The sequence below is a fragment of the Actinophytocola glycyrrhizae genome, assembly GCF_042653545.1.
GTDB classification, from domain to species: domain Bacteria; phylum Actinomycetota; class Actinomycetes; order Mycobacteriales; family Pseudonocardiaceae; genus Actinophytocola; species Actinophytocola glycyrrhizae.
The window spans coordinates 224,087-274,246 of sequence record NZ_JBHSIS010000024.1 but is presented as its reverse complement, the minus strand read 5'-3'; the positions used below and the strand labels follow the sequence as shown (position 1 = coordinate 274,246).

The 50,160-nt window shown below is 70.0% G+C and carries 58 protein-coding genes (1 of these 58 running past the window's edge); 33 read left to right on the top strand and 25 right to left on the bottom strand.

Annotated elements, in window-relative coordinates; all coding sequences use genetic code 11:
- Nucleotides 1–295 precede the first annotated feature (295 nt).
- Genes dnaK through ACFPCV_RS36075 form a run of 4 tightly spaced genes read left to right on the top strand, consistent with a single transcriptional unit; the run spans nucleotide 296 to nucleotide 4,484 of the window.
- Nucleotides 296–2,161, top strand: a complete 1,866-nt coding sequence (dnaK, locus tag ACFPCV_RS36090) for a molecular chaperone DnaK (RefSeq protein ID WP_378061714.1) — start codon at nucleotides 296–298, stop codon at nucleotides 2,159–2,161.
- Entirely contained in the window at nucleotides 2,158–2,859 is a 702-nt protein-coding gene (grpE, locus tag ACFPCV_RS36085) for a nucleotide exchange factor GrpE (RefSeq protein WP_378061712.1), read from the top strand. The genes dnaK and grpE overlap by 4 nt, the downstream gene beginning before the upstream one ends.
- Nucleotides 2,860–2,880: 21 nt before the next feature.
- Entirely contained in the window at nucleotides 2,881–4,056 is a 1,176-nt protein-coding gene (gene dnaJ / locus ACFPCV_RS36080) for a molecular chaperone DnaJ (protein ID WP_378061711.1), read from the top strand.
- Entirely contained in the window at nucleotides 4,056–4,484 is a 429-nt protein-coding gene (locus tag ACFPCV_RS36075; protein ID WP_378061709.1) for a heat shock protein transcriptional repressor HspR, read from the top strand. Before dnaJ ends, ACFPCV_RS36075 begins: the two co-directional genes overlap by 1 nt.
- A 25-nt stretch (nucleotides 4,485–4,509) precedes the next feature.
- Here the strand turns inward: ACFPCV_RS36075 and ACFPCV_RS36070 are convergent, their stop codons facing one another.
- The gene (locus ACFPCV_RS36070; RefSeq protein WP_378061707.1) at nucleotides 4,510–4,761 is read right to left on the bottom strand and encodes a hypothetical protein; all 252 of its coding nucleotides are present in this window, start codon (nucleotides 4,759–4,761) and stop codon (nucleotides 4,510–4,512) included.
- 140 nt (nucleotides 4,762–4,901) lie between these two features.
- On the opposite strand from ACFPCV_RS36070, the gene ACFPCV_RS36065 reads away from it, so the two are divergent.
- Genes ACFPCV_RS36065 through ACFPCV_RS36050 form a run of 4 tightly spaced genes read left to right on the top strand, consistent with a single transcriptional unit; the run spans nucleotide 4,902 to nucleotide 6,657 of the window.
- The gene (locus ACFPCV_RS36065; RefSeq protein ID WP_378061705.1) at nucleotides 4,902–5,753 is read left to right on the top strand and encodes a helix-turn-helix domain-containing protein; all 852 of its coding nucleotides are present in this window, start codon (nucleotides 4,902–4,904) and stop codon (nucleotides 5,751–5,753) included.
- Nucleotides 5,754–5,767: 14 nt separating this feature from the next.
- Nucleotides 5,768–5,965, top strand: coding sequence for a DUF397 domain-containing protein (locus tag ACFPCV_RS36060; protein ID WP_378061703.1), 198 nt, complete (start codon nucleotides 5,768–5,770; stop codon nucleotides 5,963–5,965).
- 27 nt (nucleotides 5,966–5,992) lie between these two features.
- Complete coding sequence (locus tag ACFPCV_RS36055) at nucleotides 5,993–6,262, top strand: type II toxin-antitoxin system VapB family antitoxin (RefSeq protein WP_378061701.1); 270 nt, start codon at nucleotides 5,993–5,995, stop codon at nucleotides 6,260–6,262.
- On the top strand, nucleotides 6,259–6,657 hold the full coding sequence (locus ACFPCV_RS36050; RefSeq protein ID WP_378061699.1) for a type II toxin-antitoxin system VapC family toxin: 399 nt from the start codon (nucleotides 6,259–6,261) through the stop codon (nucleotides 6,655–6,657). The genes ACFPCV_RS36055 and ACFPCV_RS36050 overlap by 4 nt, the downstream gene beginning before the upstream one ends.
- On the opposite strand, the gene ACFPCV_RS36045 is transcribed toward ACFPCV_RS36050, so the two are convergent.
- On the bottom strand, nucleotides 6,644–7,747 hold the full coding sequence (locus tag ACFPCV_RS36045) for a globin domain-containing protein (RefSeq protein WP_378061738.1): 1,104 nt from the start codon (nucleotides 7,745–7,747) through the stop codon (nucleotides 6,644–6,646). The genes ACFPCV_RS36050 and ACFPCV_RS36045 overlap by 14 nt on opposite strands.
- A 412-nt stretch (nucleotides 7,748–8,159) precedes the next feature.
- Between ACFPCV_RS36045 and ACFPCV_RS36040 the strand changes: the two genes are divergently transcribed.
- Together ACFPCV_RS36040 and clpB are read left to right on the top strand one after the other, a co-directional pair.
- The gene (locus ACFPCV_RS36040) at nucleotides 8,160–8,801 is read left to right on the top strand and encodes a pyridoxamine 5'-phosphate oxidase family protein (protein ID WP_378061698.1); all 642 of its coding nucleotides are present in this window, start codon (nucleotides 8,160–8,162) and stop codon (nucleotides 8,799–8,801) included.
- A 291-nt stretch (nucleotides 8,802–9,092) separates the two neighbouring features.
- Nucleotides 9,093–11,684, top strand: a complete 2,592-nt coding sequence (clpB, locus tag ACFPCV_RS36035; RefSeq protein WP_378061696.1) for an ATP-dependent chaperone ClpB — start codon at nucleotides 9,093–9,095, stop codon at nucleotides 11,682–11,684.
- Nucleotides 11,685–11,731: 47 nt separating this feature from the next.
- Here the strand turns inward: clpB and ACFPCV_RS36030 are convergent, their stop codons facing one another.
- From ACFPCV_RS36030 to ACFPCV_RS36015, 4 genes are read right to left on the bottom strand one after another with little or no spacing between them, the layout of a single operon-like run.
- Nucleotides 11,732–12,859, bottom strand: a complete 1,128-nt coding sequence (locus ACFPCV_RS36030) for an alpha/beta hydrolase family protein (protein WP_378061693.1) — start codon at nucleotides 12,857–12,859, stop codon at nucleotides 11,732–11,734.
- A 9-nt stretch (nucleotides 12,860–12,868) separates the two neighbouring features.
- Nucleotides 12,869–13,858, bottom strand: coding sequence for a transporter (locus tag ACFPCV_RS36025; protein WP_378061691.1), 990 nt, complete (start codon nucleotides 13,856–13,858; stop codon nucleotides 12,869–12,871).
- On the bottom strand, nucleotides 13,855–14,736 hold the full coding sequence (locus tag ACFPCV_RS36020; RefSeq protein WP_378061689.1) for an ABC transporter ATP-binding protein: 882 nt from the start codon (nucleotides 14,734–14,736) through the stop codon (nucleotides 13,855–13,857). The genes ACFPCV_RS36025 and ACFPCV_RS36020 overlap by 4 nt, the downstream gene beginning before the upstream one ends.
- Nucleotides 14,733–15,125: a GntR family transcriptional regulator gene (locus ACFPCV_RS36015; protein WP_378061687.1), complete on the bottom strand. Its 393-nt coding sequence runs from the start codon at nucleotides 15,123–15,125 to the stop codon at nucleotides 14,733–14,735. The genes ACFPCV_RS36020 and ACFPCV_RS36015 overlap by 4 nt, the downstream gene beginning before the upstream one ends.
- A gap of 120 nt (nucleotides 15,126–15,245) precedes the next feature.
- Between ACFPCV_RS36015 and ACFPCV_RS36010 the strand changes: the two genes are divergently transcribed.
- Genes ACFPCV_RS36010 through ACFPCV_RS36000 form a run of 3 tightly spaced genes read left to right on the top strand, consistent with a single transcriptional unit; the run spans nucleotide 15,246 to nucleotide 17,456 of the window.
- Nucleotides 15,246–15,944: a type III secretion system chaperone family protein gene (locus ACFPCV_RS36010; RefSeq protein WP_378061685.1), complete on the top strand. Its 699-nt coding sequence runs from the start codon at nucleotides 15,246–15,248 to the stop codon at nucleotides 15,942–15,944.
- A 10-nt stretch (nucleotides 15,945–15,954) separates the two neighbouring features.
- Entirely contained in the window at nucleotides 15,955–16,731 is a 777-nt protein-coding gene (locus ACFPCV_RS36005) for an SDR family NAD(P)-dependent oxidoreductase (RefSeq protein ID WP_378061683.1), read from the top strand.
- A 53-nt stretch (nucleotides 16,732–16,784) separates the two neighbouring features.
- The gene (locus tag ACFPCV_RS36000; RefSeq protein ID WP_378061681.1) at nucleotides 16,785–17,456 is read left to right on the top strand and encodes a type III secretion system chaperone family protein; all 672 of its coding nucleotides are present in this window, start codon (nucleotides 16,785–16,787) and stop codon (nucleotides 17,454–17,456) included.
- A 1-nt stretch (nucleotide 17,457) separates the two neighbouring features.
- On the opposite strand, the gene ACFPCV_RS35995 is transcribed toward ACFPCV_RS36000, so the two are convergent.
- From ACFPCV_RS35995 to ACFPCV_RS35985, 3 genes are read right to left on the bottom strand one after another with little or no spacing between them, the layout of a single operon-like run.
- Complete coding sequence (locus ACFPCV_RS35995; protein ID WP_378061679.1) at nucleotides 17,458–17,775, bottom strand: DUF3558 family protein; 318 nt, start codon at nucleotides 17,773–17,775, stop codon at nucleotides 17,458–17,460.
- A gap of 14 nt (nucleotides 17,776–17,789) precedes the next feature.
- The gene (locus ACFPCV_RS35990) at nucleotides 17,790–18,455 is read right to left on the bottom strand and encodes a DUF3558 domain-containing protein (protein WP_378061677.1); all 666 of its coding nucleotides are present in this window, start codon (nucleotides 18,453–18,455) and stop codon (nucleotides 17,790–17,792) included.
- On the bottom strand, nucleotides 18,433–18,804 hold the full coding sequence (locus ACFPCV_RS35985) for a hypothetical protein (RefSeq protein WP_378061675.1): 372 nt from the start codon (nucleotides 18,802–18,804) through the stop codon (nucleotides 18,433–18,435). Before ACFPCV_RS35985 ends, ACFPCV_RS35990 begins: the two co-directional genes overlap by 23 nt.
- Nucleotides 18,805–18,917: 113 nt before the next feature.
- Between ACFPCV_RS35985 and ACFPCV_RS35980 the strand changes: the two genes are divergently transcribed.
- From ACFPCV_RS35980 to ACFPCV_RS35960, 5 genes are all read left to right on the top strand, one after another.
- Nucleotides 18,918–19,727 carry an LURP-one-related family protein gene (locus ACFPCV_RS35980; RefSeq protein WP_378061673.1) on the top strand — a complete coding sequence of 270 codons (810 nt, stop codon included), beginning with the start codon at nucleotides 18,918–18,920 and terminating at the stop codon, nucleotides 19,725–19,727.
- Between the two features lie 91 nt (nucleotides 19,728–19,818).
- A complete protein-coding gene (pyrE, locus tag ACFPCV_RS35975; RefSeq protein WP_378061671.1) occupies nucleotides 19,819–20,373 on the top strand; it encodes an orotate phosphoribosyltransferase in 555 nt (184 codons plus the stop codon).
- A 42-nt stretch (nucleotides 20,374–20,415) separates the two neighbouring features.
- Nucleotides 20,416–21,093, top strand: coding sequence for a LemA family protein (locus ACFPCV_RS35970; RefSeq protein ID WP_378061669.1), 678 nt, complete (start codon nucleotides 20,416–20,418; stop codon nucleotides 21,091–21,093).
- Between the two features lie 20 nt (nucleotides 21,094–21,113).
- The gene (locus tag ACFPCV_RS35965) at nucleotides 21,114–21,503 is read left to right on the top strand and encodes a DUF2784 domain-containing protein (RefSeq protein ID WP_378061667.1); all 390 of its coding nucleotides are present in this window, start codon (nucleotides 21,114–21,116) and stop codon (nucleotides 21,501–21,503) included.
- Nucleotides 21,449–22,099 carry a TrmH family RNA methyltransferase gene (locus ACFPCV_RS35960; protein ID WP_378061665.1) on the top strand — a complete coding sequence of 217 codons (651 nt, stop codon included), beginning with the start codon at nucleotides 21,449–21,451 and terminating at the stop codon, nucleotides 22,097–22,099. The genes ACFPCV_RS35965 and ACFPCV_RS35960 overlap by 55 nt, the downstream gene beginning before the upstream one ends.
- Before the next feature lie 7 nt (nucleotides 22,100–22,106).
- Here the strand turns inward: ACFPCV_RS35960 and ACFPCV_RS35955 are convergent, their stop codons facing one another.
- Nucleotides 22,107–22,829 carry an AfsR/SARP family transcriptional regulator gene (locus tag ACFPCV_RS35955; protein WP_378061663.1) on the bottom strand — a complete coding sequence of 241 codons (723 nt, stop codon included), beginning with the start codon at nucleotides 22,827–22,829 and terminating at the stop codon, nucleotides 22,107–22,109.
- A gap of 66 nt (nucleotides 22,830–22,895) precedes the next feature.
- Between ACFPCV_RS35955 and ACFPCV_RS35950 the strand changes: the two genes are divergently transcribed.
- Complete coding sequence (locus tag ACFPCV_RS35950) at nucleotides 22,896–23,123, top strand: DUF397 domain-containing protein (RefSeq protein WP_378061661.1); 228 nt, start codon at nucleotides 22,896–22,898, stop codon at nucleotides 23,121–23,123.
- 40 nt (nucleotides 23,124–23,163) lie between these two features.
- Here ACFPCV_RS35950 and ACFPCV_RS35945 read toward each other — a convergent pair whose 3' ends face one another.
- Both ACFPCV_RS35945 and ACFPCV_RS35940 read right to left on the bottom strand, forming a co-directional pair.
- A complete protein-coding gene (locus ACFPCV_RS35945; RefSeq protein ID WP_378061660.1) occupies nucleotides 23,164–24,045 on the bottom strand; it encodes a helix-turn-helix domain-containing protein in 882 nt (293 codons plus the stop codon).
- 111 nt (nucleotides 24,046–24,156) lie between these two features.
- Entirely contained in the window at nucleotides 24,157–26,313 is a 2,157-nt protein-coding gene (locus ACFPCV_RS35940; protein ID WP_378061658.1) for a molybdopterin-dependent oxidoreductase, read from the bottom strand.
- A 167-nt stretch (nucleotides 26,314–26,480) separates the two neighbouring features.
- On the opposite strand from ACFPCV_RS35940, the gene ACFPCV_RS35935 reads away from it, so the two are divergent.
- From ACFPCV_RS35935 to ACFPCV_RS35925, 3 genes are all read left to right on the top strand, one after another.
- Entirely contained in the window at nucleotides 26,481–27,533 is a 1,053-nt protein-coding gene (locus ACFPCV_RS35935; RefSeq protein WP_378061657.1) for a glycoside hydrolase family 76 protein, read from the top strand.
- Between the two features lie 10 nt (nucleotides 27,534–27,543).
- Nucleotides 27,544–28,287 carry an SDR family oxidoreductase gene (locus ACFPCV_RS35930; protein WP_378061655.1) on the top strand — a complete coding sequence of 248 codons (744 nt, stop codon included), beginning with the start codon at nucleotides 27,544–27,546 and terminating at the stop codon, nucleotides 28,285–28,287.
- A 106-nt stretch (nucleotides 28,288–28,393) separates the two neighbouring features.
- Nucleotides 28,394–28,801, top strand: coding sequence for a VOC family protein (locus ACFPCV_RS35925; protein WP_378061653.1), 408 nt, complete (start codon nucleotides 28,394–28,396; stop codon nucleotides 28,799–28,801).
- 755 nt (nucleotides 28,802–29,556) lie between these two features.
- On the opposite strand, the gene ACFPCV_RS35920 is transcribed toward ACFPCV_RS35925, so the two are convergent.
- On the bottom strand, nucleotides 29,557–30,171 hold the full coding sequence (locus ACFPCV_RS35920) for a DedA family protein (RefSeq protein ID WP_378061736.1): 615 nt from the start codon (nucleotides 30,169–30,171) through the stop codon (nucleotides 29,557–29,559).
- 117 nt (nucleotides 30,172–30,288) lie between these two features.
- The gene (locus ACFPCV_RS35915; protein WP_378061652.1) at nucleotides 30,289–31,254 is read right to left on the bottom strand and encodes an alpha/beta hydrolase; all 966 of its coding nucleotides are present in this window, start codon (nucleotides 31,252–31,254) and stop codon (nucleotides 30,289–30,291) included.
- A gap of 178 nt (nucleotides 31,255–31,432) precedes the next feature.
- Between ACFPCV_RS35915 and ACFPCV_RS35910 the strand changes: the two genes are divergently transcribed.
- Nucleotides 31,433–32,842, top strand: coding sequence for an FAD-binding oxidoreductase (locus ACFPCV_RS35910; protein WP_378061650.1), 1,410 nt, complete (start codon nucleotides 31,433–31,435; stop codon nucleotides 32,840–32,842).
- Nucleotides 32,843–33,143: 301 nt separating this feature from the next.
- Here ACFPCV_RS35910 and ACFPCV_RS35905 read toward each other — a convergent pair whose 3' ends face one another.
- The 4 genes from ACFPCV_RS35905 to ACFPCV_RS35890 form a co-directional block, all read right to left on the bottom strand.
- A complete protein-coding gene (locus ACFPCV_RS35905) occupies nucleotides 33,144–33,818 on the bottom strand; it encodes a DedA family protein (protein ID WP_378061648.1) in 675 nt (224 codons plus the stop codon).
- A gap of 63 nt (nucleotides 33,819–33,881) precedes the next feature.
- The gene (locus ACFPCV_RS35900) at nucleotides 33,882–34,145 is read right to left on the bottom strand and encodes a hypothetical protein (protein WP_378061646.1); all 264 of its coding nucleotides are present in this window, start codon (nucleotides 34,143–34,145) and stop codon (nucleotides 33,882–33,884) included.
- A 58-nt stretch (nucleotides 34,146–34,203) separates the two neighbouring features.
- A complete protein-coding gene (gene nagA, locus ACFPCV_RS35895; RefSeq protein WP_378061644.1) occupies nucleotides 34,204–35,358 on the bottom strand; it encodes an N-acetylglucosamine-6-phosphate deacetylase in 1,155 nt (384 codons plus the stop codon).
- Between the two features lie 465 nt (nucleotides 35,359–35,823).
- Nucleotides 35,824–36,408 carry a SigE family RNA polymerase sigma factor gene (locus tag ACFPCV_RS35890; RefSeq protein WP_378061642.1) on the bottom strand — a complete coding sequence of 195 codons (585 nt, stop codon included), beginning with the start codon at nucleotides 36,406–36,408 and terminating at the stop codon, nucleotides 35,824–35,826.
- Nucleotides 36,409–36,442: 34 nt separating this feature from the next.
- On the opposite strand from ACFPCV_RS35890, the gene ACFPCV_RS35885 reads away from it, so the two are divergent.
- Nucleotides 36,443–36,733 (top strand): YciI family protein, encoded by a 291-nt coding sequence (locus ACFPCV_RS35885; protein ID WP_378061640.1) that lies wholly within the window; start codon nucleotides 36,443–36,445, stop codon nucleotides 36,731–36,733.
- Here ACFPCV_RS35885 and ACFPCV_RS35880 read toward each other — a convergent pair.
- Nucleotides 36,710–37,174, bottom strand: coding sequence for a pyridoxamine 5'-phosphate oxidase family protein (locus ACFPCV_RS35880; RefSeq protein WP_378061638.1), 465 nt, complete (start codon nucleotides 37,172–37,174; stop codon nucleotides 36,710–36,712). The genes ACFPCV_RS35885 and ACFPCV_RS35880 overlap by 24 nt on opposite strands.
- 8 nt (nucleotides 37,175–37,182) lie before the next feature.
- Nucleotides 37,183–38,079, bottom strand: a complete 897-nt coding sequence (locus tag ACFPCV_RS35875; RefSeq protein ID WP_378061636.1) for a short-chain dehydrogenase/reductase — start codon at nucleotides 38,077–38,079, stop codon at nucleotides 37,183–37,185.
- Between the two features lie 112 nt (nucleotides 38,080–38,191).
- Here ACFPCV_RS35875 and ACFPCV_RS35870 point away from each other — a divergent pair, with 112 nt between their 5' ends.
- The 4 genes from ACFPCV_RS35870 (at nucleotide 38,192) to ACFPCV_RS35855 (ending at nucleotide 42,257) form a co-directional block, all read left to right on the top strand.
- A complete protein-coding gene (locus tag ACFPCV_RS35870) occupies nucleotides 38,192–39,811 on the top strand; it encodes an alkaline phosphatase D family protein (protein ID WP_378061634.1) in 1,620 nt (539 codons plus the stop codon).
- Between the two features lie 75 nt (nucleotides 39,812–39,886).
- Complete coding sequence (locus tag ACFPCV_RS35865; protein ID WP_378061632.1) at nucleotides 39,887–40,714, top strand: LLM class F420-dependent oxidoreductase; 828 nt, start codon at nucleotides 39,887–39,889, stop codon at nucleotides 40,712–40,714.
- A gap of 84 nt (nucleotides 40,715–40,798) precedes the next feature.
- Nucleotides 40,799–41,833: a class II fructose-bisphosphate aldolase gene (fbaA, locus tag ACFPCV_RS35860; protein WP_378061630.1), complete on the top strand. Its 1,035-nt coding sequence runs from the start codon at nucleotides 40,799–40,801 to the stop codon at nucleotides 41,831–41,833.
- 4 nt (nucleotides 41,834–41,837) lie between these two features.
- A complete protein-coding gene (locus tag ACFPCV_RS35855; protein WP_378061628.1) occupies nucleotides 41,838–42,257 on the top strand; it encodes a DUF3151 domain-containing protein in 420 nt (139 codons plus the stop codon).
- 48 nt (nucleotides 42,258–42,305) lie between these two features.
- Here ACFPCV_RS35855 and ACFPCV_RS35850 read toward each other — a convergent pair whose 3' ends face one another.
- The 4 genes from ACFPCV_RS35850 to ACFPCV_RS35835 all read right to left on the bottom strand — a co-directional run bounded on the left by ACFPCV_RS35850 (nucleotide 42,306) and on the right by ACFPCV_RS35835 (nucleotide 44,818).
- On the bottom strand, nucleotides 42,306–42,935 hold the full coding sequence (locus ACFPCV_RS35850; RefSeq protein ID WP_378061626.1) for an HNH endonuclease family protein: 630 nt from the start codon (nucleotides 42,933–42,935) through the stop codon (nucleotides 42,306–42,308).
- 112 nt (nucleotides 42,936–43,047) lie between these two features.
- Entirely contained in the window at nucleotides 43,048–43,647 is a 600-nt protein-coding gene (locus ACFPCV_RS35845; protein ID WP_378061734.1) for an HNH endonuclease family protein, read from the bottom strand.
- A gap of 147 nt (nucleotides 43,648–43,794) precedes the next feature.
- The gene (locus ACFPCV_RS35840) at nucleotides 43,795–43,959 is read right to left on the bottom strand and encodes a hypothetical protein (RefSeq protein WP_378061624.1); all 165 of its coding nucleotides are present in this window, start codon (nucleotides 43,957–43,959) and stop codon (nucleotides 43,795–43,797) included.
- A gap of 205 nt (nucleotides 43,960–44,164) precedes the next feature.
- On the bottom strand, nucleotides 44,165–44,818 hold the full coding sequence (locus ACFPCV_RS35835; protein ID WP_378061622.1) for a hypothetical protein: 654 nt from the start codon (nucleotides 44,816–44,818) through the stop codon (nucleotides 44,165–44,167).
- 91 nt (nucleotides 44,819–44,909) lie between these two features.
- Here ACFPCV_RS35835 and ACFPCV_RS35830 point away from each other — a divergent pair, with 91 nt between their 5' ends.
- Nucleotides 44,910–46,199: an adenylosuccinate synthase gene (locus ACFPCV_RS35830; RefSeq protein ID WP_378061620.1), complete on the top strand. Its 1,290-nt coding sequence runs from the start codon at nucleotides 44,910–44,912 to the stop codon at nucleotides 46,197–46,199.
- A gap of 196 nt (nucleotides 46,200–46,395) precedes the next feature.
- Here ACFPCV_RS35830 and ACFPCV_RS35825 read toward each other — a convergent pair whose 3' ends face one another.
- Nucleotides 46,396–47,481 (bottom strand): glycerophosphodiester phosphodiesterase, encoded by a 1,086-nt coding sequence (locus ACFPCV_RS35825; protein WP_378061732.1) that lies wholly within the window; start codon nucleotides 47,479–47,481, stop codon nucleotides 46,396–46,398.
- A 151-nt stretch (nucleotides 47,482–47,632) separates the two neighbouring features.
- On the opposite strand from ACFPCV_RS35825, the gene ACFPCV_RS35820 reads away from it, so the two are divergent.
- The 4 genes from ACFPCV_RS35820 to ACFPCV_RS35805 form a co-directional block, all read left to right on the top strand.
- Nucleotides 47,633–47,875, top strand: coding sequence for a hypothetical protein (locus tag ACFPCV_RS35820; RefSeq protein ID WP_378061740.1), 243 nt, complete (start codon nucleotides 47,633–47,635; stop codon nucleotides 47,873–47,875).
- 217 nt (nucleotides 47,876–48,092) lie between these two features.
- Entirely contained in the window at nucleotides 48,093–49,349 is a 1,257-nt protein-coding gene (purD, locus tag ACFPCV_RS35815; protein WP_378061618.1) for a phosphoribosylamine--glycine ligase, read from the top strand.
- Between the two features lie 123 nt (nucleotides 49,350–49,472).
- Nucleotides 49,473–49,871 carry a hypothetical protein gene (locus ACFPCV_RS35810; RefSeq protein WP_378061616.1) on the top strand — a complete coding sequence of 133 codons (399 nt, stop codon included), beginning with the start codon at nucleotides 49,473–49,475 and terminating at the stop codon, nucleotides 49,869–49,871.
- A protein-coding gene (locus ACFPCV_RS35805; RefSeq protein WP_378061614.1) for a DUF3558 domain-containing protein crosses the window boundary here: on the top strand, nucleotides 49,864–50,160 show its 5' end (the start). It continues 330 nt past the right edge of the window; 297 of the gene's 627 nt are visible here — the first part of the coding sequence; the start codon lies at nucleotides 49,864–49,866; its stop codon lies beyond the right edge, outside the window. Before ACFPCV_RS35810 ends, ACFPCV_RS35805 begins: the two co-directional genes overlap by 8 nt.

The following is a 50,160-nucleotide window of genomic DNA, read 5'->3' as shown; positions in this document are numbered from 1 at the left end:
GACCTCGCTCCGCTCAGCCAGGGCGCTGCCCCACGCCCTGATCACCCCCGATTTTCGAGCCAGGGCGCTGAGCGCCCTGAACGCGCCTTTCAGGACATCGGCCCAGATCTTCACGGAATCTATCGCCCAGGCGATGGCCATCCAGGGAACACCGGCGGGCCCCCGCTCGTTGAGGGATCAGAAAGGTTGAGCGCGAGGGGCTCAAGTCTGATTTGACGGGTGATCCACCCCGAGGGCAAACTTGAGCGGAAGGCACTCAACCCACCACGCAAGCAGAAAGCAGGAGGGGAACCAAATGGCGCGAGCGGTCGGTATCGACCTGGGGACGACCAACTCCGTCGTCGCTGTCCTCGAGGGCGGTGAACCGACGGTGATCGCCAACTCCGAGGGTTCGCGGACGACCCCGTCCATCGTCGCCTTCGCCAAGAACGGTGAGGTGCTCACCGGGCAGCCGGCGAAGAACCAGGCCGTCACGAACGTCGACCGCACGGTCCGTTCGGTCAAGCGGCACATGGGCACGGACTGGTCCACGGAGATCGACGGCAAGTCCTACAGCGCGCAGGAGATCAGCGCGCGGGTGCTCATGAAGCTGAAGCGGGACGCGGAGTCCTACCTCGGCGAGCCGATCACCGACGCGGTGATCACCGTCCCGGCGTACTTCGAGGACGCCCAGCGGCAGGCCACCAAGGAGGCCGGGCAGATCGCCGGCCTGAACGTGCTGCGGATCGTGAACGAGCCGACCGCGGCGGCGCTGGCCTACGGCCTGGACAAGGGCGAGAAGGAGCAGACCATCCTCGTGTTCGACCTCGGTGGTGGCACGTTCGACGTGTCGCTGCTGGAGATCGGCGAGGGCGTGGTCGAGGTCCGTGCGACCTCCGGGGACAACCACCTCGGTGGTGACGACTGGGACCAGCGGATCGTCGACTGGCTGGTCGACAAGTTCAAGCAGTCCGCAGGCATCGACCTCACCAAGGACAAGATGGCGCTGCAGCGCATCCGTGAGGCCGCGGAGAAGGCGAAGATCGAGCTGTCCAGCTCGAACAGCGCCAACATCAACCTGCCGTACATCACGGTGGACGCGGAGAAGAACCCGCTGTTCCTCGACGAGACGCTGTCCCGGGCCGAGTTCCAGCGGATCACCAGCGACCTGCTGGACCGCACCCGCGCGCCGTTCAACAACGTGATCAAGGACGCCGGCATCAAGGTCGGCGACATCGACCACGTGGTGATGGTGGGTGGCTCCACCCGGATGCCCGCCGTGTCCGACCTGGTCAAGGAGCTGACGGGCGGCCAGGAGCCGAACAAGGGCGTGAACCCGGACGAGGTCGTCGCCATGGGCGCGACCCTGCAGGCCGGTGTCCTGCGCGGTGACGTCAAGGACGTGCTGCTGCTGGACGTCACCCCGCTGTCGCTGGGCATCGAGACCAAGGGCGGCGTGTTCACCAAGCTCATCGAGCGGAACACGACCATCCCGACCAAGCGGTCGGAGATCTTCTCCACCGCGGACGACGGCCAGACCACGGTCGGCATCCAGGTCTTCCAGGGTGAGCGCGAGATCGCGGTGCACAACAAGAAGCTGGGCACCTTCGACCTCACGGGCATCCCGCCGGCACCGCGCGGTGTGCCGCAGATCGAGGTCACCTTCGACATCGACGCGAACGGCATCGTGCACGTCAACGCGAAGGACCTCGGCACCGGCAAGGAGCAGTCGATGACGATCACCGGCGGCTCGGCGCTGCCGAAGGACGACATCGACCGGATGGTCAAGGACGCCGAGGCGCACGCCGAGGAGGACAAGCGCCGCCGCGAGGAGGCCGAGACCCGCAACCAGGCCGAGACGCTCGTCTACCAGACGGAGAAGTTCGTCAAGGACAACGACGAGAAGATCCCGGCCGAGGTCAAGGAGAAGGTCAACACCGCGGTCAAGGAGGCCGAGGAGTCGCTCAAGGGCACCGACATCGCGGCCATCAAGGCGGCGATGGAGAAGCTCGCGACCGAGTCGCAGGCCATGGGCTCCGCGATCTACGCGCAGACCGGCGCCACGCAGGACGCGGGCGCGGGTGCTGGTGCGGCCGGCGGTGAGCAGGCCGGTGGCCAGCAGGCACAGGGCGCCGAGGACGTCGTGGACGCGGAGATCGTCGACGAGGACGGCAAGAAGTGACGTCCGAGCACCGAGCCGCCGACGACCACGGAGAGGAGCCACGGGTAGTGGTGCGCGACCGGCGTCGCATCGATCCTGAGACCGGCGAGGTCCGGCCGCCCGCTCCCGAACAGGAGGCTGGTGTGCCGGACCCCGAGACCGGTGTCGCACCGGAGGACGCCGTCGAGGCGGAGCCGGTGCCCAGCCAGGAAGCCGAGCTGAAGGCGCAACTCGACGAGCGGACCGCCGACCTGCAGCGACTGCAGGCCGAGTACGCCAACTACCGCAAGCGGATCGACCGCGACCGGGAGTCGGTGGTCAACACCGCGAAGGCGGCGGTGGCGGGCGAGCTGCTGTCGGTGCTCGACGACGTCGAGCGCGCCGCACAGCACGGCGACCTGACCGGTGCGTTCAAGGCGGTGGCGGACAAGCTGGTCGCCACGCTGGAGCGCACGGGGCTGGAGCCCTTCGGGCACGAGGGTGAGCCGTTCGACCCGTCGGTGCACGAGGCCGTCCAGCACGACACGTCCCCCGAGGTCGCGGGTCCGACGGTGACCGCGGTGCTGCGCCGCGGCTACCGGTTCGGTGACCGGATCGTGCGGGCCGCGCTGGTCGCGGTCACCGACCACGAGCCGGCCGCCGCGCCCGCCCCTGCGGCCGAGGAGCCGGTGCCGGGCGACTGGTTCGACCCGAACGACAAGACGAACGAGCAGATCTGACCTGGGAGGAGGGGACGTCCGGTGAGTGCGCGGGATTGGATCGACAAGGACTTCTACCGCGAGTTGGGCGTCTCGTCCGACGCCACCGACGCCGAGATCAAGAAGGCGTACCGCAAGCTCGCCCGTGAGCTGCACCCCGACGCCAACCCGGGCAACACCCAGGCGGAGGCGCGGTTCAAGGCGGTGTCGGAGGCCTACGGGGTCCTCGGCGACGCCGAGAAGCGCAAGCAGTACGACGAGGCCCGCCGGCTCTTCGGATCCGGCGGGTTCCAGCCAGGTGGCTTCGGCGGTTTCGGCGGCGGCGGGTCGACGTTCGACTTCAGCGACGTCTTCGGCGGCCAGCAGCAGGCGGGCGCGGGTGGCGGGATCAGCGACCTGCTCGGCAACCTGTTCGGTCGCCGGGGCGGTGGCACCGCGGCTGGCGGCCGGCCGCGGCGCGGCGCCGACGTGGAGACCGAGGTGCGGATCGACTTCGTGGAGGCGGTGAAGGGCGCGACCGTGCCGTTGCGCCTTTCGAGCCCGTCCACGTGCGAGACGTGCCACGGCTCCGGCGCCAAGCCGGGCACGACACCGCACACGTGTCCCACGTGTGCCGGTGCCGGCCTGGTGAGCCGCTCGCAGGGCGCGTTCGCGTTCAGCGAGCCGTGCCGCGACTGCCGCGGCACGGGCCGGATCGTCGACGACCCGTGCGCGGAGTGCGGTGGCGACGGGGTGAGCACCAAGTCGCGGACGCTGACCGTGCGGATCCCGCCAGGGGTCGCCGACGAACAGCGGATCCGGCTGGCCGGTCAGGGCGAGCCGGGCAACGCGGGCGGGCACGCGGGTGACCTGTACGTCCGCGTGCACGTCACGGCCCACCCGCTGTTCGGGCGGTCGGGCAACGATCTGACCCTCAAGGTGCCGGTGACCTTCACCGAGCTCGCGCTCGGCACGACACTGGAAGTGCCGACCCTCGAGGGCAAGGTCGCCCTGCGGGTGGCGCCCGGCACGGCCAGCGGCCGGGTCCTGCGTGTGCGCGGCAAGGGCATCACCCGACGTGACGGTCAGGCGGGCGACCTGCTGGTGACCCTGCAGGTCGCGGTGCCGTCGAACATGGACGACAAGGCCAGGGCGGCGCTGGAGGAGTACGCCGAGGCGACCTCCGGCATCGACCCCCGGCCGGAGCTGACCGCGATGCTGGCTGAACGGAGTCGGTGATGACGGGGATCCCGTTTCCGCCCGGAGCTGACGAGGACACACCGGTCTTCGTGATCTCGGTGGCCGCTGAACTGTCCGGGCTGCACGCGCAGACGCTGCGCGGGTACGACCGGATGGGGCTGGTGTCCCCCGGACGCACGTCCGGGGGCGGACGCAGGTACTCCATGCGGGACATCGCGCTGCTTCGCGAGGTGCAGCGGCTGTCCCAGGAGCAGGGGGTCAACCTGGCCGGGATCAAACGGATCATCGAGCTGGAGCACGAGGTCGACGCGCTCCGCTCCAGGGTCGTCGAGCTGAGCGAGGAGCTGGCGGCCGTGCACGCGGCCGCGGAGCAGGCGGCGGCGGCCATCCACCGGTCCTACCGCAACGAGCTGGTGCCGGTGTCCCGGCAGACGGCGCTGGTGGTGTGGAAACCACGCAAGAGGTAGCAGGGAACCGGACGACGGCCGCGGGTCACCGCATCGGCAGCGTCGTCCGGTTCCCTTTCGCGTGCAGATGCCCGATGAGCGTGTCGCGCGCGTCCTGGAGAGCCTCGGTGAGCCGGCGGCAGGTGTCCGGGTGGTCGACGACCAGGCGCAGGGTGGCGCCGCCCGTCCGGTACTCGCCGAGGGCGATCTCGACGACGTCGTCCGCCGGATGCATGTCGACGCTCATCGGGCAGTCGCGGTCCACGTGGGTGTACTGGTCGCTGCGCAGGTCGTGCATCTCGTCCTCCTGATCAGTGGTTTTGGCGTTTTCACTGTGTACTGATCAGTGGGTCGAGGCAAGCGCTGGAATGATGAAAACTTTCACTTCACCTGTTTGGGTGACGGTTGGATCGCTTTCAACACCAGTAAGCTCATCTCGTGACTGACTACGTGCCCAGCATGCGCATGAGGCGAGTCGCGCGGACGCTGCTCCACTGGCGCGAGAGCCGGGACATCAACGCCGCCGAGATCGCGAAGAAGGCCGGTTGGTCCGGCGCCAAACAGAGTCGGCTGGAGAACGCGACCCAGCCCATCCAACCGTCGCAGGTCGTCACGCTCGCCCTCCTCTACGACGTCCCGGAAGCCGAACGCGACGCGGTGTTCAACTCGTGCCTGACCGCGCAGCAGGAGGGCTGGTGGGACGCGGTGAGCAGAGACGCGCTGGTCGCGGACGTGCTGGACTACGTCGAGTTCGAGTCCGAAGCCACCACCGTCCGCACCTTCAAGATCGACCTGGTGCCCGGCCTGTTGCAGACCTCGGGCTACGCCGCGGCGATCGTCGAGGCGGCCCAGTCGCGGCCGTCCGCCGAGGTGGTGCGGGAACGAGTCGAGGCACGCACCAGGCGGCAGGAGCGGCTCGACGGCGAGAACCCGATCCACGTCGAGGGGGTGCTCACCGAGGGCGCTCTCCGAAACCGGGTGGGTGGCCCGGAGGTGATGCGGCAGCAGTTGGAGCGGCTGGTTCAACTCTCCAAGCTGCCCAACGTTGATCTGCGGGTGATCGCCGCCACCGGTGCCTACCCGGCGATGGGCACGCCGTTCAGCATCCTGTCGTTCGCCGGTGACTACCCGGACGTCGGCTACATCGAGTTGATCGACAAGGGGGTGTACATCGAGGAACCCGAGGACCTCGAGCCTTATCAGGTCCGTTTCGCGGGACTGCAAAAGGTAGCCTTGAGTCAGAGCAAATCACGCAGTCTCCTCGCGGACATCGCGGAGGGCCTGCGCTGACCGAGGAGATCACGGTGTCCCCGCCCGACCTGACCAACGCCGTGTGGCGCAAGAGCAGTCGCAGCAACGGAGACGGCAACGAGTGTGTCGAGGTCGCCTTCGTGTCCGGGGTGACTGCCCTGCGCGACTCGAAGAACCCTGACGGGGGCGCTCTCGTGCTGCCGCCGACCGGCTGGCACGCGTTCCGCTCGACGACCAAGGTGAGTCGCTGATTACACCATTGGTGGTAGCTTTACACCATGGCCATGAACATCAAGGATCCGGAGGCTGAGCGGCTCGCCGCCGAGGTCGCCGCGCTGACCGGCGAGAGCAAGACCGCCGCCGTCCGTGCCGCTCTCCGCGAACGCCGTGAGCGGCTGAACGTTGCGAGTGGGCCACGCCTGCGAACTCTCAGGCGCTTCCTCGAGGACGAGATCTGGCCGCGCGTACCACCCGAGATCCAGGACGGGCCGCCGATGACGAAGGCCGAACGCGAGGAACTGCTCGGCTACGGCCCGGAGGGCGTGTGATCCTGGACAGCTCGGCCATCGTCACGGTCTTTCTGCGGGAGAAGGGCAGCGAACGCGTGCTGGATGCGCTCGAGGCCGCGGACGCTTGCCGGGTCGGTGCGCCCACTCTCGTGGAGACGGCGATGGTGTTGACCGGCAGGCTGGGTGACGACGGCCGAACGATGCTTCTGTCATTCCTCCAGGAAGTGAATGTCGATGTGCTGCCGTTCGGCGACGCGCACTGGCGGACCGCGCAGAGCGCGTTCGTGCGCTACGGCAAGGGGCGCCATCCGGCCGCACTGAACTTCGGCGACTGCCTCACGTACGCGACGGCCTACGTCGCGGGCGAACCGCTGCTCTGTGTGGGCGAGGACTTCGCGCGGACTGATCTGGAGCTGGTGCTCAGTCCATCGTGAACGGGTCGTAGATGATGTGGTCCAGGGAGGTGCCTGCCACCAGCATCCTGGACACCGTCGACCGGACCATGCCCGGTGAGCCGGACACGAGCACGTCGTGGTCCTGCCAGGCGCCGTAGCGGGTCACCACGTCGGCCAGGGTGCCCTTCTCCACCGCGGCCATCGTGGAGTCCGACTCCAGCACCGGCACCACCTTCAGCCACGGGTTGTGCGCGGCGGTGGCCTGCAGGTTCTCCAGGTCGTACAGGTCGGCCCGGACGCGGCCGCCGTAGAAGACCTGCACCCTCGGGTTCTCGCCCCACTGGGAGAGGTGGTCGATGATCGCGCGCATCGGGGCGATCCCGGTGCCGCCCGCGATCATGAGCACGTCGTTGCCGGACTCGCGGTTCACCGCCAGCCTGCCCATCGGGGGACCGATGCGCCACACGTCGCCGATCTCACCATGGGTGACGATCGCGCGGGAGACCCAGCCGGTCTCGACCGCCCGGATGTGGAACTCGAGCAGGCCGTCCTCGCGTGGGGCGGTGGCCGGGGTGAAGTAGCGCCACATCCTCGGCCGCTGCGGCACCTCGACGCTCACGTACTGCCCCGGCTGGTACGGGACCGCGTAGTCGGGCTGCACCCGCACCACAGCGAGGTCCCTCGTCAGGCGGTGGCGCTCGACGACCGTCCCGTTCCACCAGGCCGGGCCCTCGTCCGCGGTCGCGGCCTCCAGCATCGCCCTGGCCATGATCGTGTACGCCTCGGCCCACGCGCGTTCGACCTCGTCGGTCCACGCGGCCTTCGCGTACTGCTTGACCGCGGACAGCAGCGCCATGCCGACGGCCTCGTAGTGGTTGGCGATCACGCCGAACTTGCGGTGGTCGCGGCCGAGCTGTCTCAGGAACGGCAGCAGCTCGTCCGGGCGGTCGACCATCTGGACGAAGTGGACCAGGGCGCGCAGCAACCTGGACCGCTGCACCTGCATGTTCACCGGGAACATCTCCCTGGTGGCCGGTGCGATGGCGAACAGGGTCGCGTAGAAGTGCGCAGCCACCCGGTCGGCCTGCGGCTCGACGACCGCGAAGCTGTCGCGGACCAGGCGCACCATGGTGGCGAGTGGTTCCTCGCCATGCGGCTGGTTGTCCTGGCTCGGTAAGGGGCTCACAACGGCGTTGGCTGTCATGGTCGGGACACAGTCCACCTCTCGGCGTCCGGGGCTCGACGCCGCGTTACCCGGGTCGTCGTCCGTCCCCGACATCGAGACACTAGACGGAAACTCCACCGTTGTCCGCCCTCCTGACACTTTCGTGTGAGGCGCCACTACACAGAGTTGTCGTGTTGGGACGTTCGAGCGACATTCGAGGGGGTCGCCCTCGCATACACCTCCCCGTTATGAAAACGTGTCCGCCGTGCGTCCTGATCAGGTCACTCCGACGGGTGTCGCGGACGCGTCTCTTCTCGATCTGGAGATCGCGGAACCCGCAGTCACGCCACCACCACCGTCCGTAGACCCCCCGACCGTGAAATTTCGCCCGATCGGACCAGCCGCGTTGCCTGGTTGTGCCGGTGAGCATCTACTCCAAAAGGCCTACGGCACCGCCGACCGGGCGGAGCGCTTCTACCGCGACCAGGTGCTCGACCACCTCAACCCCGAGATGGTCGAGTTCGTCGGGCGCATGGAGATGGCGTTCGTCGGCACGGCCGACGCCGCCGGTGAGTGCGACGCCAGCTTCCGCGCCGGTCCGCCGGGGTTCCTCCACGTCCTCGACTCGCGCCGCGTCGCCTACCCGGAGTACCGGGGCAACGGCGTGCTCGCGAGCCTCGGCAACATCAGTGAGAACCCGCACGTCGCGCTGCTGATGATCGACTTCGTGCGCGACCTGATCGGCCTGCACGTCAACGGCCGCGCGGCTATCGTCGACGACGTCGTGCTGCGTCGCGACCATCCCGCCCTCCCGGTCGCCGACGAGCGCGGCCGCGCTCCGGAACGCTGGGTCGTCGTGCACGTGGAGGAGGCCTATGTCCACTGCCGCAAGCACATTCCGCGGTTGCGGCCGGTCTCCCGCGACCGGGACTGGGGCAGCGACGACACGCGGCGCAAGGGTGGCGACTACTTCGGCGTCCGCGCGCGCCAGAACGCACCGGTCGCCGGGCGTCGCTGAGAGTTGATCACCCGTCTCCCGGGTTGCCGGTGCGTTCACCCGGGTGGCGGTAGCGCCGTGAGCTGCTTTCTCTCGACTTCGCGGCCGGGGCACACCTTGCACGCCTGCCTGTGGATAGGCACCTGGGGATTGTGGACAAGTGGCACCTCGGTGTGGACAACCCCGTTAGGACATGTGGGTGAGGCGCAACCGGGCGGTCGCGACCACCCACGAAGTCGTACTTGAGCGGAACACACTCAACTTTGCTGACGTTGTGCATAGTGAGTCAGAACGTTGCACGTGAGGGGACCCATGGACGCCTTCAACCCGACCACCAAGACCCAGCAGGCCATCTCGGCGGCCGCGCAGGCCGCGACCGTCGCGGGCCACCCGGACGTGAAGCCCGTGCACCTGCTCGGCGCACTGCTCGCGCAGGGCGACGGGCTGACCGCACCACTGCTGTCGGCGGTGGGGGCCGACCCGAACGTGGTGCGCAAGGAGCTGGACCAGTACGCCAACTCGCTACCGTCCGCGACCGGCTCGACCGTGTCCGCGCCGCAGCTGGACGCCGAGGCACTGCGGTCGGTGACGCACGCGCAGAAGCTCGCGACCGAGATGGGCGACGAGTTCGTCTCCACCGAGCACCTGCTCGTCGGCCTCGCCGCGCAGGGCGGTGCCGTGGCGAACCTGCTGAACCGCCACGGCGCGACGCCCGACGCGCTGCGGGAGGCGTTCGCCAAGGTCCGCGGCTCCGCCCGGGTCACCAACCCGGACCCGGAGTCGACCTACAAGGCACTCGAGAAGTACGGCCTCGACCTGACCGAGCGGGCCCGCAAGGGCGAGCTGGACCCGGTCATCGGCCGGGACTCCGAGATCCGCCGGGTCGTGCAGGTGCTGTCGCGGCGGACCAAGAACAACCCGGTGCTGATCGGTGAGCCAGGCGTCGGCAAGACCGCGATCGTCGAGGGCCTCGCGCAGCGGATCGTGGCCGGGGACGTGCCGCAGTCGCTGCTCGGCAAGCGGGTCGTCGCTCTCGACCTGGGGTCGATGGTCGCGGGCGCCAAGTTCCGCGGCGAGTTCGAGGAACGGCTGAAGGCCGTGCTCAAGGAGATCACCGAGTCGGCGGGCCAGGTCATCACGTTCATCGACGAGCTGCACACGATCGTCGGCGCCGGCGCGACCGGCGAGGGCGCGATGGACGCGGGCAACATGATCAAGCCGATGCTCGCCCGTGGTGAGCTGCGGATGGTCGGCGCGACCACGCTCGACGAGTACCGCCAGCACATCGAGAAGGACGCCGCGCTGGAGCGCCGCTTCCAGCAGGTGCTGGTCGGCGAGCCGTCCGTGGAGGACACCGTCGGCATCCTGCGTGGCCTCAAGGAACGTTACGAGGTGCACCACGGCGTGCGGATCACCGACGGCGCGCTGGTCGCGGCCGCCACTCTCTCCGACCGGTACATCACCGCGCGCTTCCTGCCGGACAAGGCCATCGACCTGGTCGACGAGGCCGCGTCCCGGCTGCGCATGGAGATCGACTCCCGCCCGGTGGAGATCGACGAGGTCGAGCGGGCCGTGCGGCGCCTCGAGATCGAGGAGATGGCGCTCCAGAAGGAGGACGACGCCGCCTCCAAGGAGCGATTGGCGGCGCTCCGCATGGAGCTGGCCGAGAAGCGGGAGACGCTGACCGCGCTCACCGCCCGCTGGCAGAACGAGAAGGGCGCGATCGAGAAGGTCCGCGACCTCAAGGAGCAGCTCGAACAGTTGCGCGGCGAGTCGGAGCGGGCCGAGCGCGACGGCGACCTCGGCCGCGCGTCCGAGCTGCGGTACGGCCGGATCCCCCAGCTGGAGAAGGACCTCGCCGCCGCGACGCGCACCGCGGAGCGCGCCGAGGAACAGGTCATGCTGAAGGAGGAGGTCGGCCCGGACGACGTCGCGGACGTCGTGTCGGCGTGGACCGGCATCCCGGCCGGGCGGCTGCTGGAGGGTGAGACCGCGAAGCTGCTGCGCATGGAGGAGGCCATCGGCAGGCGGGTCGTCGGGCAGGCCGAGGCCGTACGGGTGGTGTCCGACGCGGTGCGGCGCGCCCGCGCCGGGGTCGCCGACCCCGACCGGCCCACCGGCTCGTTCCTGTTCCTCGGGCCCACCGGGGTCGGCAAGACCGAGCTGGCGAAGGCGCTCGCCGAGTTCCTGTTCGACGACGAGCGCGCCATGATCCGCATCGACATGTCCGAGTACTCGGAGAAGCACTCGGTCGCCCGGCTGGTCGGCGCCCCGCCCGGGTACGTCGGCTACGACCAGGGCGGCCAGCTCACCGAGGCGGTGCGGCGGCGCCCGTACAGCGTGGTGCTGCTGGACGAGGTCGAGAAGGCGCACCCGGACGTGTTCGACGTGCTGCTGCAGGTCCTCGACGACGGCCGCCTGACCGACGGGCAGGGCCGCACGGTCGACTTCCGCAACACGATCCTGGTGCTCACGTCGAACCTCGGCTCGCAGGCCATCACGGACGTGACCCTGGACGACCAGCAGCGCAAGGACGCCGTGCTCTCGGTGGTGCAGCGGCACTTCAAGCCGGAGTTCCTGAACCGGCTCGACGACGTGGTCGTGTTCGGATCGCTGGCGACCGAGGAACTGACGTCCATCGTGGACATCCAGATCGACGCGCTCGGCCGCCGTCTCGCCGCCCGCCGTCTGACGCTCGACGTCAGCCCGGCCGCGCGGGAATGGCTGGCGCTCAACGGGTTCGACCCGGTCTACGGGGCACGCCCGCTGCGGCGGCTGGTGGCCTCGGCGATCGGCGACCAGCTGGCGAAGTCGTTGCTGGCCGGTGAGATCCGGGACGGCGACACGGTCCGCGTCGACGTCACGCCGGACAGCGCGGCCCTGATCGTCGGCGGCGCCCTGTAGGAGAGCCGAAAGCGGCGCCTCCCCCAGGAAGGCGCCGCTTTCGCGGGTCATCCGTTCGTCGGGAAGGTGACTTCCGGGTACCGCGGTGACGGCCCGTCGAGCAGTGGTCGCGGGTCGCCGCGCAGGTGCCGGTCGAGGAAGGCACGGACGTAGGTGCGGGTGATCGTCTGCGCGCGGCCGGCCGCGATGCCTGCGCCGTAGTCGAGGCCCAGCCGGTCCATCAGCAGCCCGACGTCGGTGAACGACACGTGCTCGGCGCCGTCGACCAGGAGCCAGCGCTTCCAGCCGGTCATGCCCGCCCAGCTGCGTTCCCACGTGGCGGCCGGGGCGCCGCTGCCCGGCGTGTACTGCCCGGCCCGGCCGAGGAACAGGAACGGCTTCGACAGCCCGCCCTCCGGGATCACGTCGTCGGTGCTGCCGTCGATGTCGAACCCCGCCGTGAGCCGTGGGTCGGCGAGCAGCGCGGGGATGCTGCTCGCGCCGCCGACGGAGTGCCCGCCCATCACGATGCGCGACCGGTCGACCAGCCGGGCGCCGCGCCACGCGGGACGTGGTCCGGTCAGCCGGTCGAGCACGAACGACACGTCGGCGGCCCGGCCGCGGCCCAGCTCGATCCAGACCGTCTCGTCCTTCGCCATCTCGCAGGTGAGACACGTGGTGACCCGCCCGTCGGGGAAGGTCTGCGCGACGTTCTCGTAGGTGTGGTCGACGACCGCGACGACGTGGCCGTGGCTCGCGAGGTCCTCGGCCAGCGACGTGAGCGTGGCGCGCGGCTTGCTGTGGCCAGGCGACAGCACGACCAGCGGCAGGCCGCCCGGTCGCCCGGCGGGCCGCGCGTCGCGGACGGCGCTGGTCCGCACGGTGCTCAGCAGGTCGGGCGGCAACAGGTCCGTGAGCCCGCCGTCCTCCAGCAGGAGCCGGGACTCGGTCGGGGTCATGTACCGCGCCGTGGGTCCGTTGGACCGGGCCGCCGGGTAGTACAGCGACACCATCAGCTCCCGGTAGGGCACCGACGGCACCCACGGGTCGGGCCTGGACGTGTCCTTCAGGTACAGCGTGGTCGTGCCGACCGGCTGTCCACCGGTCGGGGCGGGCAGCCGCAGCGCCGGGTCCGCGGCGGCGGGAGTCGCGGACAGGGCGAGCGTGAGTGCGGTGAGCGTGACGATGACGCGCATGGGTCCCCCTCAGGACAGGTGGCGGATTCGCCGGAAGCAGAACCAGGTCAGCAGCCCCGAGAGCGCGAGGAACAGCCCCAGCTCGATCCACTGCAGCGCCCAGAACCGGCTGCCGGGCTGGTAGGTGACGCGTTGCGAGTAGCCGAGTCCGGAAAGCTGCGCGACGCATTCGGTGACGGACATGCGGTCGGGCGGGCCGTCGTTCCCGCCGAACGGCGGCAGGCAGTGCTGTACCGCGTCGGGCAGCGGGAACACCGCGGTGCCGGACGCGTCCACGGTCTCGTTCGCGAGCACCCACGCGCCCGCGGGCTGGGCCACGGTGATCGACTCGATGACCCCCGACTCGTTCCCCCTGATCTGCCCGATGTTCGAGTCCGTGATCGTCACCGTGTCCTCGACCGGAGGGATGACGTACGGGCGTACCAGGAACGGGACCGCGACCAGCACGGCGGCGAACACGGTGAGCGTGACGGCCATCGCCGCCACGGTCCTGCGCAACAGGATGCCCACCGCCACCCCGAGCACGAACGCGAACGCGGCGTATCCGACCGGCACGATCCCGCGTGCGGCGAACACGACCGGTTCCATCCGGGTCAGGGCGAAGCTCTTGGGGTCGGCGCTCACGTGCGCGTCGATCGGGGCGGCCCACCAGGTGACCGCGGTGCTCAGCAGCGCGGCCGCGACCACGGTGGCCGCCACGCCCACCCCCAGTTTGGTCGCGAGCCAGCGCTTGCGGGTGATGCTCTGGTTCCACACCAGGTTGTGCGTGCCGGTCTCCAGCTCCCGGGTCACCATCGGCACGCCCCAGAACACGCCGATGATCGCGGGCAGCAGGTACAGCACGAGGATCGTGCCGCCGAACATCAGGTCCTGGTCGGCGAACTCCCCGCGGCCCACCAGGTCGGGCCCGGTGATCGCGAGGACCACCGCGATCGCCGCGAGCCCGGTGTACACCGAGATCGCCGGGACGCGGAACTGGCGCCAGGTCAACCAGGTCATCGCAGCACCTCCAGCGCCGGGCGGGCGGTGACCGGGTTGCTCATGTACTCGAGGACCAGGTCCTCGAGCCCGAGCTGCCCGACCGTCCACGACGGGTCGAGGACCGGCCGGTCGGTGCGGACGACGACCGTGGTCTGCCGGTCGGTGTGGCGCGCGGAGATGACGTGCTGGTCCGACGGCAGCGTGTCGAGGTCGCGCCGTGGGCCGGACAGCCGGTGGTGTGTCGCGAGCAGTTCGTCGACCTCGCCCGCGATCCGCAGCTGGGCGTCGACGAGCACGATCATGTGGTCGCAGATCCGCTCCAGGTCGGCGACCAGGTGCGAGGACAGCACGACCGACACACCGTGCTCGGCGACCGCCTCCATCAGGTCGGACAGGAACTCGCGGCGGGCGAGCGGGTCGAGTGCCGCGACCGGCTCGTCGAGCAGCAGCAGCTCGGGGCGCTTCGCGATGCCGAGCGTGAGCGCGAGCTGCGCCCGCTGGCCGCCGGAGAGCCTTCCCGCCTGCTGTTTCGGGTCCAGCCCGATCCGCTCGACCCGCCGCTGTGCCAGCTTCTCGTCCCAGCCCGGGTTGAGCCGGGCACCGAGCCGCAGGTGGTCCTCGACGGTCAGGCCCGCGTAGACCGGGGTGCTCTGCGCGACGTAGCCGACCTTCGCGAGCTGCTCCGGGCCGCTGCCCGGCACGCCGCCGCACACCTCGATGGTGCCTGCCGTCGCCTCGAGCATGCCCGAGGCGAGGTTCAGCAGCGTCGACTTGCCCGCGCCGTTCGGGCCGACGAGACCGGTCACGTGACCTGCCTCGACGTCGAGCGTGCAGCCCGCCAACGCCCAGCGCCGCTTGTACTTCTTGCCCAGTCCCCAGGCCGTCAGGACGGTCACGCTATGTCCTCTCTCGCGGCGCTGCGAAACGTGGACATGAACAGCGCCTCGATGCTCTCGTCGCCGAGACCGGCCTTGCGGGCCTTGTCGAGCCAGCGCCGCAGTTCGTGGCGCAGCGGGCCGTGGGCGGCGAGCGTGTTGTCGGCGAGCGTCGCCGTCACGAACGTGCCGACCCCGGGCCGGGCGGCGACGAGCCCGTCGTGCTCCAGCTCGCGGTAGGCCTTGAGCACCGTGTTCGGGTTGATCGCGAGGGCCGCGACCACGTCCTTGACCTTCGGCAGCTGGTCGCCCTCGCGGAGCAGGCCAAGCCGGAGCGCGTGCCGCACCTGCTGGACCACCTGTTGGTAGGGCGACAGGCCGGACCTGCCGTCCAGGTGAAACTCGATCACGACTACCTCCATTTATCTAGCTAACTAGCACTATAGAGAAACGGGCGGGTAGCGCGCCAGGACGGGTGACATGGGGCCTGTGATCTTTGCTCCGGCGCTGTGACGGCTACTCTTTGCCGGGTGGGCATACCGGCATGGGTGTGGTTCGTCGTGGCGGTGGTCGCCGGGCTGGCCGGCGCCGCGCTGTTGCTGCGTGACCGCGCCCGCCTCACCTCGCGGAACCGGGAGCGCCGTCGTTGGGCCGCGCTGCGTGGGTGGCAGTTCGCGGAAACCGACCACCTGCTGCCGACCCAGTGGAGCGGCGGTGCCGTCGCGTTCCACGGCGGCGGCGTCGCACGCGACGTGGTCGCCGGGTCGACGTTCACCGCGGACGGCCGCCGCAAGGTGTACGTGTTCGACCTGGAGGCGGGCGGGCGGGTCGTCGCGGTGATCGCGGCCGTGCAGTGCAGGCGGGTGCTGCCCGCCGTGGTCGAGCTGTGGCTGCCGAGCGCACCGTTCCAGCGCGACACGATGCCCGAGCTGCTCGGGCCGGTCGGCCAGCGCTACGCGTTCGTCTCCGACATCAGCGCCGCCCGCGGCCTGATCACCCCCGACCTCGTGGACGCCACGGAGGAGATCGGCGCCGACATCCCGGTGGCGTGGATCGAGGAGGGCTGGGTGCTGGCGAGCGTCGCGCCGCACGCGTCACCGTCGCGGCTGGAGCGGCTGCTGCGCGGCGTCGGCGAGATCGCGGACGTGATCGACCCCTTCGACGCCGAGGTCGACCCGGTCGGCGAGCACGAGCAGCCGACCGGACGGCACGGGGAGCGGCCCGACTAACGTTGGGCGCATGCCAACAGCGCTCGTCACTGGGGCCACTGCCGGGATCGGCGCCGCCTTCGCCAGGAAGCTCGCCGCCGAGGGCTACGACCTGGTGATCGTCGCCCGCACCAGGGAGCGGCTCGATGAGGTCGCGGACTCCCTCGCCGCGAGCCACGGCGTCACGGTCACCCCGATGGCGGCGGACCTGTCGGTGGCCGGGGACCGCAAGCGCGTCGAGGAACGCCTGTCGGCCGGCGACCCGATCGACCTGCTGGTCAACAACGCGGGCTTCGGCACCCGGGGTGCGTTCGCGTCGACGGACATGGACCACCTGCAGTCCCAGCTCGACGTGAACGTCACCAGCGTGCTGCGCCTGACCCGCGCCGCGCTGCCGGGCATGCTCGACCGCGGCCACGGTGCGGTGGTGAACGTGTCGAGCGTGGCGGGTTTCTTCCCGGCCACGGGTGCGACCTACGCCGCGTCGAAGGCGTGGGTGACCACGTTCTCGGAGGGCATGGCGGCGAACCTGGCCGGTACGGGGGTGCGGGTGCTGGCCCTGTGCCCGGGCTTCACGAAAACGGAGTTCCACGCCAGGGCGGGCGACGACATGACGGCACTGCCGGAGGCTCTGTGGCTGAACGCGGACCGCGTGGTGGCCGACTGCCTGCGCGACCTGCGCCGCGGCCGCCCGCGCTCGGTGCCGGGCGGGGTGTACAAGGCGCTGCTGGCGGTGCCCCGGTTGTTGCCGCGCGCGGCACTGCGCCGCCTGGAGTCCCGCGTGGCCGAGGGCAGGGACCGCACCTGACTTTCCCCGAAACGGGCCCGCGGCGTCGCGGCCGTCACGTACTTTGACGTGCTGTGAACACAACGCTGCTGGTCATCGTCGTTGTCGTGGTCGTCGCGGCGGTGATGTTCTTCCAGTACCAGGCACACAAGAAGAAGGTAGAAGCCTTCACCGCACTGGCCGGAGAACGCGGCTGGCGCTACACGGAACGCGACCGCGGCCTTGCGAGGCGCTTCACCGGCACCCCGTTCGGCGAAGGCCACGGCAGGGACGCCCGCCACGTACTGACGGGGACGCACCGGGGCCGCCCCGTGCTGGCCTTCGAGTACTCGTACAAGGAAACACGTGGCAGCGGAGACGACCGCAGGACCCGGACCTACCACTACACGATCGTCTCGACAGGACTCCCGGCACCGAAGCCGACACTGCAGCTGAACCGGGAAGGCCTTGGCCGCAAGCTGCTGGGCTTCGTCGGCGTGCGCGACCTGCAGCTGGAAAGCGACGAGTTCAACAGGACATTCCACATCCGCACGGAGAACGACAGGTTCGCCTACGACGTACTCCACCCCAGGATGATGGAATGGATGCTGGCGGACGAACGCGCGCTGACCACCCCGTTCCGCTTCGAACAAGCCGACCTGCTCACCTGGCAGGAAGGCAAGATCGATGTGTCCGATGTGGACGCCCTGCTGAACTACCTGTGCGACGTACTGGACCACGTCCCGACCTTCGTATGGAAGCCGTGACCTAACCGGCCGCCATCGTCTCGACCGCTTCCCCAGCCACGTCAACGGCGACCACGCAAGGATCCTTCTTGCCCACATTGGACCGCGAGAGCCGAACGCGTGCTTCGAACGCAACCTCGTCACTCGCCCCGACGACGACCGTGCAGATCCCGTTCGGCCGATCATCCACCGCGGCACGAGCAACCGCGGGAAGACCTTCGACAGGCGGCAGTTCCTCGAAGTAGCCGAGCCGTCCGTCGGCGTGCGCCTCGTACTCCGCGCTGAGACCACGCGGATCCTTGTCGAGGAAGCGGATCTGCGCCTCGCTGAAGGTGCCCATGAACCAGCCGCGCCCTATCCGGCCTTGATGGTCTTGACGGCTTCCCCGGCCACGTCAGCGGCCGCCGCGCACGGGTCCATCTTCCCGATGTTCCCCTGGGACAGCTGGACCCGAGTCTCGAAAGCGATCTCATCACTGGCCCCCACCACAACGGTGCAGATGCCGATCTCCCGGTCATCGAGTCGACCACGCGCGACGGCCGGTTGCCCTTCGATCGGGGGAAGCGGCTCGAAGAAGGCCCACCTTCCGTCCTCGTTGGCCCCGTATTCAGCACTCAGGCCACGCGGGTCCTTGTCGAGGAATCCGATCCACACCCTGCTGTGGGTACTTTCGTTGCGCCATTCGCAGGTCTCGCCCAAAGGGCCACCGGACTGCCGACCAGCGGCACCGACGTCGAAGATGTCCGCGGACTGCTCGGAGGTCAGTGAGAGACAGGGATTTTCCTGGAACTTCGCCGTGTCGATCGGGTCATCGACTTCGGGAGCTCCGTCCGTCGGCAGCTTATCGGAGTCCGGAGTCGATTCCGTCGGCGCTTCCGTGCCTTCAGCCGTCGTGCTCGTCGGCTCCGGTGTCGCTCGTCCGGCAGTGGAATCTGTGCAACCGGCTGCCAGAACGACGAAAAGTGCGGGGAGTAGCCGAAAAAGATGTGAGCGCAACTCAGACCTCTCGGCCGCTCTCATTGACCTCGGTGACATTGGTTTGCTCGACTCCGAGGTAGTCGTCCAACGCATCTTGGAACAGCTGGGCTTGTCTGCTGCAGTACTGCTGGTTGTGCCGGAGGTACTCGATGTACGAGTTGCCGGAGGCGATCGCCACCTTGACATACGACTCACTCGCGAAGTCGCCGCCGGGCGGGTCGATGCGAGTCATCGAGTCGGCTCGATAGATCGAGTTTTCGTAGCTGTCGGCCAGCTCTTGCCACTTCTTGATCAGTGACCGGAGGTCGTCCGGGTCGAAGCTGAAGGTGCCCTGGGCCTGGGCCGCGTTCGCGATCGTGCGTAGGCCCTCGCCCTTGTGCAGTTCCCCCATCGTCGGCCCCTCCCTGGCTGCGCTGCGTAGCGAGCGTACCGCCCTCTGCCACTGTGGACGGGAGTATTCGGACAACGGCTGCGGGGCGTCGTTCGCGGTGACAAGCTGCCGTCATGACGCAGCCGCCTGGTTGGTACCCGGAGCAGCCCGGTTCCCCTGTTCTCCGTTGGTGGGACGGTGCGCAGTGGACACAGCACACACAGCAACAGCCACCGCGCAGTGACGCCAGCCCCTGGGAGGTGGAGGTCGGCAGGGGCCCAGATCCGGGCCGGGTTCGGGAGCAGGCCAGGGCGGCCGGGGTCGGTCAGGCCGGGTACGGCGGCGGGACGTTGTTCACCGAACCGGTTCTGGTGGTGAACCAGAAGGTCAAGCTCATCGAGATGGCCAACGAGTACGCGGTGTTCGACCAGCACGGGCGGCAGCTCGGGTCGGTCGCGCAGGTCGGGCAGAGCGCGCTCAAGAAGGCGGTCCGGTTCTTCTCCAGCTACGACCAGTTCCTCACGCACCGGCTGGAGGTGCGCGACGTCAACCACCAGCCGGTGCTGATGCTGACCCGGCCGGCGAAGGTGTTCAAGTCGCGGATCATCGTGGCGCGGCCGGACGGGCAGGAGATCGGGAAGATCGTGCAGGACAACGTGTTCGGCAAGATCCGGTTCACGTTCCTGGTGAACGAGCAGCAGGTCGGCGGGATCCAGGCCGAGAACTGGCGGGCGTGGAACTTCTCCGTCACCGACCACACCGGCGGGGAGATCGCCCGCATCACGAAGACGTGGGAGGGCTTCGCCAAGACGATGTTCACCACCGCCGACAACTACGTGGTGCAGATCCACCGGCAGCTGCGGGACCCGCTCGCCAGCATGGTCGTCGCGTCCGCGTTGACCGTCGACACCGCGCTCAAGCAGGACGAGCGCGGGTTCGGCTGACCCCGGTGGGATGAGAGCCGGCGGTCAGCCGGTTGTGACTTCTGGCGCGCCGCCGCCGCCATCGCCCCAGGTCATGAGACAGTGTCGACTCGTGCGAACCGTTGACCTCACAGCCAAGGGCGAGCTCGCCCGCCTCGTCACCGAGCTCGCCGTGGTGCACGGGCGCGTGACGCTCGCCTCCGGCAAGGAAGCCGACTACTACGTCGACCTCCGCCGCGCGACCCTGCACCACGCGGCGGCCCCGCTCATCGGGCGGTTGCTGCGCCAGCTCACCGCCGACTGGGACTACGTCGCGGCGGGCGGGCTCACCCTCGGTGCCGACCCGGTCGCGGGTGCGATGATGCACGCCGCCGCGGCCGCCGGTGAGGTGCTGGACGTGTTCGTGGTCCGCAAGGAGACCAAGGCGCACGGCATGCAGCGGCGGATCGAGGGCATCGAGGTCGCCGGGCAGCCGGTGCTCGCCGTGGAGGACACGTCGACCACCGGTGGCAGCGTGCTGACCGCGGTCGACGCGCTGAGCGAGGCCGGGGCGCGGGTCGTCGGGGTCGCGACGGTCGTGGACCGCGACACCGGGGCGCGGGAGGCGATCGAGGCACGCGGGCTGCCGTACCGCTACCTGCTGGATCTCGCCGACCTCGGTTTGTGAGTCGGCCCGCGTAGCACGTCCTCGCGGTATAGCCTCACCAGGGTGGAAGCGGTTCTCATCATCCTGCTGGTGGTCGTGGCGATCCTCGTGATCGCGGTCGGCGCCGTCATCTCGATGTACAACAGGTTCGCGCGGCAGCGGAACACCATCGAGGAGTCGTGGCGCCAGATCGACGTGGAGCTGCAACGCAGGCACGACCTGATCGGCAACCTGGTCGAGGTCACCAAGGCGGCCGCCCGGTTCGAGCAGCAGACGTTGACGCAGGTCGTGGCCGCGCGCACACAGGCGGTCGCCGCGCACGGCGCTGGCCCCGCCGCCCAGGGGCAGGCCGAGCAGGCGCTGAACGGCGCGCTGTCGAACTTCTTCGCGGTCGCCGAGCAGTACCCGAACCTGAAGGCCAACCAGAACTTCCTCGACCTCCAGCAGCAGATGGTCGAGACCGAGGACCGGATCGCGGCGGGGCGGCGGTTCTACAACGGCAACGTGCGTGCCTACAACACGCGGTTCGACACGTTCCCGTCGAGCATGGTCGCGAACTTCGGCAAGTTCCGGAAGAAGGAGTACTACGAGGTCGACGACCCGAACGTGCGGGCCGCGCCCTCGTTGAAGGGTGCCTTCGACTCGTTGACGGGACCGTCGGCGCCGACCCCGCCGCCCGGGCAGCCCGCGATCGGCACGCAACCGCCGCCACCTGCGCCGCAGCAGCCGCCACCCGGTTGATTCTTGGGTAGCGTGGCCGTATGGCCGGATTATTCGCCGACGTCACGATGGTGGTGCATTTCCTCGCACTGCTGTACATCGGTCTGGGCGGGTTCCTGGCCTGGCGCTGGCGAAGATCGATCTTCGTGCACGTGTTCTTCGCGGCGTGGGGCGTCATCGTCAACGTGCTGCCGGTGCCGTGCCCGCTGACCGCCCTGGAAGACTGGTTCCGCGGCATGCAGGGCCTCGGGCCGCTGCCCGGTGGTTTCAACGAGTACTACATCTACGACGAGATCGTTCCCCGCCCGCTCCTCCCGGCCGTCGCGGTGGGTGCGGTCGTGCTGCTGATCGTGTCGTACGTGGGAGTGTGGGTGCGGTGGCGGAGGAGTCCGGTCCGACCGAGTGGGCGTTCGGCGAGCCGGTCGGCGTAGGCCCGTGGCCGGGTGACTGGCCTGCCGACGACCGCTACGACCAGGCGTTGCTGGCCGACGGGGACCGCCGCAACGTGGTCGACCACTACCGCTACTGGCGCCGCGACGCCGTGGTCGCCGACCTCGACAGCCGTCGGCACGACTTCCACGTGGCCATCGAGAACTTCCAGCACGACCACAACATCGGCACGGTCGTGCGCACCGCCAACGCGTTCGCGGCCCGCGCGGTCCACATCGTCGGCCGCCGCCGCTGGAACCGGCGGGGCGCCATGGTGACCGACCGCTACCAGCACGTGCACCACCAGCCGGACATGGCGGCGCTGCTGGACTTCGCGACCGCCGAGGGCCTCGCGGTCGTCGCCGTCGACAACGTCCCCGGCGCGGCCCGGCTGGAGACGGCGCCCCTGCCGAGGAAGTGCGTCCTCCTGTTCGGGCAGGAGGGCCCCGGCCTCACCGACGACGCCCGCAAGCAGGCGACCCTGGTCGTGTCCATCGCCCAGTTCGGCTCGACCCGCTCCATCAACGCGGGGGTGGCGGCGGGCATCGTGATGCACGAGTGGATCCGGCAGCACGCGGACCTGGACCTGGCCTGGTAGCCGCCGACTAGTGGCTTTCCACGTGGCTCGTCCGGGGCCGCAGGTCCAGCATCCGCTTCGGCATCGACATGCCCAGCTCGATCAGGTGCTCCCGGAAGCGGTCGTACAGCTCGGCTGCCTCGGCCTGCCTGCCGGTGTGCCGCAGCGCGGACACGGCGAGCCCGACGACCTCGCTGTCGGCCAGCCGCTCGTGGGACAGCCGGAGGAGGTCCGGCACGTGCTGTTCCGCGCGGCCGAGGCGGAACTCGGCACGGATCAGCGCGATCTTCGCGGTCCGGCGTTCCTCGAGGAGGGTGTGGCGGCAGCGGTCGATCCGGCGGCCGGTCAGCCCGGCCAGCGGGTGCCCGGCGCACAGGTCGAGCGCCGCGCGCAGCCGCCGCGCCGCCGTGCGGTCGTCGAGCCTGCTCGACTCGGCCACGACCGCGGCGAGCCGGTGCGCGTCGACCCGGTCGGGCGGGATCGTGAGCCTGCACACCTGATCGCGGTTGACCAGCGTCTGCCGGAAGCCGAGGGCGGCGAGCCCGCGGCGGAGCGCGGTCAGGTGCTGTTCGAGGTCGGCGGACGCGCTCTCCGGCGCGTCGTCCCACATCCACTCGGTCAGCTCGAGGCGGGACACCGCCTTCCCCCTGGTGAGCAGGAGCGGCACGAGCATGCGCCGTTCCCGTTCCGGACCGAACTCGACGGCCACACCGTGTGCGGCGGGCCCGACCGTGCCGTAGAGGTGAAACATGACAGTTTCGGGCGAATAATTGTCGGATACTTTCGTCATCTTCTGCCTTCGGGTTTCCATGGACCCATGCACCCAGTCATGAGCGGCCACATGGAGAACTGGATCCGGGCGCACACCACCTTCGCGAAGAGCACCTTCAGTGAAGGTGGCAACTGCGTGGAGGTGGGCAAGGCCGAGGTGGTCGGAGTACGGAACTCCAAGGACCCCGACGGGCCCGTGCTGTGGTTCACGAGGAGCGGGTGGGACGCGTTCGCGTGCGGAATGCTGCCCCTACCGCGTCGTTCTCTCGGATAAAACGGCCATTGTGGACTCCATTGTCCTGATTGGTGTCGTCCTAACTGGTTGAACGAGTGCGGAGATCGGCGACGACGCCGCGCAGGAATTCCTGTGCCTCGTCACCGAAGAGCGCCGTCGCGCTCAGCTGTTCCCAACGGGACCGGTAGAGCGCGACGTGTTCCTCGGTGTCGACGGTCATGTCGGCGTGGATGGTCTCGACGCTGACCGTCGCGTCCGCGGCGCCGTCGTCCCCTTCGTAGATCACGAAGTTGTGCGTCGTGAGCGCGGTGGCCTCGACGTCGAGCGGGATGAACCCGATCGTGACGTTGTCCAGCGTGCCGACCGACGCGATCCGGTCGAGTTGCGCGGCCTGCAGGGCGACGGGGCCGGGTCGCCAGCGCAGTGCCGTCTCCGTGACCAGGAAGTCGAAGTGGCGTTTCGTCTCGTACAGGGCGAGCTGCCGGTGCAGCCTGCCCGCGACCTCGGCGGCCGGGTCGGCTTCGCTGTACTGCCGGTGGAACATGCCGATCACGCGGCGCGCGTACTCGGCGGTCTGGAGCAGTCCCGGCACGAGCGCGGGCTGAAACGTGCGGATCCTGGTCGCGGTGGACTCCAGGTCCTGGACGGTGTCCTGCAGGTTGCCGCGCCGCTGCAGCGCCGCCCGCCACGGATGTACCTCGTCGTACGCGGCCTCCGTCAGGGCCGTGAGTCGTTCCTGTGTCTCGACGGGCACCCCCAGCTCCTCTCCCCAGGCAGTCACCTCCGGAAGGGACGGGACGACGACGCCCGACTCGATCCGGGACACCTTGGACTGGCTGATGCCGATGCGCTGAGCCAGCTCCCGGCCGGACACCCCGGCGAGGTCGCGTTGCCGCCTCAGTTCCGCCGCCAGCCGCTCCCTGCCCGCCGGCGGCGGAACCGACCCACCCGAGGTGTCCATGACCCTCCCGTCATCCGTGCCGGGATGATCCAAGATGATGCGAACTGATGCGCATCACATCAGGCGTGCACGTGCGTTGTCAACGGTCTGATTCGTTTTGATTCGCCGGCCTCACGCGCCCGCGGGTTCGACCGCCACCGGGATGCCGTTGAGCGCCGCGGTGCCGGACAGCGCGTCGAGCAGCCGGTCGTCCGCCAGCACGTTGGTGTTCACGCCCGCGTGCGCCCGCGCGACCGTGGTGCGGGTGCCGTCCACGTCGTGGCCCCAGCCGTGCGGGATGCTCACCACACCGGGCCGGATCGCGTCCGTGACCTCCACCGGGATCTCGATCCTGCCCGCGCGGGAACGGACCACCGCCATGCCGCCGTCGACGAGACCGAGCCTGCTCGCGTCCGCCGGGTTGAGCTGTGCCGTGCAGCGGTTCTTACCGCGCACCAACGGTTCCAGGTTGTGCATCCACGAGTTGTTGGACGACAGCTGCCGTCGCCCGATCAGCAGCAGCTCGCCGTTCACCGGGGTGCCCAGCACGGCCGCGAGCCGGGGCACGTCGGCCGTGATCGCCGCGGGCGCCAGCTCGACCCGGCCCGAGGGCGTGCCGAGCACGTCGGGCAGCCGGGGCGTCAGCGGGCCGAGGTCGACACCGTGCGGCGCGGCCTCCAGGTCGGCGAGCGCCAGGTCGTACGGGCCGCCGCGCAGCATGATGTCGATCAGCCGCTCCGGGCCGCGGCGGTCGCCGGGCGGCACGCCGTACCGCTTGGCCGTCTCGTCGGCCACGAAGTCGTCCAGCGCCGCGATGTCGGCCGCCGCGCCCATGCCCGTGACGATGGCGGTGAGGCGCAGCAGGGTCTCCCACTCCTGCGGCACGTCCGTCGGCAGCGCGGCCGGTGTCCAGTTCGCCACGTTGCGCACCGCGAGCTGGTACAGCGCCAGGTCGTAGTGCGGGCGTTCGAGCGGCGTCGGGCCGGGCAGGACGACGTCCGCGTGCCTGCTCGTCTCGTTCAGGTACACGTCGACCGAGATCATGAAGTCCAGCTGCCCCAAGGCTTCCGCGAGCCGGTCCGCGTTCGGGGTGGACAGGCACGGGTTGCCGCACACCGTGATCAGCGCGCGCACCTGGCCCTCGCCGGGGGTCAGGATCTCGTCCGCGAGGGTCGCCACCGGCAGCTCCCCGACCACCTCGGGCAGGCCGCGGACCCGGCTGTGCCACCGGCCGGTCCGGAAGCCGCGCCGCTTCGACGGGCGCGCGTTCGCCTGCCCGGCCGCGGCCAGCGGGAACATCGCGCCGCCCTCGCGGTCCAGGTTGCCGGTCAGCACGTTCAGCACGTCGATCAGCCAGCTGGTGAGCGTGCCGAACGTCTGCGTCGTGGTGCCGATCCGGCCGTACACGACGGCACGGTCGGCGGCCGCCAGCTCGTGGGCCATGCGGCGGATGTCCCCGGCCGCGAGGCCGGTGTGCGCCGCGACCGTCTCCGGCGTGAACGGCGCGGCCAGCGCGCGCAGCTCGTCGACACCGTTGACCGGCAGGTCCCCGGTGTTCACCAGCGACATCGTGAACAGCTCGTTGACCAGCGCGAACAGCAGGAGCGCGTCGGTGCCCGGGCGGATCGCGTGGTGCTCGTCGGCGATCTCCGCGGTCCTGGACCGCTTCGGGTCGACCACCACGAGCTTGCCGCCGCGTTCCCGCAGCGCACGCAGCCTGCCGCGCATGTCAGGGGCGGTCATCAGGCTGCCGTTGGACACGAGCGGGTTCGCGCCGAGCATCAGCAGGTGCCCGGTGCGGTCCAGGTCCGGCACGGGGATGGTGAACCCGCCGCCGAACATGTGCCCCACCGAGAAGTGCTTGGGGACCTGGTCGACGGTGCCCGCCGTGTAGAAGTTCCTGGTGCCGAGCGCCTTGTAGAACGCAGGGCCGTACAGCGAGGTCGGCGTGTTGTGCACCGCCGGGTTGCCCGCGTAGACCGCGACCGCGTTCCGCCCGTGCTCGGCCATGATCGCCGGCAGCCTGCGCTCGATCTCCGCGAACGCCTCGTCCCAGGTGGCCTCGACCAGCTCGCCGTCGCGGCGCACCAGTGGCACGCGCAGCCGGTCCGGGTCGTGGTGGAGGGCGCCGAGCGACGCGCCCTTGGGGCAGACGAACCCGTGGGAGAACACGTCGGCGTCGTCACCGCGCACACCGGTGACCCGGCCCGCGCCGTCCCGGTCGTCGATCGTCACCGTCAACCCGCAGGTCGCTTCGCAGAGAGGACACGTCACGGGCGTGGTGGTCATGAGCCTCACTGTGACACAGGACGGTGACATCACTCTCCTGGCGGAAACATCGGAACCGATTCAGCGCTCACGATGTAGAAGTGACGCAACGGGCCGGTCATGCGGGCAGCACAACAGAAGGGTCACCGTCCCTCTGGGGTGCGCGGGCGGCCGTCACCGAACGTGCCGTGGTCGCCAGACACCTGCGGCGGGTGTGGGCGCTGCCCGGCACCCGGCTCGGTGTCGCGGGCTGGCCACAGTCGATCGGCAACCGCCTGCACGTCCACTGGAACTACTGGTGGCAGGCGCACCTGCTGGACTGCCTGGTCGACGCGCAGGAACGGCAGCCGAACGCGGCCCGCGCCGGCACCATCCGCGGGCTCGTGCGCGGTGTGCGCGTGCGCAACTTCGGCGCCTGGACCAACGACTACTACGACGACATCGCGTGGCTCGGCCTCGCGCTCATGCGCGCGCACGACTGCGAGGACGTGCCGGTCACCAGGGCGATGACCGCCATCGCCGCGCAGCTGCGTGCCGGGTGGACCGACCACGGCGGCGGCGGCATCTGGTGGCGGCGCAAGGACCTGTTCAAGAACGTCCCTGCCAACGGCCCCGCCGCGATCCTGTTCGCGCGCTGGTCGACCCGCGGCGGCGAACGCGCCGACCCGCAGCGGGCGAGATCCGTGACGGAGTGGATGTCGCAGGTGCTGGTCGACCCCGCCACCGGCCTGCTGTGGGACGGCGTGTACGTCGAGGAGGACGGGTCGATCAGGGACGTCGTCAAGGTCATCTACACCTACTGCCAGGGCGTGTACCTCGGCGCGTGCGTCGAGCTGGCCGAGGGCGACACCTCCGGCGTGTGGATCGAGCGCGCCGAGCGGACCATCGGCGCCGTCGCCGCCCACCTCAACGACGACGACGTGCTGCGCGGCCGGGGCGGCGGCGACGGCGGCCTGTTCGCGGGCATCCTCGCGCGGTACCTCGCGCAGGCGGCGCTGCGGCTGCCCACGTCCTCCCCGGCGGCCGCCACCGCGCGCGGGCTGGTCGTCGGCTCCGCGTCGGCTGCGTGGCGCAACCGGGCGCTGGCGCGGTCCGGCCCGCTCTTCGGGCCGGAGTGGTCGCAACCGGCGCGGGTGCCGAGGACCGCGGGGCACCGCAGGGCCGAACGCGACCTGTCCGTGCAACTGGCCGGGTGGATGGTCCTGGAAGCCGCGGCACTGCTGGAGCGCTCCACCGGATAGGTTCCCGGTCGTGAGTGTTGTGATCGTGACCGGCGGGAGCCGGGGAATCGGTGCGGCGGTGGTCCGGCAGCTCGCGCGGACCGGGTACGACGTGGCCATCGGCTACGCGAGCGACCACGACGCGGCCCGTGCGGTCGTCGCGGACGCCGAGGCAGCGGGCGCGCAAGCGCTTGCGGTGGCAGGCGACATCGCCGACGAGGAATACGTGCGACGCCTGTTCGACCAGGCCGTCACACTCGGTGACCTCACCGGCGTGGTGTGCAACGCGGGCATCACGGGTAACACCCCTGGGCGACTGGACGAGCAGGACGCGGCCACGGTGCGCCGCGTGCTGGACGTGAACGTGATGGGGGTGTTCCTGTGCAACCGGGAGGCGGTCCGCCGGCTGTCGACCCGTCACGGCGGGCCCGGCGGCGCGATCGTGAACGTGTCGTCGACCGCCGCGGGCCGCGGCTCACCCGGCGAGTGGGTGCATTACGCGGCGAGCAAGGCGGCCGTGGAGACCCTGACGTACGGGCTCGCCCAGGAGGTCGCCGCCGAGGGCGTGCGGGTGAACGCGGTCGCACCCGGCACCGTCCACACAGACCTGCACGCGGCCGCGGGCCTGCCGAACCGGGCGATCGAGCGGGCGCCGCTGATCCCCATGAAACGGGCGGGCGAACCGGAGGAGATCGCCGAAGGAGTGGTGTGGCTACTGTCCGGCGCGGCGTCGTACGTGACCGGTGCCACGCTGCCGATCAGCGGCGGTTACTGACGGGATATCGGCCTGCAGAAGATCCGATAACGGCGGGGGTTTTGCCGAACCGCTGCGGCAGTATGGCGGAGTCGGCCCGCCTCCGGCAGGGTCGGGAAGGACTCTGATGCCCCCGCTGACCGGTGTTCACCACGTCGCACTCACCGTCACCGACGTCGACCGCAGCGTCCCCTGGTACGAGCGGGTGCTGGGCTTCGAGTCGGTCGGCTGCGACGACCAGCCGACCGGGATGCGAAAGGCGTTCCTGCGCGGGCCGGGGTTCGGGATCACACTCACCCTCGTGCAACACCCGGTGTCCGAGTACTCCCTTTTCGACGAACGCAGGCCGGGCCTGGACCACCTCACGTTCTCCGTCCCGGGCCGCACCTGCCTGCGCGAGTGGACCGACCGCCTCACCGACCACGGCGTGACGTTCTCACCCATAAAGGAAGAACACACGGCCCCCGGCACCGAGGTCATCGCCCTCCGCGACCCGGACGGCATCCAACTCGTCCTGTGGGCCCGCGAAGACTGACCCCGGTTGTCCACAGCCGACCTGGTTGTCCACAGGTCGGCTCTTGTCGCTTGTTTTGTCGGTGGGTGCCGGTAGACTGGCATGGCGGGACGCCCCCGGGTTCGGGTGGGGGTTGCGTTCCGGTCGGTTCGCGGCTTTTGTTGTGGGTTTGTCCTCGCCGGACGGGCAGGTCTCGGGGGTGGCGGAGGGGTGGGTTGGCTGCGGTTGGGTTCGGGTCTGCCTGCCATCCCGTCGACCTCCCTGCGGGCTATCACACCGCGCCAAGGGGGGCCAGCTTCAGCGTGTTGTGATTCGGTCGTTTTGGCCCCCCTTGACGCGGTGTGATCGGGCTACGCCAGGTCGACGGGATGGCAGGGAGCCCCTTGGTGGTGGGCTTGCGCCACCGTCAGGGTTGCGTGGGTTGCGGGCCCGCTGCGCGGGCCTTCGTTTCGCGGCCCCGCTTCGCGGGGCCCGTTTGGCGGGGCCGGGCGCGGAGCGCCCGGGGCCTTTGGTGCTGTGAAAGGCGCGTTGACGGCGTTGGCGGTGCCGTGAAAGGCGCATTGACGGCGCTGGGTGCCGTGAATGGCCCATTGACGGCACTTGTTGTGCCGTGAACGCGCCTTTCACGGCACCAGCCCGCCTGCGGGCGCTGCGCGGGACAGCGGCGGGTGGCTCGCGTTCGTGGTGCTTCGCTTCGTGAGCCAGTCAGCACGTATTTGCGGGGACCCTGGGGTTCGGGTGGGGTTGCGTCCGGTTGGTTTCCGTGATCTCGCGGTTCAGTCCTGTACGGAGCCCGCGGTGATCGTCGCTTCCACCGGTGGTTTGTGCATTTCCTGCCGGTAGCGGAGCACCCCGTACAGCGTGCCGACGACGAAGAACGCGATGCTGCCCCACAGTGCGACGGCCTTCAGCCACGGCATGTGCGAGAGCAGTCCCGCGCCGTAGTACCCGAGAAGCACCAGCGTCGGCACCCACGCCAGTCCGCCGATCGTCGTGGCCACCAGGAACCGGCGGTGGTCCATCTTGGCGGCGCCCGCGATCAGCGGCGCGAGCGTGCGGATCCACGGGATCCACCGCGCCAGCACGATCGCCCAGAAGCCGCGACGGTCGAGGAAGTCCCGTGCCCTGGCGAGGTTTTCGAGGTTCAGCACCCGGCCACCGCGCCGCGCGATGATCGTGTGGCCCGCCTTGTGGCCGATGTAGTAGCCGACCATGTTGCCGACGACCGCGGTCACCATCGCGGCGGCGGACAGGGCCCACGCGTGGACCTCACCGTCGTGTTCGGCCAGCACCACACCCGCTGCGAACAGCAGCGAGTCACCGGGCAGGAACAGCCCGACGATGAAGGCACACTCGGTGAACACGAACCCGAGCACGATGATCCACACCATGACGGGTCCGGCGGATTCGAGCACGCCGGTAGCCACACTCACGACAGGTAGCGTACGTGTCCGTTCGCGGACCCAGCCCGCAAACGTGTTCGAATTCGCCGGATCTCCACCGCCGTGTCAACTCGCGGTCGCGATCACGCCCTGGTCAGCGGCCAGTTCGCGGACGAACTGGCCGACGTAGGAGATCGCGGCCCTGCCCTCGGGGAGCAGCGGGTAGAACGCCGGGAACACGTGCACCTGCCCCGGCCACACCTGCAGTTCACAGTGGACACCCGCGGTCCGGATGCTCTCCGTCATCCGCTCGGAGTCGCCGAGCAGGCATTCGGTGTCGCCGACCTGGATCAGCACCGGCGGCCAGCGGCGTTTGTTGGCCCGCAGCACGTTCAGCCTGCTGTGCGTGAGCGCGTACTCGCCCGCGTAGGTCCGGCCGCACTCCATCGCCCGCTGCGGCGGCACGAACGGGTCGCGCCGCACCTTGTCCCGGTCCGCCAGTTCCGCGCAGGTCAGGTCAAGGAACGGGGAGAACATGACGGCCGCGGCGGGCATCGGCAGCCTGCGCCTGGACAGGTCGGCGAGCAGGCCCGCGACCAGGTGGCCACCTGCGGAGTCACCCATGACGGTGATCGACTCCGGGGGGTGGCCGGTGCGCAGCAACCAGCGGTACGCGGCGAGCGCGTCATCGGCAGCGGCCGGGAACGGGTGCTCGGGCGCGCGGCGGTAGCCGACGAGGAACGCGGGCCGTCCCGTCGCCGCGGACAGCGCCGCGACCAGGTGTTTGTGGGTGCGTTGCGACCCGAACACGAAGCCGCCGCCGTGCAGGTACAGCACCACGCCGTTCGACTGGTCAGCGCGGCGGCCGGTGATCCACAGGCCCCGGACGTCACCGTCGGCGACCGGTTCGACCCGGGTGCCGCGGGGCAGCGGGGTGAGCCCGACGGTGTCGAACATGTCGCGCACCACCCGCAGGTGCGGCCACGCGGTGATCCGCAGGCGGTCGCCGACCGGCCGGAGCCCGTTCATGAGGAGTTGTGCCAGCGCCCGGCTCTGCACGCTCGGGCTTGTGGGCACAGTCGGCCGCGTCATCGCACCCAGCCCTCCTCTGAACGTCCTCTTTGACGTATCAACCACTGTAAATGACGGACGGACTCGATCGAACCCGCGAAAGTCGCACACCTTGATCTCGGTTCGGTGTCGCTCCTCGTGTCCCTCGAGTGTTGGTCGAGAGGCTCGAATTCCCCTTGAAACGGTTACGGTTGGGTGTGTGAGCACTCTCCTGGACGAGCTGCGTGCCGCTGTGGGTGACGGCGCGGTGCTCGTGGACACCGATGTCACCGAGAGTTACCGGCGCGACATGATGCCGCTGGCGCCGCACGGCGCACCGCTCGCGGTCGTGCTGCCGAGGAGCGCGACGGAGGTGCAGGCCGTCGTCCGTGCGTGTGCCGCCGCCGGCGTGGCGATCGTGCCGAGAGGTGCGGGCAGCGGCCTGTCGGGCGCGGCGAACGCCATCGAGGGGTGCGTCGTGCTCGCGATGACCAGGATGAACGAGATCGTCGAGATCGACCCGGACAACCGGCTGGCGGTGGTGCAGCCGGGCGTGGTCAACCTCGACCTGCGCGGCGCCGTGGAGAAGCACGGACTGTTCTACCCACCGGACCCGTCGAGCTACGACTGGTGCACGATCGGCGGCAACCTGTCCACGAACGCGGGCGGGCTGTGCTGCGTGAAGTACGGCGTGACCACGGACTCCGTGCTGGGGCTGGAGGTCGTGCTGGCGGACGGCGAGCTGCTGAGGACCGGCCGCCGCACGGTGAAGGGCGTGGCCGGTTACGACCTCACGAAGCTGTTCGTCGGCAGCGAGGGCACCCTCGGCGTGATCACGCAGGCGACGCTCGCGCTGCGCCCGCTGCCGCAGGCCCCCGGCACGATGGTCGCGGCGTTCTCGGCGGTGGAGACCGCGGGCGAGGCGGTGAGCCGGATCGTCCGCGAGGGCATCGTGCCGTCACTGATGGAGATCATGGACGCGACGTCGATCGCGGCGGTCGAGGCGCACCTGAAGACGGAACTTGGTGCCGGCGCGGGCTGCGCGGCGCTGCTGATCTGCCAGTCGGACTCCGGCGGCGAGGCGGCCCGGCAGGAGCTGCGCGCCATCGAGCAGGTGTGCGAGGACGTCGGCGCCGACCTGGTGCACTCGACGTTCGATCCGGCGGAGGGGCAACTGCTGCTGGCCGCGCGCCGGGCGGTGCTGACCGCGCTGGAGGTCTACGGCGCGTGGATGACCGACGACGTGTGCGTGCCCCGCACGAGGATCGCCGAGCTGATCGCGGCGTGCGAACGCATCTCGGCGGAGGTCGGGCTGCGCGTCGCGGTGGTCGGCCACGCAGGCGACGGCAACATGCACCCGACAATCGTCTACGACCCGACGTCGGAGGACCAGTTCGCGCGCGCCACCGTGGCGTTCAACGACATCCTGGCCGCGGGCCTGGAACTGGGCGGCACCGTCACCGGCGAACACGGCATCGGCAAGATCAAACGCGACTGGCTGGAGAAGGAGATCGGCCCGGTCGCGATGCGCACCCACCGCGCGATCAAGGCCGCCCTGGACCCGGACAACGTCTTCAACCCGGGCTCGATGTTCTCGATGACGGCCGCCGGCCCTCCAATTCCGGCGTAACGCTGGAGTTGTCCACAGCTGGGGTAGTTGTGAAGGCGCGTTGACGGCGTGGCAATGCCCTGAAAGGCGCGTTCAGGGCGCTGGGCGTCCTGAATGGCCCATTGACGGCACTTGTTGTGCCGTGGCCTTTCACGGCACCGGTCCGTCCTGCGGGGGCCCGTCGGGCGGTCGAGGCATCGGCGGGCCTCTCGGTCTGCGGTGCCAAGTGCTGTTGGCTGTTCGCACGTGTTGACCCTTGGGTTCCGCGCACGAAAAAGCGGACCGCTCCAATGTAGGAGCCGTCCGCCTTCTCTCGCGTGGGTCAGATCCGCTCGATGATCTCCGTTGCCGCGTCGGCGCTCGCCTCCGGGAGATTCTTCTTCTCGCGGCGCGCCTTGATCAGCTCGACGATGATCGGGACGATCGAGAGCAGGACGATCAGGATGAGCATTCCCTCGATGTTCTGCTCCACGAACGGGATCTCGCCGAGGAAGTAGCCCAGCACGGTCAGGCCCGCGGCCCACAGCACGCCGCCGATGGCGGAGTAGGTGAAGTACTTCTTCGCGTCCATTCGCCCGACGCCTGCCATCGCGGTGATGAACGTCCGCACGATCGGCACGAACCGCGCCATGACGATGGCCCTGGCGCCGTACTTGTCGAAGAACTCGTGCGTCTTGTCGACGTACTCCTTCTTGAACAGCTTCGAGTTCGGCTTGTTGAACAGCGCGGGCCCTGCCTTCGCGCCGATCCAGTACCCGCACACGTTGCCGACGAAGGCGCACACCGTCACCAGCACGCACACCACCCACAGCGGTGACGCGATGGCACCCGTCGCGACGAACAGGCCCGCCACGAACAGCAGCGAGTCACCAGGCAGGAAGAAGCCGACCAGCAGGCCGCACTCCGCGAAGATGATCAGGCACAGTACGGCGAGTGCCCAGCCGCCCATGCCGCGCAGGATGACCTCCGGGTCGAGCCAGGCGGGCAAAAAGGACATGGTGTGCACAGTTGCGGCGGCGATCGTCACGCCAACAAAGGGTACGCGTGCTTCCTTTGATCTTTATAGGAGAGTCACCAGGCCGACGACCGCGCCCGCCGCCAGGCCCAGGACCAGTGACAACAGCAGGATGAGCCACGCCGGGATCTGTTTCGCCGGGTCGTCGAGCCGGGTCGTCGACTCGCTGGCGGGTGCCGGTGGGGTGATGGCGCCGAACTCGCTGCCGGACAGCAGGCCGTAGCCCACCTGCGACGTGTCCGCGGGGGCGCGGGTCGCCTGTGCGCGCAGTGCTTCGGCGAGGAGCCGTTCGGGATCGTCGGTGCTCACGTTCCCCCCTCGCAGGCTGCGGGGAGCCCCTGCGACATCGGTTCGCTCGCAAGCTCGCTCACGACACGGACGGTACCCACTCTCCGCGCCGCATGACGGATGTCGGCCGCAGCGCGTCGTCGAGCAGCACCACGTCGGCGGCGTACCCGGTGGCGAGCCTGCCGGTGACGTTGCCGAGGCCGAGCAGCTCCGCGGGGCGGGTGGCGGCGGCCGAGACCGCGTCCAGCACGCCGAGACCGCAGCTCTGCACGAGGTTGCGGAACGCGGCGTCCATGGTGAGCGTGCTGCCCGCGAGCGAGCCGCCGCCCGCCAGCGTCGGCACGCCGTCGGTCACGTTCACCTCCAGCCCGCCGATGTCGTACACCCCGTCGCCGGCTGCTGCGGCGGCGATGGCGTCGGTGATCAGCACGGTCCGGCCCGCTCCCGCGTGCCGCGCGGCGAGCCGCACGACGGTCGGGTGCAGGTGGACGAGGTCGCAGATCAGCTCGACGGTCACGCGTTCGTCGTCGAGCAGGACGCCGATGGGGCCGGGTTCGCGGTGGTGGAGCGGGCGCATGCCGTTGAACAGGTGCGTCGCGACGCTGGCGCCCGCGTCGACCGCGGGGACCACGTCCTCGGCCAGCGCGTCGGTGTGCCCGATCGCGGCGATGACACCGGTGTCGACCAGCCGCTTCACCGCGGGCACCGCACCTTCCAGCTCGGGTGCGACGGTGACCATGCGGATGGCGCCGTGCCCCGCGGCGAGCAGCGCGTCGACGGAGACGGGGTCCGGCGGCCGGAGGATCGCGGGGTCGTGGGCGCCGCAGCGGGCGGCGGACAGGAACGGGCCTTCGAGGTGCACACCGGCGACAAGCCCGTCCTGGACGAGTTCGGCGAGCGCGGCGACCTGCTCTACCAGCTCGGGAACGGGCCGCGTGACGAGGCTCGCGAGCATGGTGGTGGTGCCGTGCGCGGTGTGCGCGTCGACGACCTGCCGCACGTGCCCGGGGTCGGCGCTGGTGAAGGCGGCGCCCCCGCCGCCGTGGCAGTGGATGTCGACGAAGCCGGGCAGCACCCAGCTGCCGGTCGCGTCGGTCACCTCGGCGTCGGGCCGGGCGGGTGGTTCACCGGAGCCGATCGCGCTGATCGTGCCGTCGTCGACCAGGACCCAGCCCGGATCGAGCACGCCGTCGGGTGTCGCCACCCGTCCCCCGGTGATCAGCTGCGCAACCATTCCTCACCCCTCGAACACTGACGCTATTGGTCTATACCATAGCGTCTCGGAGCCGCTTGGGGATTATTCACAATGTATCAATGCCGTCGCGTTATCACCTAACGAATCGGACCGGCGACTGGGTGAAAAATCGCTTCCGATGTCGTGATCGTCACGGCGGGCCGAACCCCGCGACCGGCCCCGCGGCTCACGCGCGAGCGGAACGTGCCGACGTGAGCACGAGAAGGCGCGGCGGACCCAGGTGAGGTCCCGTCGTCCCGGGTGGCGGTGGCACGCCCCGAAGGCGCGCCATGTCGTTGAGTGCCGCCTGCGCAAACCGCGCCGACCTGCGAAAAAGCGCGAACCGGCCGGAACGCAACCCCCACCCGAACCCGGGGGCGTCCCGCCATGCCAGTCTACCGGCACCCGCCGACAAAACAAGGGGTCCTGGCTCAGCTGTGGACAACTCGGTCGGCTGTGGACAACTCAGTGCGGGGTGCGCATGATCCTCTGCAGTGCGTCGAGGGCGCGGCTCGCGGTCGACTTGACGGTGCCCTTCGAGATGCCCGCCGCGTCGGCGATCTCCGCTTCCGACAGGTCGCCGTAGTAGCGCAGCACGAGCACTTCCCGTTGCCTGGGCGGGAGTTGTGACAGTGCGCGCACCACCGACTGGTGTTCGGCCGTCAGCATCGCGAGGCTTTCCGCGGACCGGGCGTTGACCTGGTGTGGTGGCGTGTACTCGCGGGCGGTCTTGCGGCGGCGCAGCACCGAGCGGGAACCGTTGACCACCGCGGTGCGCAGGTAGCCGACGGCCGCCGCCGCGTCGCGGAGGTTGCCCCAGTTGCGGTGGAGGCCGGTGAACGCCTCCTGCACGACGTCCTCCGCGGTCGCCGGTTCGTCGACCAGCAGCAGGGCCAGCCGGACCAGGCGCATGCGATGGGTGCGGTACAGGTCCTCCAGCGTCAGCGGTGCCTGTTCCACCTGTGGCACCGGGAAACTGCCGGTGTCGATCGCACGCAGGTGGCCGAGCGTCCGCTCGACTGTGCGTTCCGCGCTGAGGTCCCCAGTCACATCAGAACCCTATCGACAGCGGTAGCGTGCCGCCATGGCCTGGTACACCGTGGAGACGACGTACATCGACGACCGTGCGCGGCTCGCGGACAGCAGGCCCCGCCACCGCGAGTACCTGCGGGCGCTGGTCGAGCAGGGCAAGGTCGGTGCGGCCGGGCCGTGGGCCGACGACTCCGCCGGGTTCGCGATCTACCAGGTCGCCGACCGGGCCGAGCTGGACCGGCTGCTCGCCGAGGACCCGTACACCGTCGACGGGGTCGCCGCCGCGCGGACCGTGAACGAGTGGCAGCTCGTCCTCGGCTCAGTAGGCGCCGCCCAGCTTTGAGTGGTCCCAGCTGACGATCTTCGTCGGGCGGCAGACCAGGCCGACCCGCTTGGGCGCCTGCAGCCGCACGAACTGGCTGCCCGCCGTCGCCACCTGCGGGTTCTCCGTGTAGCGGTGCATGAGCTGCTGCCCGATCAGCGTGATCTTCTCGGTGTTCGTGACCAGTTCGACGTCGCACTCCATGGAGACGCCGCGCAGCTTCTCGTACGAGTCACCGGTCTCGATGAGGATCGTCGCCTGTGGGAGACGCCGCAGGTTCACGGCCTTCTGCGACTTGGCGTACGTCCACGTCTCGACCACGTCCCCGTGCGGCACGTACCACAGCGCCACCAGATGTGGTCTGCCGTTCGGCCCCATCGTCGCGATGTTCGCCGTCCTGCCCTCCGCGAGGAAAGCCGTGATCTCCTCGGGCGTCATCTGCACCTGGCCACGTCGCGACATGGAACTCGTTATAGCGCACGCTCCCGCTGCGCCGCGGCCTTCGCGCCGGGACCGACCATGCTGGACTCGGCCGCGCCGCGCTTCTCGATGTCCTCGAGCGCCGCCCTGTCCGCGCCGGGCATGATCTTCCGCGCGTACAGCTCGACCACCCTCGGCAGGAGCGCGCGGAACAGCTTCGCGACGCCGACCCAGCCAGGCACGTGCACGACCCGCGCCCGCCTGGCCAGCCCGGCCGACATCAGGTCCACGGCCACCGACAGCGGATAGGTCTTGCTGACCAGGCCACCCGCGGCGCCGCGCAGCTTGCCGAACACCGGGTGCTCGTCGGCCGTGTTGACCATGTCCGTGGCGATCCAGGTGGGGTGCACGACCCCCACGTCGACGCCGAGGTGCCTGACCTCCGCGCGCAGCGAGTTCGCGAACGCCTCGACGCCCGCCTTCGCCGCCGAGTACGCCGCGTTGCCGGGGATGTGGATGATCGCGGCCGCCGACGACACGAGCATCGCGTAGCCCTTGGCCTCGACCAGGTGCGGCAGCGCGACCCGGACCGTCCTCCACACGCCGAGCAGGTCCACGTTGATCACGCGCTCGAACGCGGCCCGGTCGATGGAGCGGGTGAAGCCGGTCGCCGCGATGCCCGCGTTCGCCACCACCGCGTCGATCCGGCCGTAGCGCTCGGCGATCGCGGTGGTCGCCTTCTCCAGGTCGTCCCAGCTGGTGACGTCGGCCTCCCACGCCCCAGCGTCCTGGCCGCACTCGGCGGCGACCCTGGTCAGCTCGTCGACCTCGAGCCCGACGAGCGCCACCTTCGCGCCCTTCGCTGACAGATCCCGTGCGAGCCCGGCGCCGATGCCCCGCGCCGCACCCGTGATGACCACGACCTTGCCGCGCACGTTCTTGCTCATGAACCCGAACCTACCATTGGTAACCTACTCCGAGTAAGTGGCAACTGTGCACGGGAAGGTTACGCAGAACGGCTGTATGTCACACCCTGATGCGTGGCCAGGATCGAAAGTCATGGAGCAGACCTTCGACCGTCGATCCGTTCTGCGTGCAGGCGCGGCCACCGCCGGTGTGGTGCTCGGCGCCACCGCCCTCCCCACCACCGCCCTGGCCGCCGCCGACCCGGTGTTCGCCCACGGCGTCGCGTCCGGCGACCCCCTGCCCGACGCGGTCCTGCTGTGGACGCGCGTCACCCCCACCCCCGACGCGACCCCCGGCTCCGGGACCGGGCCGGCCGTGACCGTGACCTGGGAGGTCGCCGCCGACCCGGCGTTCGCGACCGTCGTCGCGGCAGGCACGCAGACCACCGGCCCCGCCCGCGACCACACCGTCAAGGTCGACGCCACCGGCCTGAGCCCCGCCACCACCTACCACTACCGCTTTCGTCTGGACGGCGCAGTGTCGGCGACCGGCACCACCCGCACCGCGCCCGCGCTGTCGGCGGCCGTCGCCCGGCTGCGGTTCGGCGTGGTGTCCTGCTCCAACGTGCCGGACGGCCACTTCGCGGCCTACCGGTACCTCGCAGAACGCGGCGACCTCGACGCCGTGCTGCACCTCGGCGACTACATCTACGAGGGCGGTGGCGGGGCCGTCCGCCCGCACGACCCGCCACGCGAGATCCTCACGCTCGCCGACTACCGGCGCCGCCATGCCCAGTACAAGTCCGACGAGCACCTCAGGCGGTTGCACGCGAGCGTCCCGTTCATCGCGACCTGGGACGACCACGAGGTCGCCAACGACGCGTGGTCCGGCGGCGCCGAGAACCACCAGCCCGAAACGGAAGGCGACTACGCGGCCCGCAGGGCGGCCGCGCACCAGGCGTACTTCGAGTGGATGCCGGTGCGCAACGAGGCCGACCGCATCTACCGGCGGCTGCGGTTCGGGCTGCTCGCCGAGCTGTCCATGCTGGACCTGCGCACCTACCGCTCGCAGCAGGTCGGCATCGGCGACGGCGCCACCGACGACCCGGACCGCACGCTGACCGGCGCCGAGCAGATGACGTGGCTCCAGAACGGGCTCGTCTCCAGCGGCGCGCAGTGGAAGCTCGTCGGCACCTCCGTGATGGTCGCGCCGCTGCAGCTGCCGCCGCTGTCCCCCGAGCTGCTCGGCCCGCTCGCGGAGCTGCTCGGGCTGCCGCGCGAGGGCATCTCGATCAACCCCGACCAGTGGGACGGCTACGCGGTCGACCGCAGGCGCCTGCTCGCGACGATCGCCGACAACGGGGTGCGCGACACCGTGTTCCTGACCGGTGACATCCACTCGTCGTGGGCCAACGACGTGCCCCGCGACGCCGGGCTGTACCCGCTGCTGTCCAGGTCGGTGGCGACCGAGTTCGTGTGCACGTCGGTCACCTCGGACAACATCGACGACATCCTCGGCGCTCCGCCGAGGACCACGTCGGTGGTGCTGGAGACGGCCGTGCAGGCGCTGAACCGGCACATCAGGTACTGCGAGCTGGACTCGCACGGCGCGTCCGTGCTCGAGGTGACGCCCGCAGGCGCGCAGATGGACTGGTACTACCTGGCGAACAAGACCGACCCGGCGAGCGCGCTGTCCTGGGCCCGGTCGTTCCGGACCAGGGCGGGGACACAGCGCGTGCAGTCCGTCGGCACGCCGATCGGGCCGCTCGCGTGACCGCTGTCCCGCGCCGGTCGCTGCTGGGTGGCGCGGCGGGCGCGGTCGCCGGAGTGCCCGAGTAGTCTTCGATGCATGTCGAAGACTTTGGGTGTGTGGGACCGGCCGCTGCCGTGGCTGCGCGACCCGGCTGTGCTCGCGGAACTGGAACGGCTCGGTTACCAGCGGGTGTGGCTCGGCGCGTCGCCGCCGGCCGACCTCTCCCCGGTCGAGCCGATGCTGGCCGCGTCGACCTCGCTGGCCGTCGCCACCGGGATCGTGAACGTGTGGGACGGGCCGCCGGACCCCGCCGCCTACGCGCGCGTGACCTCGGCCCACCCCGGGCGGTTCCTCCTCGGCGTCGGCGTCGGTCACCCGTCGATGGTCGGGGCGCGCTACACCAAGCCGTACGACCGGCTGGCGAGCTACCTCGACGGGCTCGACGAGGGCGGGGTGCCGGAGTCGGGCCGGGTGCTGGCCGCGCTGGGTCCCCGGGTGCTGCGGCTGGCGCGGGACCGGGCCGCCGGGGCGCACCCGTACCTGACCACACCCGAGCACACGGCCCAGGCCAGGGAGATCCTCGGTGCGGGAAAGCTGCTGGTGCCCGAGCAGAAGGTCGTGTTGTCGACCGATCCGGGGCAGGCGCGGGAGATCGCGCGGTCGCAGCTGGCGATGTACCTGACGTTGTCGAACTACACGAACAACTGGCTGCGGCTGGGGTTCACGCAGGCGGATCTCGAGGACGGGGGTAGTGACCGGCTGGTGGACGCGCTCGTCGCCTGGGGTGACGAGGAGGCGATCCGGGGGCGGATCGCGGAGCACTGGGACGCCGGGGCCGACCAGGTGGCGCTGCAGGTGCTGAACGAGGACAAGATGGGGGTGTTGCGGGCTCTGGCGCCGACGACGGCGGGTGCCTCCTTCTGAATCGGTCATCCTCCCGGCGCGCTGCGACTCCCTGCTCGTAGGATCGGGCCCGACGCCCTGTCCAGCCATGAGGAGGACGTACCGATGCCCATCGCCACACCCGAGGTCTACGCCGAGATGCTGGACCGGGCCAAGGCGAACGAGTTCGCGTTTCCCGCCATCAACGTGACCTCTTCCGAGACGCTCAACGCCGCCCTCCGCGGCTTCGCCGAGGCCGAGAGTGACGGGATCATCCAGGTCTCCACCGGCGGGTCCGAGTTCGCCTCCGGTACCAAGGTCAAGGACATGGTGACCGGCGCCGTCGCGCTCGCCGAGTTCGCGCACGTGGTCGCCGACAAGTACCCGGTGAACGTCGCGCTGCACACCGACCACTGCCCCAAGGACAAGCTCGACGGGTTCGTCCGGCCGCTCATCGCCATCTCGCAGGAGCGGGTCTCCGCCGGCAAGGAGCCGTTGTTCCAGTCCCACATGTGGGACGGCTCGGCCATCGACCTCGACGAGAACCTCACGATCGCGTCCGAGCTGCTCGACCAGGCCGCCAAGGCCCGGATCATCCTCGAGGTCGAGATCGGTGTCGTCGGCGGCGAGGAGGACGGCGTCGCCCACGAGATCAACGAGAAGCTCTACACCGCCGAGGGCGACTTCAGCAAGACGATCGATGCGCTCGGTGCCGGGGAGAAGGGGCGCTACCTGCTGGCCGCGACCTTCGGCAACGTGCACGGCGTCTACAAGCCGGGCAACGTGAAGCTGCGCCCGGACGTGCTCAGGCGCGGTCAGGAGGTCGCGGTCGAGAAGCTGGGCCGCCCGGCCGGTGACAAGCCGTTCGAGCTGGTGTTCCACGGCGGGTCCGGGTCGCTGCTCGAGGAGATCCACGAGGCGCTGTCCTACGGCGTGGTGAAGATGAACATCGACACCGACACGCAGTACGCGTTCACACGGCCGGTCGCCGCGCACATGTTCGCCAACTACGACGGCGTCCTGAAGATCGACGGCGAGGTCGGCAACAAGAAGGCCTACGACCCCCGGTCGTACCTGAAGGCCGCGGAGCAGGGCATGGCCGCGCGCATCACCCAGGCGTGCGAGCACCTGAAGTCCGCGGGCCGGATGCTGGCAGGCTGACCGGATGACACTGCAGGAGAACCTGTTCGGCGGCCCGCCCGCCACGCACCTCCCGGACCGGCCGGAGGCGCAGGCCGCCATGGAGTCGGGCACCGACCCGGCGAAGGTCGTCACCGAGTGGCCCGACTTCTCCGAGGGCTGGGCCGCGCTGGCCGAGCTGTCTCTGACGGAGAACAACGCCGTCGCGGCCTACGCCTACGCGCGGACCGGCTACCACCGCGGTCTGGACCAGCTCCGCCGCGCGGGCTGGAAGGGGCACGGCCCGATCCCGTGGTCCCACCGCCCCAACCGCGGTTTCCTCCGCGCGCTGGCGGCGCTCGCCCGCGCCGCGCAGGGCATCGGCGAAACCGAGGAATGGGACCGCTGCAAGCAGTTCCTGACCGACTCCGACCCGGAGGCACCCGCCCAGCTCGGGCTTGCCTGACGCACACCCGCAACGGGCCGCCCACGCCGTGGGCGGCCCGTTGCCGTGTCAGCAGGTCGCGAGCATGTCCGACAGCGCGCCCTGTTCCGCGGCGGTGACGGTCAGCTCGTAGGTGTACTTCACGCGGGTGTAGGCGCTCGCGTACTCGCACCAGTGCGACTCGAGCGGCGGCTTCCACTGGTCCGGCGTCTGGTCGCTCTTGGACTGGTTCACGTTGTCGGTGACGGCCCACAGCTGCGGCGAGCCGAGGTCGTTCGCGAACGCCTCGCGCTCGCCGGTGGTCCAGTCCGCGGCGCCGGAACGCCACGCGGCCGCGAGCGGCACCATGTGGTCGATGTCCACATCGGACGTCTCGGTCCACGTCCCGCCGTCGTACGGACTGGTCCAGCTGCCGGACGTGGCCGCGCAGTCGGTGCCCACCTCGACGCCGTCACCGTCGCGCCGAAGGACCGTTTCCCTTGTGTTGCAGTAACCTTCGACCGCGTGCCAGTGCGGGAACCGGTCGCGGTCGTAGCCGTCCATGGAACCTTCGGCGGCCACCGTCAGCGCCGCCAGCTCGCTCGCCGCCGTCCCCGGGTCCGGTATACCTGGTGGGGTCGCGCTCGCCGTCCCGCTGCCGAGACCGACCACGGTCCCGGCAGCGAGCACCAGCGAGGCGACGAGTGTTTTCCCCGACATCGCGCCTCCAGTGGTGAAGTTGTCGCATCGACTGTGCGACACCGCGATCACCACGGGCAACGGCCGGCGGGGAAACACCCGGGAAAGCGACTTCCGTACGGGGCCGAACGGGTCAGCAGTAGCCGAGCATCGAGGTCAACGCCGACTTCTCCGACGAGTTGACCGTCAGCGAGTAGCGGTACTTGACGTGGATCCACATCTTCGAATAGGTGCACCAGTACGCGGTCCTCGGCGGCTTCCAGGTCGCGGGGGACTGGTCGCCCTTGGACTGGTTCACGTTGTCGGTCACCGCGATCAGCTGCGGGTTCGACAGGTCGTTCGCGAACTGGGTGCGCCGGGACTGGGTCCAGCCGGACGCGCCGGTGCGCCACGCGTTCGACAGCGGGATCACGTGGTCGATGTCCACATCGGACGCCGCGCTCCACGTGGCGCCGTCGTAGGGGCTGTACCAGCGGCCGGACGTCGAGGCGCACGACGAGTCGGTCACCACGCTGGTGCCGTCCCGTTTGAGCACGGTCTCGCGGGTGTTGCAGGTGCCGCTCACCGCGTTCCAGTGCGGGAACTTGTCACGGGAGTAGCCGGAGCTGGAGCCGTCGGCCGCGACGCGGAGCGCTGCCAGCTCCGAGCGGGCCGTCGACTCGGACGGGATGCCGGGCGGGGTCGCCGCCGCGGGCTGTGGTGCCGTGGCCGGTAAGGCCACCGCCAGTGCCATGACGAGGACGAAGACAGCCAGAAGGCTGCGTGCAGGGTTCATGGAAATCACTGTCGCTCACCGAAGTTGCGCGATGGCAAAGCGTTATCGAACAGAAAGGGGCGGCGGCGGTATCCCCTCGCGGTCCCGCCGCCACCGCCTCTCGGCCTACACCGGGCAGGGCGGCCGATTGGCCGGAGCCGGATCCACCCAGTAGCCGAACCGCGGTTGCGCCGGACTGAGCAGTGCCGCCGAGCAGCCACGTGCCCGGATCGTCCGTGGCGCGCTGACCAGCGCGACCGCGCCGTCCTCGGCCACGTACCGGTAGCTCACCTTTCGTCATGTCCAGGCCCGGCACCGCCTGCGCGGGGTCGACGCGGTCCGGCCCGTCGTTCAGCAGTAGCCCTGCACCTCCGCCCGGTCACCCTGGCCGCGTTCGCGAGCACCAGCCGGCCCGGGTAGTCGCGCCCGGTGGCCCGGTCGGCGGGTGTCAGGGGGTCGCGTCGGCCCACGTCGCGCGGGCGGGCAAGAAGGCTGCTCAGCAGATCGCGCGCAGGTCCTCGGTGTGGCGGTACCAGGTCCACCGCGTCACCGCGCGCGGGTACTCGACGCCGTCGCGCACCGGCCGCGTCCCGTCGACACCGAACTGCACCGCGCGGCCGTCGAACGTCGCCGGGCGGCGCAGCCTGCCGCGCACCACCTTCACCGACACCCCGGCCGGGCCGGGCCTGACCTCGATCCGGGACGCGTCGCCACGCAGCGCGACCACGTCGTCGCAGTACACCGTCCCCGTGGCCGGGGCGACCACCCCGAGACCGAGCAGGACACCGCCGTTGTCATCCCGCACCAACGGCAAGGCGCGATCACTGCCCGTGAGCGCGAGGTCCACGCTGTCGACCGGCAAATCCCACAGCTGGGCGACATGCGACAGCTTCCGGTCCACCGGAACGAAGCCGACCGTCACGTCCTCCAGCCGTTCGGTACGCATGAGACGGAGGACGACCGCGGCCAGGTCGGCGTCGGTGCCGTGCACGACGACGCGGTCGACCTCGTCGGCCTTGAGCAGCGGGTCGACGTCGTTCTTGCTGGGTGTGGCGGGGATCTCGTGGGCCCCCGACCCCGAGGCCGAGGCCAGTTTTCGCCAGTCACCGCTGGTGACGGCCGTCCCGCAACCCAGTATCAGCGCACCCATCCCGGGCCTCCTGGTCTACGCTCAATCACCGGCATTTCGCCCATCCGAAATGCGCCCACTTTCGTGTTCCGTTGACATCGGGGAGTTTCACATGCCGGCCATCGTGCTCATCGGCGCCCAGTGGGGCGACGAAGGTAAGGGCAAGGCAACGGACCTGTTGGGTGAGAAGGTCCAGTGGGTCGTGCGCTACCAGGGCGGCAACAACGCCGGCCACACGGTCGTGCTCCCCGATGGACAGGACTTCGCTCTGCACTTGATCCCTTCGGGCATCCTGACCCCCGGCGTCACCAACGTTATCGGCAACGGCGTGGTGGTCGACCCGGGTGTCCTGCTGGCTGAACTGGCCGGCCTCGAGGAGCGGGACGTGGACACGTCCCGGCTGCTGATCTCGGCCGATGCGCACTTGATCATGCCTTACCACGTCGCCATCGACAAAGTCACCGAGCGATACCTCGGCAAGGCCAAGATCGGCACCACTGGCCGCGGCATCGGCCCCGCGTACCAGGACAAGGTCTCCCGCGTCGGTGTCCGCGTCCAGGACCTGCTGGACGAGAAGATCCTCCGGCAGAAGGTCGAAGCCGCCCTGGACGTCAAGAACCAGATCCTGATCAAGGTCTACAACCGCAAGGGCCTCGACCCGGAGCAGGTGGTCGACTCGGTGCTGGAGTACGGCGAGAAGTTCGCCCACCGCATCGCCGACACCCGCCTGCTGCTGAACCAGGCGCTCGAACGCGGGGAGACGGTGCTGCTGGAGGGTTCGCAGGGCACCCTGCTGGACGTCGACCACGGCACGTACCCGTTCGTCACGTCGTCGAACCCGACCGCCGGCGGCGCGTCGGCGGGCTCCGGCATCGGCCCGACCCGCATCACGACGGTGATCGGCATCCTGAAGGCGTACACCACCCGCGTCGGCTCCGGCCCGTTCCCGACCGAACTGCACGACGAGATGGGCGAGCGCCTGCGCAAGACCGGCGGCGAGGTCGGCGTGACCACGGGCCGCGCCCGCCGCACCGGCTGGTTCGACGCGGTGATCGCCAGGTACGCGGCACGCGTCAACGGCATCACCGACTACTTCCTGACCAAGCTCGACGTGCTGTCCGGTCTGGACCGCGTGCCGATCTGCGTCGCGTACAAGGTGAACGGCGAGACCGTGTCCGACATGCCGATGACCCAGACGGACGTGCACCACGCCGTGCCGGTGTACGAGGAGATGCCCGGCTGGTGGGAGGACATCTCCGAGTGCCGCACCTATGCGGACCTCCCCGCGAACGCGAAGGCCTACGTGGAACGCCTGGAAGAACTGTCCGGCGCGCGCTTCTCGGCGATCGGCGTCGGCCCCGGCCGCGAACAGACCATCGTCCGCCACTCGATGACCGGCTGACGACCCGCGAAAGGGGGCGCGCCCGGGCCCAGGAAGGCCCCAGAACGCGCCCCCGCAAACCGCGAAGCCCGCAAATCGCCCCAGGGCAACCCCCACCCGAACCCGGGGGCGTCCCGCCTTGCCAGTCTACCAGTACCCACCGGCAAAACAAGGGGCGCGGGCCGAGCTGTGGACAACTCGACCGGCTGTGGACAACTCAGGCCGCGAGTTGCTCCTGTGCCACCGCGACGTCGGGATTGTCCGTGAACAGCCCGTCGATCCCCGCGGCGCGGAACGCCGCGATCTCCGCGAACAGGTCCCCGTACTGCGACGGCACCGCCGACGACCGGAAGTCCGCTGGCAGGAACGCGTTCTCCGCCCGGAACGTGTACGGGTGCACCTTCAGCCCGGCCCGGTGCGCGTCGGTCACCAGCGTCGTCGGCGTCGTCAGGAAGCCGGCCGCGTCCCTCGGGATGATCTGGCTCTTCTCCGGCCCGAGCCCCTTCGCGTACTTCGCCACGTCCCGCAGGCCCGCGGGCGAGACGATGTCGGCGTAGGTTCGCGGGTCACCGGCGGCCACGAAGTCGAACGGCGCACCGCTCGCCGACGTCAACTGCACCAGCGGCACCCGCAGCACACGGCGCAGCTCGATCAGGTTCGTCACCTCGAACGACTGCACGTACACCTTCGCCGACGGCCGGTTCAGCCCGTTGCGGGTCAGCGTCCGCACCAACGGCGGCTCCAGCGCCAGCCCCTGCTTCTCGAAGTACGTGGGGTGCTTGGTCTCCGGGTAGATCCCGATCTCCCTGCGCAGTTCCCGCGACAGCCGCTTCGCGAGGTCGATGACCTCCTGCAGCGTCGGCACCTCGTAGCGGCCGTCGTAGATCGTGTTCTGCTGCCGGAGGTCGGGGATGCGTTCCTTGGCACGCAGCGTCTTCAGCTCGGCCAGGGTGAAGTCCTCCGCGAACCAGCCGGTCACGTTCACGCCGTCCAGCGACTTCGTGGTCTTGCGGTCGGCGAACTCCGGGTGGTCCGCGACGTCCGTGGTCCCGCCGATCTCCGGCTCGTGCCTCGCGACCAGCACCCCGTCCTTCGTGGTCACGAGGTCGGGCTCGATGAAGTCGGCGCCCATCCGCGCCGCGAGCTCGTACGACGCGAGCGTGTGCTCCGGCCGGTAGCCGGACGCGCCGCGGTGCCCGACGATCGTGAAGTCGTCGTGGGCGGTGGTCGTGTCCGGTGTGCGGTCGGCGGTCGCGGGTGCCGCCCCCACCAGGGCCAGCGCGGTCGCCGCCGTGACGGCCATCCGCAGTAACTTCGAACTCACGGTCTCCTCCTCGCCTCGAGTGGCTCGCGCATCGTCGTCGACCTGAGGAAACTCCGCCCGAGGAGAAGGTGACGAAGCGATGACGCCTTCGATCTTCTGTGTGAGGACTGTCACCGGTAGGTTGCCGGTTGTGACCAGGTCTACGGAAGACGTGGACGCCGACCGGCCCGGGCTGCCGCTCGCGATCGGCGACTTCGGCGGCGGGTTCGACGCGTTCCTCGACCGGCAGGGCATTCTGTCCACTTCGGACATCGTGGCAGGCGCGCTGCTGCTGGTGCTGATCCTGGAGGCCACGCGGCGGACCACGGGGTTCGTGCTTCCCGTGGTGTGCCTGCTGTTCCTCGGGTACTCGTACTACGGCGGCTTGCCCTGAAAGGCGCGTTCAGGGCGCTGGGCGTCCTGAATGGCCCATTGACGGCACTTGTTGTGCCGTGGCTTTCGCGGGGCGGTGTCTCTCCCGAAAGGTGCTTTCGGGTGTTGGGTGTCCCGGGTGGTGCTCCCGCTGTCCGGAGCGTCGTGTGTGCGGGGAACGCAGCACGTCATGGCCCTGATGGTGGCCCGCCGGGGCGTGGCATCTAGGCTCTTTCACCGTGCGTGTCCTGGTGATCGGGTCCGGTGCGCGCGAGCACGCGTTGGTGCTCGCCCTCTCCCACGACCCCGCGGTAACGGCGCTCGCGTGCGCCCCCGGCAATGCGGGCACAGCGGCTGTCGCCGAGTCCTACGGTGCCGACGTCACCGAGCCTGCCTCCGTGGTCGCGGCCGCCAAGGAGTGGCGCGCCGACCTCGTCGTCATCGGCCCCGAGGTGCCGCTCGTCGCGGGTGCGGCGGACGCCGTCCGCGCGGCGGGCATCGCGTGCTTCGGCCCGTCGGCCGCCGCGGCCCGCATCGAGGGCTCGAAGGCGTTCGCGAAGGACGTCATGGCCGCGGCGGGGGTCCCGACCGCCCACAGCGAGATCGTCGACAACCCGGCCAAGCTCGACGCCGCCCTGGCCCGCTTCGGCCCGACCTGGGTCGTGAAGGACGACGGTCTCGCCGCGGGCAAGGGCGTGGCGGTCACCAGCGACCTCGCCGCCGCCCGCACCCACGCGATGACCCTCCTCGACGGCGGCCACCCGGTCCTGCTGGAGTCCTACCTCGACGGCCCGGAGGCGTCGCTCTTCTGCCTCGTCGACGGCACCACGGTCGTCCCGCTGCTGCCCGCACAGGACTTCAAACGCGTCGGCGACGACGACGCGGGCCCCAACACCGGCGGCATGGGCGCCTACGCACCGCTGCCCTGGACCACGCCCGACCTGGTCGACGATGTCCTCACCAAGATCATCCAGCCGGTGGTCGACGAGCTGGCGGAACGCGGCGCCCCGTTCTCCGGCCTCCTCTACGCGGGCCTGGCGCTCACCAGCGAGGGCCCGCAGGTCATCGAGTTCAACTGCCGCTTCGGCGACCCGGAGACCCAGGTCGTGCTGGCCCTGCTCCGCACCCCGCTGGCAGGCCTGCTGAACGCCGTCGCGACCGGCACCCTGGCCGCCCAGCCCGCACTCGAATGGCACGATGGCTACGCGGTCACGGTCGTCGTCGCCGCCGAGGGCTACCCGGGCCGGGTCCGCTCCGGCGACGTCATAGCCGGCGCGGAAGCCCACGGCGTACTCCACGCGGGCACCCGCCGCCGCGACGACGGCGCGATCGTGTCCGCGGGCGGCCGCGTCCTGTCGGTGATGGGCACCGGCCCAACCCTCCACGAAGCCCGCGACGAGGCATACCGCCTGGTCGCCGATGTACACCTGACGGGCTCCCACCACCGCACGGACATCGCCGCCCGCGCCGCGAAGGGCGAGATCACCGCCCGGTGACGGTTCAGCCGATCAGCGGAACCGGACCCGTCACTTCTTCGTCAAAGTTCAGGTGGGTGCTGCGCGCCATTGGTAGCCTGCAGAACGAGACCGGATCGTCACGATCAGTGGGGAGCGAACGGGATGTATCTCGCCGGAGACATAGGCCGAGGCATCAACGACGCCTTCAAGCAGGTCGACAAAGCCACGACCGGCGTCAGCTCGGGCACCTTCACCGTGAACCAGGACAACGTGCTGGCCGCCGCCCGGATCATCGAGGCGCAAGCCGACTCCCTCAAGGACCGCTTCAAGGGAATCCGGCGGGACCTGCGGGTGAACCCGCCGGGTGACGACGAGGTGAGCATCCGCATGGCAGCGGCCTGGAACGACCTCTTGATCAACGACGACAACTCGTACCGCAACCGGATCGCCGACTACATCGTCGGTCTCCGGAAGCTCGCCGTCCAGCTGGGTGACACGGCACGCGCGTACGGGTTCAGCGAGGAGGAGATCGAGGCGGCGTTCAGGAAGACCGGTGCGTAAACGTCTCATGGTCGCGGTCGCGGCCGTGGTGGCGTTCGCCGCCGGATGCACGACAAGCGCGTCCGGCCAGTCGACTCCTGTTCCGGGGGAGACCCCGTCCAGCGATCCGGGCACGTCCACGAGCGAACCGTCCGGCTCGGCGACCCCGACGGTCGAAGTGCCTCCGCGCCCCAGGGACATCTCCTTGGAGGGACTGGATCCCTGCACTCTCTACACGGCCGCGCAGCGTGCGCAGCTCGGCGTCGACGACGTGGACAGTGGCGAGACGGAGAGCGAGGTCTTCAAGGGC

Excerpts from the sequence above, each read along its gene's own strand:
- ACFPCV_RS35870 (WP_378061634.1), top strand. The coding sequence starts at position 38,192 with ATGGAGCAGACCTTCGACCGTCGATCCGTTCTGCGTGCAGGCGCGGCC.
- ACFPCV_RS35850 (WP_378061626.1), bottom strand. The coding sequence starts at position 42,935 with ATGTCGGGGAAAACACTCGTCGCCTCGCTGGTGCTCGCTGCCGGGACC.
- ACFPCV_RS35965 (WP_378061667.1), top strand. The coding sequence starts at position 21,114 with ATGGCCGGATTATTCGCCGACGTCACGATGGTGGTGCATTTCCTCGCA.
- fbaA (WP_378061630.1), top strand. The coding sequence starts at position 40,799 with ATGCCCATCGCCACACCCGAGGTCTACGCCGAGATGCTGGACCGGGCC.
- clpB (WP_378061696.1), top strand. The coding sequence starts at position 9,093 with ATGGACGCCTTCAACCCGACCACCAAGACCCAGCAGGCCATCTCGGCG.
- ACFPCV_RS36055 (WP_378061701.1), top strand. The coding sequence starts at position 5,993 with ATGGCCATGAACATCAAGGATCCGGAGGCTGAGCGGCTCGCCGCCGAG.
- ACFPCV_RS35845 (WP_378061734.1), bottom strand. The coding sequence starts at position 43,647 with ATGGCACTGGCGGTGGCCTTACCGGCCACGGCACCACAGCCCGCGGCG.
- ACFPCV_RS35905 (WP_378061648.1), bottom strand. The coding sequence starts at position 33,818 with ATGTCCTTTTTGCCCGCCTGGCTCGACCCGGAGGTCATCCTGCGCGGC.
- ACFPCV_RS35920 (WP_378061736.1), bottom strand. The coding sequence starts at position 30,171 with ATGGTGTGGATCATCGTGCTCGGGTTCGTGTTCACCGAGTGTGCCTTC.
- ACFPCV_RS35855 (WP_378061628.1), top strand. The coding sequence starts at position 41,838 with ATGACACTGCAGGAGAACCTGTTCGGCGGCCCGCCCGCCACGCACCTC.
- ACFPCV_RS35865 (WP_378061632.1), top strand. The coding sequence starts at position 39,887 with ATGTCGAAGACTTTGGGTGTGTGGGACCGGCCGCTGCCGTGGCTGCGC.
- ACFPCV_RS35925 (WP_378061653.1), top strand. The coding sequence starts at position 28,394 with ATGCCCCCGCTGACCGGTGTTCACCACGTCGCACTCACCGTCACCGAC.
- ACFPCV_RS35835 (WP_378061622.1), bottom strand. The coding sequence starts at position 44,818 with ATGGGTGCGCTGATACTGGGTTGCGGGACGGCCGTCACCAGCGGTGAC.
- nagA (WP_378061644.1), bottom strand. The coding sequence starts at position 35,358 with ATGGTTGCGCAGCTGATCACCGGGGGACGGGTGGCGACACCCGACGGC.
- ACFPCV_RS36005 (WP_378061683.1), top strand. The coding sequence starts at position 15,955 with ATGCCAACAGCGCTCGTCACTGGGGCCACTGCCGGGATCGGCGCCGCC.
- ACFPCV_RS35875 (WP_378061636.1), bottom strand. The coding sequence starts at position 38,079 with ATGAGCAAGAACGTGCGCGGCAAGGTCGTGGTCATCACGGGTGCGGCG.
- ACFPCV_RS35945 (WP_378061660.1), bottom strand. The coding sequence starts at position 24,045 with ATGGACACCTCGGGTGGGTCGGTTCCGCCGCCGGCGGGCAGGGAGCGG.
- ACFPCV_RS35990 (WP_378061677.1), bottom strand. The coding sequence starts at position 18,455 with ATGAGAGCGGCCGAGAGGTCTGAGTTGCGCTCACATCTTTTTCGGCTA.
- ACFPCV_RS35995 (WP_378061679.1), bottom strand. The coding sequence starts at position 17,775 with ATGGGCACCTTCAGCGAGGCGCAGATCCGCTTCCTCGACAAGGATCCG.
- ACFPCV_RS36030 (WP_378061693.1), bottom strand. The coding sequence starts at position 12,859 with ATGCGCGTCATCGTCACGCTCACCGCACTCACGCTCGCCCTGTCCGCG.
- ACFPCV_RS36025 (WP_378061691.1), bottom strand. The coding sequence starts at position 13,858 with ATGACCTGGTTGACCTGGCGCCAGTTCCGCGTCCCGGCGATCTCGGTG.
- ACFPCV_RS36045 (WP_378061738.1), bottom strand. The coding sequence starts at position 7,747 with ATGGTGCGCCTGGTCCGCGACAGCTTCGCGGTCGTCGAGCCGCAGGCC.
- ACFPCV_RS35810 (WP_378061616.1), top strand. The coding sequence starts at position 49,473 with ATGTATCTCGCCGGAGACATAGGCCGAGGCATCAACGACGCCTTCAAG.
- ACFPCV_RS35940 (WP_378061658.1), bottom strand. The coding sequence starts at position 26,313 with ATGACCACCACGCCCGTGACGTGTCCTCTCTGCGAAGCGACCTGCGGG.
- ACFPCV_RS35955 (WP_378061663.1), bottom strand. The coding sequence starts at position 22,829 with ATGTTTCACCTCTACGGCACGGTCGGGCCCGCCGCACACGGTGTGGCC.
- ACFPCV_RS36075 (WP_378061709.1), top strand. The coding sequence starts at position 4,056 with ATGACGGGGATCCCGTTTCCGCCCGGAGCTGACGAGGACACACCGGTC.
- ACFPCV_RS35830 (WP_378061620.1), top strand. The coding sequence starts at position 44,910 with ATGCCGGCCATCGTGCTCATCGGCGCCCAGTGGGGCGACGAAGGTAAG.
- ACFPCV_RS35885 (WP_378061640.1), top strand. The coding sequence starts at position 36,443 with ATGGCCTGGTACACCGTGGAGACGACGTACATCGACGACCGTGCGCGG.
- ACFPCV_RS35915 (WP_378061652.1), bottom strand. The coding sequence starts at position 31,254 with ATGACGCGGCCGACTGTGCCCACAAGCCCGAGCGTGCAGAGCCGGGCG.
- ACFPCV_RS35980 (WP_378061673.1), top strand. The coding sequence starts at position 18,918 with ATGACGCAGCCGCCTGGTTGGTACCCGGAGCAGCCCGGTTCCCCTGTT.
- dnaK (WP_378061714.1), top strand. The coding sequence starts at position 296 with ATGGCGCGAGCGGTCGGTATCGACCTGGGGACGACCAACTCCGTCGTC.
- ACFPCV_RS36070 (WP_378061707.1), bottom strand. The coding sequence starts at position 4,761 with ATGCACGACCTGCGCAGCGACCAGTACACCCACGTGGACCGCGACTGC.
- ACFPCV_RS35880 (WP_378061638.1), bottom strand. The coding sequence starts at position 37,174 with ATGTCGCGACGTGGCCAGGTGCAGATGACGCCCGAGGAGATCACGGCT.
- ACFPCV_RS35950 (WP_378061661.1), top strand. The coding sequence starts at position 22,896 with ATGCACCCAGTCATGAGCGGCCACATGGAGAACTGGATCCGGGCGCAC.
- ACFPCV_RS35985 (WP_378061675.1), bottom strand. The coding sequence starts at position 18,804 with ATGGGGGAACTGCACAAGGGCGAGGGCCTACGCACGATCGCGAACGCG.
- ACFPCV_RS35825 (WP_378061732.1), bottom strand. The coding sequence starts at position 47,481 with ATGGCCGTCACGGCGGCGACCGCGCTGGCCCTGGTGGGGGCGGCACCC.